This is a genomic window from Paenibacillus shunpengii (assembly GCF_042684905.1).
Taxonomy (GTDB): Bacteria; Bacillota; Bacilli; order Paenibacillales; family Paenibacillaceae; genus Paenibacillus; species Paenibacillus shunpengii.
On sequence record NZ_JBHUMJ010000011.1, the window covers coordinates 318,170 to 375,840 of the forward strand.

The window sequence follows — 57,671 nt, forward strand, 5'->3', positions numbered from 1 at the left end:
ATTGCCAAGCCGGACTTTACTACGCTCCCCTCCCGTTTGAGAGGGGAGGGCTGCTTCTACTTGCGGTTCCACTTGCGTAGCAGCATAAGAACCGCCATCTGTTGCACCGCTCTTGCACGGCCCTTGCACCGCCCTTGCACCGCTCTTAACTCTTTTAGCCCTGCCCGGTTTCATTACACAAGTCAATGAAACCGACCCAAATCAAAATCCGGCTCGCGAATTGCCAAGCCGGACTTACTACTCCCCCTCCCGTTTGAGAGGGGAGGGCTGCTTCTACTTGCGGTTCCACTTGCGGAGGGAGTGAAATATTCAGGGAGAAGCGGCAGCGTTCGTATTTGGACAGGGATGGCTTCCTTATAGACAATTCACTGCCATCCCTGGCCAAGAACGATCGACGGAATATTCACTACCGAAGCAGCACAAGAACCGCCATCTCTGCCTCTCTGCCTCTCTGCCACACTACCAATCTTCCAATCATTGCAATACCATATCAATTTGTTGATTGACTTCGTTCCTTTTCTTTACGAATTTTCTCATCTCGTTCCATTGCTTCTTGTACAGCATCGGCGACAACGTCCCTCTTCGGAAGCTTTCCATCAATTTTAATCAAATAACCAATGATGATAATCTGAAGCAATATGATAACAGCTAACACTGAATACTATCTCTAAATCTTAAACACCATCGCCGCCTCCACAGCCTTCTGCCAGCCTGCATACAGCCGCTCTCTCTGCTCTTCAGCCATCCCCGGCTCAAATATCCGCTCTGATGCCCACTGCTCACAGATCTCCTCCCGGCTGCTCCAGAATCCAACGGCAAGACCAGCAAGATAAGCCGCTCCGAGCGCCGTGGTCTCACTAATAACCGGCCGCTCGACCGGAGCACCCAGAATATCACTCTGGAACTGCATCAGCAGATTATTCTTCACCGCGCCGCCATCAACTCGCAGCTTAGCCAGGGGATTCCCGGAGTCCTGCTGCATCGCATTCAGTACATCCCGGGTCTGATAGGCCAGTGACTCCAGCGTGGCACGGATAAAATGCTCCTTGCTCGTACCGCGTGTCAGCCCAAATACGGCGCCTCTAACCTCACTGTCCCAATACGGACTGCCCAGTCCAACGAAGGCAGGCACCAGATATACGCCGTCGGTAGAATCCACACGGGAGGAATACAACTCGCTGTCCTTGGAATCTTTGATCATGCGAAGCCCGTCACGAAGCCACTGAATCGCAGAGCCGGCGACAAAGATACTTCCCTCCAAAGCATATTCAATCTTGCCATCGATCCCCCAGGCGATTGTCGTAATAAGCCCATGCTGTGAATGGATGGCCCGCTCGCCTGTATTCATCAGCATAAAGCAGCCCGTACCGTAAGTGTTCTTAATTGCGCCTTCTTCATAACAGGCTTGACCAAATAGTGCAGCCTGCTGGTCTCCTGCAGCGCCTGCGATCGGAACCTCTGAGCCAAAGAAATGATACGGAACCGTATGTGCATACACTTCGGAAGATCCGCGCACTTCAGGCAGCATCGCTTGGGGTATATCAAGCAGGTCCAATATTTCCTGATCCCACTCCAGGTCGTGAATGTTATACATCATGGTCCGGGAAGCATTCGAATAATCGGTGACATGGGCTGCACCTCCCGACAGCTTCCAGATCAGCCAGCTGTCTATTGTCCCGAACAGCAGCTCGCCCCGCTCTGCTCTGTCTCTTGCCCCATCCACATGATCCAATATCCATTTGACCTTGGTCGCGGAGAAATAGGGGTCAATGAGCAGTCCGGTTTTTTGACGGATCATCTCTTCATGACCTTGCGTTTTCAGGTCCGCGCAAATATCAGCCGTCTGTCGGGATTGCCATACAATCGCGTTGTATACCGGATGACCGGTGTCCTTCTCCCACACAACCGCTGTCTCCCGCTGATTCGTTATACCGATACCGGCGATCTGGGCGGGCTTCACCTCCGCTTCTGCCAGACAAGTTGCAATGACAGCAAGAATTGAGCTCCAAATCTCACTGGGATTATGCTCTACCCAACCGGGCTGCGGAAAATATTGAGGGAACTCCCGCTGTGCGGTGTATACGATCTCCCCCTTTTTATTGAATAGAATGGCTCTCGAGCTCGTTGTTCCTTGATCTAATGACATGATGTACTGTTCCATCTGCTCTACCTCCTGTTAACCAATGCTATTTTTGATAATGAGCGATAAGCTCCTGATTAGATGTGGTTACATATGTTGCTCCCGCTTGAATGGCATTGTCGACATCCTCTACGGTTCGAATGAGACCACCTGCAAATATAGGTATTCCAGTTCTGGATGAAACTTCTTTGATAATATGGGGCATAATACCAGGAAGAACTTCAATATAGTCGGGCTGGGTCTTCTCAATTAGTACATAGCTCTTCTCCAGTGCAATGGTATCAAGTAAAAAGACGCGTTGAATCGCGATCAGCCCCTTCTGCTTGGCTACACGGATGACACCGGCACGGGTCGAAATGAGACCGGCGGGACGAATCTCTTGGCATAGAAACTCGGCAGCGTACTCGTCATTTTTGAGCCCATTGATCATATCGGCATGAAGAAGGATCTTCTTGCCATGCTGCTCAGCGAGCTTGACAATATTCTTCAGCTGAGCGACATGAGAATCGAGCAGAACAATATACATATAAGGACTGTGCAATACGCGTTCCAGCTCTCTCATGCTCTTGACTGCAGGTAATATAGGCAGCGAATGAAAAGACATATGCCCTCCCCCTAATAAAGGTAATTGTTGGCATATACGCATGAAGCGCTTTCAAAGAAAACGGGCGCAAAGCCTTGATTTTAGTGATCTTTTTCATAGTTAATCTATCCGGTTGAAGTGAAGAAGTCAATACAAGGCACCTGCAAGATGCAAAAGTCCTATTCCATCTTCCGCAAATATCGTTATAATAGCAAGTGTCGCAAAAATATTTTTCTATTTTTTAACCGTTTTCACGAAAACTATTTTCATCTATTAAGGACTTTGCTTAGCTCTCTAATTAGAAAGCTCAATTAATTTATGCAAAATCCTCATCGAAAAGGAGTGCAGTAAGCATGTTACAAGGTCTTCAAAAGCTCGGCAAGTCGCTGATGCTTCCGGTCGCTACTTTGCCTGCAGCGGGTATTCTCCAAGCTTTTGCTTTAATAGACTACCAACAGGATATTCCGCTCGGAGCTGTAGGCGGTTTCATCAATCAGTTCATTACCCCCTTTCTGAATGCGGGTGCTGGAACGATTTTCGGCAATCTTCCGATTATTTTCGCCGTCGGTGTTGCTATTGGTCTCGCAGGGGATGCCGTTGCGGCGCTGTCTGCCGTCATCTCTTATCTCATTCTGGTGAAGGTTCTGGAGCAGGTTCCGCTGGTCTTCGGCTATATCCCGGACGATGTTGTGCTCAACACCGGGGTGCTCGGCGGATTTATGACCGGATTGCTGGCTGCCTATTTATACAAACGGTTCCATACGCTCAAGCTTCCCGAATGGCTCGGCTTCTTCTCAGGTAAACGGTTCGTACCGATTATTACCTCAGTTGCTACCATCGTCTTTGCCACATTGCTCGGGATGATATGGAGTCCGATTCAGGACGCCATCGCTGCATTTGGTAATTGGGTAGTAAGTCTTGAAGGCATCGGGGCATTTATCTTTGGTACGGCCAACCGGCTGCTTGTTCCCATTGGGCTTCACCACGTTCTGAACTCCATTGCCTGGTTCCAGATTGGGGAATTTACGAATGCAGCTGGAGAGGTTGTGAATGGTGACCTGACGCGTTACTTTGCAGGGGACAAAACGGCAGGGATGTTCATGTCCGGATTCTTTCCGATCATGATGTTCGCTATGCCGGCAGCAGCACTCGCGCTGATTCATACCGCAAAACCGTCCAAGCGGAAGATGGTAGGCTCCATCTTTATCGGTTCGGCCATTGCTTCCTTCCTGACAGGAATTACAGAGCCGCTGGAATTCTCATTCATGTTCCTGGCGCCTGTACTCTATGTCATTCATGCGGTTCTTACGGGTTTATCCGGATTAATTATGTATATGCTTGACGTCAAGCTGGGCTTTGCGTTCTCCGCAGGCTTAATTGACTACCTGCTCAACATGAAGCTCGCAACGAATCCATTGCTGCTCATACCGGTGGGGCTTGCATTTGGAGTGGTGTATTACTTCCTGTTCCGCTTCGTTATTGTTAAATTCAACTTAAAAACACCAGGTCGTGAAGATGATGATGAGCTTGTAGAAGGTACAGGAACGGGAGATGCTTCTGATAAGCCAGGAGTAACTTCTGTCTCTGCAGAAGGAGAAACTAAGGCAGATCAAGTGCTTCATCAGCTCGGCGGTGCTGATAACATTGAGAGCATTGATGCCTGCATTACAAGGCTGCGGCTTGTCGTTCGCGATGAGAAGGTCGTGAATGACGCCGGGCTCAAGAAGCTGGGCGCAGCGGGAATTATGCGTCTAGGCAACGGTGCTGTTCAGGTGATCTTCGGTACCCAATCTGAAGCGCTCAAGGACGAAATCAAGAAAAAAATGTAGAGCCTCAATATAAGAAAACCTGCTGAAATTTTCAGCAGGTTTTTTTCATTGTTTCTTATTCGAAACTCTATAGGATGATTAGGATAAACGCACATCTTGAACCCATTCCGCATGCTCTTCTAGATGCCCGGAACGACTGACCTTCGTCTTCAAATACTTATCATTATAGGCAGAGCGGTCTCCCCAGAGCGGAACTCTGCCGCTTACCGACATTCCCGCCTTCTGAAGCGATGCCAGCTTGCGTGGATTATTCGTAATCAGACGTACCGGCTCTTCTCTCAGCGCTCTCAGTACACGAATGGCCTCACTGTAATCCCGCTGATCATCGGCAAAGCCCAGCGCCAGATTGGCATCGACCGTATCATAGCCTTCCTCCTGAAGGAGATAAGCCATCGTCTTACTGAACAAGCCAATACCACGTCCTTCATGATTGGCCAGATAGAAGACTGCGCCTGCCCCGTGAGCAGCGATCATCTTCATTGACTCATGCAGCTGATAGCCGCAGTCACAGCGCTTGCTACCGAAGATATCACCTGTGTGACAAATGCTGTGCATCCGTATCATCGCATCCGGGTGGTGTTCAAAATCCCCATATACCAGTACACTCGATTGCTGCTGATCAGCAAGCTGCGCATTGGCAAGAGAGGCGATGAGCTCCTGCTCATCCATCTGCTTCTCTGAGGTAATCCAGCTGTACCACTTAAATTGTAGTGTATTATCCTCTATGTTCACCGGAAGCTGTACAGGACCGACCAGATAGATGTGCTTCTCGCCTTCATTGCCGCTGATCATCTTTATTTTATTTTTCAATATTTGAATCGTATCGTTCGTGATCATTTATGCTCCCCCTATTCAGGTCTTACTTGTACGCTGCTGGAACCATTTATTTATCGTATTAATCGCCACAGGGTATGTGCCATTTTTCCTTTAGTTACTTTACGTAAGTAAGTATAGAATAGATTAGTCATAACTGTCAACATAAAACAGAGTAAACTGCTATGAATAATAAATATTTTATAAATTGTTAAAATGGTGCATATAAAATTGATTCTGTTACGAACAATTCGGGGATTTTATGGTATTATGTAACAAACATCATAGATTCTGCAGAAAAACTTCATATCTTTCTTCTTGTCTCATATCCATAGTTATGCGAGTAACAAAACGAAGACTACCAAGGGGGAAAACCTATGAAACGGACGTCCTTGATTATTGTCAGTCTCATTGTTGTGCTTGTCATGAGCGGTTGCAGCTTCGGTGCATCTAAGGATTCTTCCGCATCTGACAAAAAGATAACGCTTACATTATGGTATTGGAATCGAAGTATTGATGATGGACTTCTCGCCAAAGCAAAAGAACAATTTCCCCACATTAACCTGGTCACTCAAAAAATCGGCGGTGATTTCAAATCGAAGCTGAAAACGACGCTAGCCGCCAAATCCGGAGAGCCCGACATTGTTGCCCTGAACGACTGGGTCATGGAGCTCTTTCCAAGTGAGGACCGATTCTACGATTTATATGAGCTCGGAGCTGCCGAGGTCGAGGATCTTTATCTTGACTGGAAGTGGCAGCAAGGAGTGACGCCAAACGGTAAAATGATCGCGTTTCCAATGGATACCGGTCCCACCGCACTCTTCTATCGCCAAGATCTATTCGAGCAGGCCGGACTGCCAACCGATCCGGATGAGGTCAGCCAGGCCCTCTCAACCTGGGAAGATTATATGGATGCAGGCCTTAAGGTCAAGGAGACCTTTGATGGCAAGGTATTTATGACCGACAATATTGATAACGTTTACAATCAGATCATTTCACAAAGTGAGCAGAAATATTTTACCGAAGATGGGCAATACATCGGGGATCAGAACGAAGTGATCAAATACGCGTGGGATACAGCGGTTGCGTTCTCCAATAACGGCCTCATTGCGAATGCTGAGCACTGGACACCGGAATGGAATGCGGGAATCAGCAAAGGAAAGATTGCTTCCTATGTCGGTGCCGTATGGATGAAGCAGCCACTGCTTGAAGCGGCTCCAGACAGCGTAGGGAAATGGCGGGTAGCAAGGGCACCAGGCGGAGATGGAAATGTCGGCGGTTCCTTCCTGGCGATCCCTAAATCCAGTGAGCACCCGCAGGAAGCCTTCGAGGTCATCAAATGGCTGCAAAACCCAGAGAACCAAGAGACAGCCCTATCGAACCTCAATCTCTTCCCTGCTACACCGGGTGTATTTGACAGCGATACGGTTCAGAAGGAAGAAGAATTTTTTGGCGGTCAGGTTACCGGAGAAGTATTCGCTGCATCGGCGAACAATGTCAAAGTCTCCTTCTTCGGCGAGCGCTACCCTGCAGTGCATGGCATCATGACCCGCTGGCTGAAGAACATCTCCAATCTGAATCAGGAAACGGCCTTCGATGAAGCACTGCAAAGGGTCGAGCGGGAGTTGAAGCGATAGATCTGCACGTATTCCTCACTCACAAAAGGAGGCTACCGATATGCAATCTTTGGAACCGAAAACAGGCTCATCCTATGTGCCTGCAGCCAAGAAAGAATCGCTATGGTCTGAAATCTGGAAGAATCGAGCTGTATACACGGCCATTTCGCCTTTTTATATTGTGTTTGCTATATTCGGTCTATTCCCGATTGGATTCTCTCTATATCTTGCCTTCCAGAAATGGGACGGCATCGGTGAAATGACGTATAACGGATTGAATAACTTCAGCTACCTGGTGACGGATCCAGAATTTTGGCAAGCGGTTGGGAACACCTTCATTATCTGGATTTATTCCACCATTCCAATGCTGTTCATCGCCCTTGTCATTGCGTTTCTGCTTCATGCTCCATTCGTTAAATTCAAGACCTTCTTCCGGGTCGGCTTCTTCCTGCCCAATGTCACGTCCATTGTTGCAGTCTCTATTATCTTCGCCGCCCTGTTCTCGAACAATTACGGCATATTCAACTACATTCTTAATCTCTTCGGGATTCCCATGGTGCAGTGGCTGGATACCGGCTGGGGAATCAAGACGGCAATCGCCTCGATGGTCATCTGGCGCTGGGCAGGCTACAATGCCGTTATCTATCTGGCGGGCCTTCAGGCCATTCCGCAGACGCTGTACGAAGCGGCTAAGATTGACGGTGCAACAGGCATCCAGTCCTTCTTCCGTATCACGATACCCCTGCTCCGTCCTGTAATCCTGTTCACGGTCATCACCTCTACGATCGGCGGTATGCAGCTGTTCACCGAGCCGCAAATCCTGCTCGGCAATGATGGCGGGGTCGGCGGAGCAGGAATGACGATTGTCCTGTATCTGTACCGTGAATCCTTCATTAACAACTATTTTGGATATGGTGCAGCTGTCGGCTGGGGAATGTTCATCCTCATCGCACTGTTCTCGATCATTAACTGGAAGCTCGTTCAAGGCAAATCATCCAATTAGAAGGAGTGAGGCTTCATGATACAGGCAAGACTCAAATCTATCGGTCTATACGTCGGCTTAGCCATTGGTCTCGTTATCTCGATGTTCCCCTTCTACTGGCTGATTGTCATGTCGACGAGAACGACGGCAGATATCTATTCCTTCCCTCCGAAGCTGTGGTTTGGGGGAGAGTTCTGGAACAATCTCACGAGGGTCATGGAACAGATTGATTTTGTCGGAGCCTTTCTTAACACCTTGTTTGTCTCAGCTGTTGTCACCATTCTCGTATTGTTCTTCGATTCGCTCGCCGGCTTTGCCTTTGCCAAATTTGAATTCCCGGGCAAAAAGTGGCTGTTCGTTCTGCTGCTTGCCACGATGATGGTACCAACCCAGCTCTCGCTCGTACCGTCCTTCGTTATTATGGCTGAGCTCGGCTGGGTCGGCTCCTACAAAGCACTCATTATTCCCGGCATGGTCAATGCCTTCGGGATCTTCTGGATTCGGCAATATGCAGAGGGCTCGATCCCGAAGGAGCTGCTGGATGCAGGACGGATGGATGGCGCCGGCTTCTTCCGACTATACTTTAATGTGGCTCTGCCGATTCTGCGTCCTGCGTTTGCCTTTCTCGGTGCCTTTACTTTCATTGGCGTATGGAACGATTATCTCTGGCCGCTCATCGTGCTGACGGACGAGAGCAAGTATACCCTTCAAATTGCCTTATCCCAGCTAAATGGACTGTACAACACCGATTATGCCATGATCATTGCCGGAACACTGCTGGCCATCGTTCCACTCATCATCCTGTTCCTGTTCATCAGCAAGCAGTTCATATCAGACATTGCGGCAGGAGCAATCAAGGACTAACCTTGATCTCGCAGCTAACTTAATAGAATCGAATTAAGTAAATATTCTACAAACCATGATAAGCGTCCCCACGTCATTACTGCTGAAGTGGGGACGCTTATCATGTTGTCTACCATACAAATTTAGTACATCGTATCATATACCTCATCCGGCCAGTGCAGCTCAACGCCTTGCTCCGTAAGAAGAAGCTGATACTGCTCCAGATGCTCGCTTGATTCATATACATGAACAGGATGGATGCCCTGTCTCAGGCAGTAAGCTGCCAGATAGCCGGCTGCTTCGCCGATGTTCCATTCCGTTGGATGAAGACGGTAGCAGCCATTCGCGATCTGCGTCATCCCAATATTTTTGCAGGCAGGAAGCAGGTTCTTCATACGAATCGGAATGAGCGAGCCAAGCGGGATCTCATAAGGATAATTAGGTATGTAAAAGGATCTCAGCGATTTGGTTGTCGGATGCAGATCCAGATGGTAGCTGCCCACACCAACGCTGTCTCTGTATCGTTTGATACCTTGATCACCGCGCAGCGCCTTGCTGACATCATGCTCGGTAACCGTGTAGCGTGCTTTGATTCTTCGCGACTCTCGGATATATGCTGTTTTGGCCAGACCATCGGATGTGCCCAGAACATCGCCGCGAAGCCTGACTCCGGGATAACCTGCGCCCCCATCAAGTCGAGGTGCTTCTGTCTGCAGCCAGTAAACAAGTGAGCGTGTCAGATTCCGTGCCTGTTCTTCGTGCTCCCGCTGTTTCTGTGCTCCAACACCAATGATCGGTGCCAAGTAGTAATCGTTCTGCGCCCAGTTGAGCAGCGTCACTTCTCCTGTCGGCAACGCTTCCCGCCATAGGGATGGGTCTACAATTCGGCGGTACGTCCATAACGGAGTAATTCCTTGATCATTGGGAAACATCGTAAATTGTTTCTGCTTCGTGGTGTCATTCGCATCTCCTGCGTACCAGCTGAATAGAGGCATCCGATCCGGCAGCGGCGTATAAGCCTTCCAGAACTCATAGGATACAGGACGTTCTATCGTAAAATCACCGCCCTCCACATATTCCAGCGCTGCGACATGCGTAATGGACTGGATGTCACAGGGGTCAGCCTTGAATAATGCATGCGGCTCGCCTGTGTCCTCACCTGATTCAGCACCTACCACAAACTCTGCGCCCACGATCGGCAGCAAATCCCCGTTATCGGTACCATCCAGAAAGTATTCACCTGTTAACACGAGTTCCTCGCCAGTGTACACCTGTCTTACATTGACGCTCTGCACGTGGTCACCCTTACAATCCGCTCCAGTCGGCACCGTATGATGGAGGATACGAATTTGTCCGGAGTTGACGTATGCCGCCATCATGTCTTCCAGTACTCTTAGTGCAATCTTCGGCTCATGAGCAATCCGGCTCACCCAACCATTGCCCGGGTTAAGAACAGGATCGTTCATCGCCTCATCGTTGAGTGGATAATTCCGTCTGTAATACTCCCTCACCCGGTCCCGAAACTCGCGGTAGCTCGCTGTACAGCCGAAGGATTCAATCCAACGGTGCTCATCCGGCGGAACGGCCTGTGAGGTGAGCTGTCCCCCAATCCAATCTGTTTCCTCCGTCAAAATAACATTCATGCCTGCTCTTGCTGCTGCTCTTGCCGCTATCGTTCCTCCGAGACTTGCCCCAACTACAATGACATCTGCATGTAAAACTAACGTCATTTCCTGGTCTCCTCTCCTTTAAGGCCCTGCCTGTATCAATAGCTTCGATCTATAACGGACCTTGCTGTCTTTTCCTTCATCTTCTTTGTTTCTGCTATGTTTGTTCTTGCCAGACCTTCACAGATGAGATCTATAATGAACAGCTGTGATATTTTAGCCCCAATAGATCCCCCTTCGAGCGGCATCTCCTTGCCCGCTGTCAGCAGCACGAGGTCAGCTATGGATGTAATCGGTGACTTGGCATAGTTCGTAATGGCAATGACCTTCGCCCCGCTCTGCTTCGCCTTAAGCAGCATATCGTTGGTGTCAAGCGTACTGCCGGACACACTAATTCCGAAGGCAACATCCCCTTCACGCATACTGACTGCCATCATGGCCTGAATGTGACTGTCTGCCACCGCCTCGGATCGTCTGCCGATCCGCAGCAGTCTGTTCTTGGCATCCAGCGCTGTAATACCGGAGGCTCCTACGCCGAAGAACTGTACATTGCCAGCCTGATCGATCCATTCAATTGCCTGCTCCAGCTTACTTCTGTCTAAGAGACTCATGCTTGAATGCAGAATGTCGATATTGTTCTCGTAGACCATACGGACGAAGTCCTTGCTGTCCTCGTCCTGCTCCCCCGGCTTTTTCGCCCCGGCGTTCTGAGCCAGCGACAGCTTGAAATCCTGATAGCCCTTGAATCCAATCTTCCTGCAAAAACGCATGACCGTTGTCTCCCCCACCCCGGCAAAATCGGCCAGCTCCGTGACAGAGTAATACATGAGATCATCGGCATTCTGCAGTACGCATTCTGCTACTTTTTGTTCTGACTTGGTCAGCGAAGGATAGTAGGTATTAATGCGATCTTTCATTTCCATGGATTGAAATCACTGCCTTCCGTGCGGCTTCCGCGAACCGCTTCGTTATTAATTGAGGACGGGAAATAGCGGAACCGACCACGACGGCATATGCACCGAGCCGAAGCACCTCCTCCACTTGAGCCGGCTCACTGATTCTCCCTTCCGCGATTACCGGAATGGCAAGCCGCTCCGCGGACTCCTTGACCAATTCAAGATGAGGACCTGCGAGGTTCGGAGAGTACGATGTATAACCCGACAAGGTGGTTGACACACAGCTGACACCGAGGGACGCGGCGTACAGCCCTTCAGCTAACGTAGAGATATCGGCCATCACCGGCATATTCTGAGACTTCATATACTCCACCATCGTCTCCAGCGTAACCTGGCCCGGCCGCTTTCTTCGCGTAGCATCCAGAGCGATCATATCCGCTCCCGCCTCAATCAGTTCATCGACTTCTTTCGTCGTGGGCGTAATATATACCTCCGAATCCGGATAATCTCTTTTGACGATTCCAATGACAGGAAGGCCCACTGCCTGCTTGATCGCTCTCACGTCTTCAGCACTGTTCGCTCGAATCGCGATTGCCCCGCCTTCTTCCGCTGCCTTGGCCATCTTTGCCATCGTCTCCGAACCATGAAGCGGTTCACCCGGTAAAGCTTGGCATGATGCAATCAGTCCATATCGTATTTGCTTCAATACGGGAATCACTAGCATACACCCTCTTCCTGGTTACTCCTGCCTGAATCATACAGCATGATATTTCACTTTCAGTCCAACTTCAAAGGTACGATTCCACGGCATGTAACAATCAACAATCTCAACTCGGCCCGCCGGACCATTGATCTTCTCCTCCAGCACTTCAGTAAGCCGATGCTCGACGCGTTCCGCCACTTTCCTACGCGGCCCATCCAGCAAAAATTTATTGTAACCCATTTCCTCGACAACTCCTGCATTCATTTCCTTGCGGACCGTCGCACAGTAACATGCATCTTCCGCATAACGTAGCGCGAGAAAATCGAGGTGCTCCTGCGTTCGTCCGTACAGCGTATAAATGAGTGCCTGCGAGATAACAGTTCCAAGTGAATTCGAGCTGGTGTTCCAAGCGGCATAGCCTGCCAGATCAAACAGTATGCCCTTTTGGCGCAGCATTTTGACCAGCTTGAGATCCGCACCATTCGCATAGCCTACATCGGCAACGGCTACCGCCTTGCCTTGTTCCTTCATCATGTAGCTTCCGTATTCGATCAGCTCCATTAAATTGCGGTACACATCATAGCTGAAGAATGGATGCTCCTGCGACACTGCCTCCATCATCGTCTCCCCCGGGGTGCTGGCAAGCAGGATGAGATCTGCTTCACTCGCACTGGAAGCGATTAAGGCTCCTGCTGCCGTGATCTGATACTTTAGTGTCTCGTAGAAAAAACGATCTTCATATACCGGTGTAACAAATGCACCTTGTATAGAGGATAGTCTAGGATACACAAGCGGCTTTACTCCCTTCGTCTCGTTCAACATCCGAGTTATCAGTGTACAGCCGACTTCATCAGCTCCTGGATACATGTACGCCTTTAGCTCCAAGTCGAGCTCACTGATCCGCTGTCTCGCCACCTGCTGATCTTTTGCCGTATAACCATACGGTGCGGAATCATCCTGCGGGAAGATCAGGAAGTCAATGACCCCATCCTTCACCAAGTCCAGTACGGCCCGATTAGCCTGGATGTTGATCCTCCTTCTTCCCAGATAATCATCCAGCACCTCCTTCGGCAGACGTTTGTTAATGTCCTGAAGCTCTTCCAGCTCCTCTTCGGTAGCTAATTTCAGCTCCTTCCGATGACTAGTATAGCCTTTGCGGAAAATCTCACGACCCCAATCCGCATAATAGTCCGGCTCTTCATCTGATATGGAGTACTGCGGACAGCGCATGATGAGCTGAAATGCAAAAATTTTGAGATTCAAATGCTTCTCTTTGAGCTTGCGCAGTCTTGTTAGCCTTCCAATAAGCTCATCTTCCGTGAATTCGTGAAGTCTCGAAGGAATAATTCCTCCATATAAAAGGGTATCCAGTGCGATGACAGCGCCTCCTGCACCTTCGGCCTTCTCTTCAAGCCAAGTCCACAGCTGTTCAATATCGCCCGGTCTTTTTTTAAGTCCCAATATCGACAATGGTGGCCGCTCTACTGTAAGCTCCGTGCCCTCTGCCAGCATGTACGGGAATTCGTAGTTGCAGGGTCTTTCGTCGAGTGGGATGAAGATCGTATGCATGGTTATCACGCTCCTGTTCTGACTTCTTCGCTCCGACTTGTTTTGAATGCGAAGTGATTGCTTCGGAGTTGTTCATGCATTCAAAGCCAAAAGTCGCTCAGAATCCAGAACACTCGCTTGGCGCTTAGGGGTGGCGGGTTGCTTCGCGTCACCCTTGCCTTGATATTTAGTTAGTTTGTTAAGGGATGAAAGATCAGAATTACATGAAAACCTTTTAGCCTGCGGCGTAATCTGTCCCTTTGTTGAGGGACAGAAGGGCTTACTTTAAAACTCTTTAGCCTGCGGCGTTCCTCTATCTCCCCTACGGGATAGAGTAAACCTTAGCCCTTCACTGCTCCGGCGATACCCTCCATGTAGTATCGCTGTGTGAACAGGAACACGACGATGATCGGAATCACCGAGATCATCGTACCGGCGGCGATCCAGCCAAAGTTATACGAGAACTGTCCGTTCAGCGTCGTCAATGCGGACGCAAGCGGGTACTTTAATGGGTCATCCAGAATAACCATTGGCCATAGGAAGCTGTTCCAGAACGACATGAACTCCAGCAGGGCAATAACGGCAATCCCTGGCTTCACCAGCGGCAGGATCAGCTGCCACCAAATCCGAAATTCGGAGGCGCCGTCGATCTTTCCGGAATCACGCACATCAATCGGGATATTCAGGAACGTCTGACGCATCAGGAAGATATTAAAAACAGACACCGCCGCAGGCAGCACAACACCCAGGTACGAGCCGCCGAGTCCCAAATCCTGAATGGTCAGGTAATGCACGATCATCGCGGTGGAGGATGGAATAATCATCGTTGCAATCAAGGTCACGAACACGAAATTACGGCCCTTAAATCGGAATACGGCGAGCGGATACCCCGTCATACATGACAATACAATATTGAACACTACACCCAGCACCGTAATTACAACCGTGTTCCAGATATACCTTGGGAAGTTCATAAACTGCCATACCTGCACATAGTTATCAAAATCAATAAAGGTCGGGAAGATTGCAGGCGGCGAAGAGAAAATATTACGCCCCGGCATCAGTGACACACTCAGCAGCCATAAGAACGGTCCCATCATAAAGATAGCCAGGAGGAGCAATAGCAAGTACGTAATCGCCATCCGCAATCCGTTGACTACTTTTTTCTTGCGCTTGCTCGTCTCGATCAACTTGTCAGCTTGGGTTAACTCGACTGTTTCCATCAGTATGAATTGACACCGCCCTTCTGATTCAGCTTAAACACGATGACACTGAGTCCGCCGATCAGTACACTCACAATGAGTCCCAGCGCAGAGGCATAGCCGAAATTGAACTGCTCCAGACCTTTTTCAAATATATACACGCTGGATACCAGCGTCGATGTTCCTGGGCCACCCTTGGTCAGAATATAGACCTCATCAAATACGCGCACCGCCCCCATAACAGAGATCAAGGAGCAAAAAAAGATATGCGGACGCAGGAGCGGCAGGGTAATGGACCAAATCAGCTGCATTCGGTTGGCCCCATCTACTCTCGCTGCCTCGTAGAGGTCATTCGGAATACCCTGAAGACCTGCAAGATACAGCATCATGTAATAGCCGAGTGCTTTCCACATCGTAATAAACATGAGCGTAGCCAGTGCCGTTTCACTGGTCGACAGCCAGGATACCTGCTCACTGATAATTCCTACCTGCATCAGCAGGTAGTTGACCACCCCATTGCTGCTCAGCAGCCAGCTCCAAATCAGGGCTACAGCAACCATGGAGGTAACGACAGGAATGTAGTACGCCGCACGGAAGAGCTTAATTCCAGGTATACGGCTGTTCACGAGAATCGCCATTAAGATAGAAAAGATCTGGATAAACGGAACCACGATAACGTACAGCAGTGAATTCCATAAGGAAATGGTGAAGTTCTTATCCAGAAACGCATTCTTGAAGTTATCCAAACCGACATACTTTGTTTCCCCAATAACGGAATAGTTCGTTAAGGACAGCGGTATTCCATAAATAATCGGCCAAAATACAAATACGGCAATAATGAGCAAACCTGGGGTCATGAATGCCCAGGCTGCAAAAGATTCAGAACGAACCCACCTCATTTGCATTCCCCCCTTGTGAATTAGATGAGGCAAGAAACGTATTTCTTGCCTCATTTAATGCATTCCAATTCTCCTTACACTCAAGTGGCACTACTGCTTCAGGATATTGTTCACTTCGGCCTCTACAGCATCCAGCGTGGCCTGAATTTCTTTACCGTTCAGCAAGATTTCCTGCAGTCCGCGTGCGATTGCAGAGTTAATATCTCCTGCATTTGGTACCCCGACCATGTAGTCTGTCGCTTCGGTAAGACTTTGGCTCGATGCCAGCTTCGCTTCAGCTTCAAGAGATCCATCAGATTCCTTGAAGAACGGATCCTCAACGGACTCCTTCGTGGAAGGCAGTGTATTGGCTACTTTGGAGAAGGCGGTTTGATTGGCTGCATTCGTAATAAATTTGGCAAACTCAGCTGCTGCCTCCGGATGCTCGGTCTTGGAAGGGACGACAATGTTCATAGAGTTAGACAATCTGAGGCCGGCTTTACCTGTCGGCAAAGATACAGCAATCGTGTTCTCATACACATCAGGTGCGGATGTCTTGATAAAATTGATGAAGGTTGGTCCAGCGAGTACGAAGGCCGTCTGCTCTGCCGAGTAGAACTGGATCTGCTTGGAGAATTCAGCATCCTCCTTCACAACCAGTCCTTCTTCCATTAACCCCTTCAGGTTCTCGATCATAGCCACCATTTCAGGTGTATTGAAGGCAGCTGCGGTCTTGTCTTCGTTCAGGATCTGGATACCGTCGATGGGCAGAAGCTTCGAAACGAGCTGCACCGCGTAACCGGCTTTGCCTGTCTTTTCTTTTACCGTACGGGCCCACTCTGCCAGTTCCTCTCTGGTTTGCGGCGGATTTGCCGGATCAAGTCCCGCCTCCTCCAGTATTTTCTTGTTCATAAACAGCACTTCGGTACCGGTGTACCATGGGAGGGCATAAGCTTTGTCATTAATGATGGTGGAATTGAAGATTCCGTCAAAATATACGGCCTTCTCTTCATCTGTGAGGTGTTCGTTCAGGTCGGTCAGCGCACCTTTGGTGCCCATCTGACTCGCAAATTCGGTGTTGAGATTCACGACATCCGGACTTTCATTATTGGCTGTCGTCGTCAACAGCTTCTGGGTGATCGCATCAAACGGAAAATCACTCCATTTAATCGTCACATTCTCATGTGCTGCCTCGTACTCGTCAATCAGTCCGTTAAAATAGTCGTTAAACGTAGGCTGAAGGGCAATCGTCCAGAACTCAAGCTCAATCGGCTCACTGGCTTCCTCTGTTCCTCCTGAACCCGGATCAGCAGGCGTTGGTGCAGGGTCCGCTCCGTTATTACCGCCTCCGCCACTGCATGCACTAAGCAATAGGGATAGCAACAACAGGGTTAAACACGACAGCTTGAAACCTCTTCTGCTTCTTCTCATTCCTTTTTCCCCCTTCATAATCGACAAGAGTCATTTGCGAAGAGAAAGACGTGATGATGTGTTAAAAAGCACGGAAGTTTTACCTTTCGCTTCTCTTTGTGGGAAATTATAGCAAAGAAAACCAAAATAAAAAAGATTTTTTCCTAAATTTATTTAAAAAGTGGAATATTTTTTCTTTTGTACTAACACGCTCTTGTTACTCGGAATATAAAAGGCTGAAGAAAACAATCGTGAAAACAATCGACAATCCCTGAAGAAAAAAGCTATAATTTGAATAAATGGAATCATTTTCTGTCAAAAATATGCTGAAAAGTGGTGATTTCTGTTCCATGCTGTATGCTGGTGCCTTTATCGTATCCCTGCTCATTGTTGTGCTGCTCATCCCTCCATTAGGCAGGCTTGCTCTTAAGATTGATTTCGTGGACAAGCCTAGAGAGAATGAGGAGCGCAAGCTGCACAAGAAGCCCATCCCTTTGACCGCAAGCTATGCGATCTTTGCCGGATTTTTCATCGCCTATCTGCTGTTCTCAGGCGAATATACATGGCAGACGGCAGCCTTGTTTGCCGGAGGACTGCTCCTGCTCGTTATTGGAACCGTCGATGATTGGTACAAGACCAGAGGCAAGGACTTTCCCGCTCTGCCCAAAATGCTCGTTCAAGTATCCGCTGCCGTTATTGTATATTTAGCAGGCATTCGTTTTACCGGGTTCTATAACCCTTTCAGCGAGGAATACATCTCACTTCCGGTCTGGCTGCAGTTTACACTGACCATTCTGTGGATCTTCGGTGTTACGACAGTTATTAACTTCTCCGATGGAATGGACGGGCTCGCGGGAGGACTATCTGCTATTTCAGGCACGACATTGTTCATTGTGGCATTGACGATGGGTCAGAGCCACTCGGCCTTGCTTGCGATCGTACTTGTCGGTGTAACTGCAGGCTATCTTAAATTCAACAAACCCCCGGCCAAAGTATTTATGGGAGATGCGGGAGCGACGTTCCTCGGGTTTATTCTCGCCGTCATCGCCTTGGATGGAGCATTCAAGCAGGCAACGGTTCTATCCATCCTGATTCCAATTCTGGCATTAGGTGTTCCGATCTTCGATAACCTGTTCGTCGTCATCAAGCGTTTCCTTGAAGGAAAAGCGATCTATCAGGCAGATGCGAGCCAGGCGCATTACAGATTGCTCAGAGCAGGTCTGACCCACAAGCAGACTCTGGCCGTCTTATGTCTCGTAAGTGTATGTCTCTGCTTGTCCTCGATCATTCTGATGCTGGTACAGATCTAAGAGCGTAGGTTTATATCTTAAAAGAGCATGATCCATGAGTCTCCTCCACTCAGATCATGCTCTTTTTTGTGTGCTTGGAAGCCGCCAGTCCGATATGCCCAGCATAAGAAATTGTTCATGAACTGCCCTCTGCTCCCATACAGTATATAGATGCAGGCAGAAGCCTGTGTATCAGTACAGCTGTTGAAGGAGCGGATGAAGTTGGACACTCTTCAATTTGTCATATTTCCACCACCCAACATCGCAGATCCGATACTGAAGCGACTCCTGGCCCTTCTCTGTGAGTCAGCCCCTGTATACTATGTTACAAGCCGGCCAAAGGAGGAATTCCACGAACACTCCTAACCTGAGGAATTAAATTATGTACTCAGGAGCGCGCTGGCTCAGCTCTGGAATGAGAATACCATCGCCTTCGTGGCCCATCCATACTGGGTGCATGCAGCGGCATCCATGCATCCGAAGTACATAATTACATACGAGCCTGCCCATCTTGATGAATCAGATGAAGGACTATATAAAGCATGTATGCAGCAATTGACGGCGATATCCAGTCTTGTATGCTCTGATTCCGAGATGAAATGTCTGGACTGGGCCTTCCGAGGCTGTGCCGCCCTCCTCCTGCAGGAGGAATCTGCTGTCTATGATGTGCTTTTTCAGGAGGCCGTCCATGAGCTTGTCCACAGTGAGACAACATCCATTCATCGACGTCAGTGGTTAGAGCGAGCTGCCTATTACGAATCGTTACGGGAACAATCCGGTCCTCATGAGACGATCTCCTTCCTGCTGTCCGTCTATAGGTACTTGCTGGAGGATAAGAATGCGCTTCGCTATGCGGAGGAGGCCTTCCTGCAGGCTGTCATGCAAGGTAGAAATAACGCCCTCATCACGCATTACAGATTCCTCTCGGCCATTCAGGCACAGCAGGGCAATCTGACTCAGGCTGTCAGCACCTACGGAATTACAGCCTATAGTGATACTGACACGAACAGATACCACTCACTTCTTCAGTTAATGGCGGATGGGCAAGAGACGACTGCCCTTTTCCATATCTATCGATTCAACGATGATTATCGCGCAGCCTTATCCATGCTGGACCTGCTGCCAGAGCAGAATGCAAGACATCTATCCTTTCAGCTGTACCGGGAAACCGGCCGCCTCGAAAAAGCACTCGGAGAGGTTGCAGCCTCCGATCTGCAAACGGAGCAGGACCGAAGGGAATTCCGCATACTGTCAGGCAGTGTAGAAGCCATGAGAGGTGACCGGCACACCGCAATCCGCCTATTCATGGAAGCAGCCGAGAGCGATGAGGATGTGCTTGTGCAGATTATTGCACTGGATGCACTCGATGAGAAGCTTCGCATTCTGGAGCAAGGGAGCTGAGCCGAAAGACGATGACGATATCCAATTCACCACCTATATCTCCTGTGAGGAAGAAGGAAAATAATAAGCTGACGGCCATGCTTCAGGTTCGTAACGAAGGGGGCCGATATTTGGAGGAAGTGCTGGAGAATCTGTCTACCTTTGTTGATCATATCGTGATTGTGGATGATGCAAGCACAGACCACACGCTTGAAATCTGCAGATCCTTCGACAAGGTAGAGAAGCTGGTTACTTTGGCTTCGTCTCTGTTTGATGAGGAGTGGAAGCTCCGCTCGATCCTGTGGCAGACGACGGCCTCCACTTCACCAGACTGGATCCTTGCCGTCGATGCCGATGAGTTGTATGAAGAGCGTGCGAAGCGGAGTATTCGGAACCTGATTAACCAGGATCGTTACGATTGGGTCAGCTTCCGACTATATGATATGTGGGGGAGCAGACAGTATTATCGGGAGGATGAGCTATGGCAGGCGCATCGCCGTCAGACGATGACGCTTGTCCGCTATTTTCCAGGCTTCCCTTATCTCTATCCCGAAAAAGCGCATCATGTACCCCGCCTTCCCGCCACCTGTGCCGCGCTGCAGGGATTAACGACCGATCTGCGGATCAAGCATCTGGGCTGGGCCGGCCCTCTTGAGGAGCGCGTTCAGAAGTACGTCCGCTACAAAAAGCTTGATCCTGAAGGCAAATGGGGGAATATCGCGCAGTATGAATCCATTCTGGATCTATCCCCAAGCCTTGTGGAGTGGAAGGAGGAGATCTAAGCATGGGGTATATCAGTGTGCTTACGCACAGCTTCGCAGATGGCTACAATCGTGACTTCGAACGGCTGTTTGGCGGCGGACTGGAACGGTATATTTTTCGGCTGTGCCAGGTCATACGTGATATCGGCCGTATCCCGGAAGTGCACCAGCTCTCCTATTACGAGGCATTCCATAGAACGATAGAAGAGATTGAGGTATTCGGTTACCCTTATGATCCGGACCACATCCCACAAGCTTTTGACGAAATGGCCTCTCGCGCCCGTGGCCCACTCATCTACGCCAGCTGTATATGGCACCCGCTGAACTATGCGCCAGGCAGTCTCGGTATCTGCCACGGTATTAACTGGGATCGACACAACCTTCCGGCGGCTGCCAAACGCGAGATTGCCGGCTCGATTCAAAGGGCGCTGGACCAGCTCGACACCCTTGTATCGGTAGATTCGCATTTTCTCACCTACTGCCGCGCTGCATGCACCTATCAGGATCCCCATCAGGTTGTGCTCATTCCGAATAGTGTCGATACAGAATATTTCAAGCCTGTGCACCTGATGCTCGGAGACACCGATGCCGACAAGACGATTGATGAAGAAGCACTGCGCAAGAAAGTGAAGGGCCGGACGGCCTACCTTCATCATGGAGATGAAGAGCAGGATGGAGAACAACAAGATGGAGAACACGAAGGGGAATTCAATTCTCCAGCCGATCTCAACGCTGCAATAGAAGCACCGGACCTGCAGGACGCTGACGACAGCTCTAACCAGAAGAGTATACGGCTCTTGTTCCCGAGAAGAATCAGCCTGGAACGAGGCATCATTCCTATGATGCTGGCCAGTGACCGTCTGTTGGGCGCCTACCCCACACTCACCATTGAATTTGCAGGTGAACGGGTTGAAGGCAGTACGATCGGGAAGACATTCGAGATATGGAGAAAGCATCATCCGCACAAAGATCGCATATATGCGAAGAGCTATAAATTTGATGAAATGCTGCTGGCCTATCAGCAGGCGGATATCGCTGTCATTCCGACGATCTTCTCGGAAGGAACCTCCTATGCCTGCCTTGAAGCGATGAGCTGCGGGCTCCCCGTTGTCGCGGGCAATGTCGGAGGATTAAATGATATCGTCCAGGACGGGTTCAATGGACTGTCTGTTCCTCCCGTAGAAGAGAACATAGTCGCCGCCATATGCAGGCTGATCGATGATGATGAGCTTAGGGAGCGAATGGGTAATCAGGCTAGACAAACTGCACTTGCCTATGATGATCACAAATGGGAGCTGGCTTGGAAAACGGTGCTCCAACACCACCTCAGCCGCAAGGCCCGGAAGGAGCGTATACTGCTGCGATGACAATCGAATCAAGATATGTACGGCGTGATGATGAACGAATGGACACGGTGCTTGTTCCACTGCATCCAGCCTGGTGGAGCAGACCATATGAATATGCCTGGGCCCGTCAATTCGCTCATGCGGAAGATACTGTGCTGGATGCTGCCTCCGGCATTCCTCATCCTTTTAAATTCTGGCTCGTTGACCGTGTGCATAAAGTATATGCCTGTGATCTGGACCCGCGCATCTTATCCAATGAGGCGATCCGTTCCGCAGTCGCGGACGATTTTGGTATTCATATATCGCGAATTCTGCCAGAGCGCTACATCGAGAATGTGGAGCGGGCTCAGGCCGATTTAGCTGCACTGCCTTATCCGGATGAGCAATTTGATACGGTCTTCTGCATTTCTGTACTGGAGCATTTAGATCACCCCACACGGCTGAAATCGCTGAAGGAATTTGCCCGGGTGCTGAGACCCGACGGCAGACTTGTGCTTACTGTGGATGTGCCCGATATTGAACCAGAACAGCTTGCCGCTCTCCTGTCTGAAGCAGGTCTTATGATCGTGGGTCCGCTGAGCACCGAACGGCCTGACGATGCGATATTCACAACCATGTATGGTCCAGTCATCTACTGCTTCCGGGCACTTATCAAAAAAAGACATAAGGATGATGTGTGACGGTAAGACCGCCACACCTCATCACTTTATAACAGCATGAGCTGGGCTGCTGCTTGGAATCTGTCTTCAGTGCGCTGAGGATTCTGCTTCATGAACAGCTCTAAGGCGTTCCATCCGTATTGAGCCGCTTCTATAGAAGATGCAGGCTTATATTTCAGAATCCGTGCTGTCTCTTGCTCATAGCTCGGGAGATCTAGCCCTGCCTCCTTCTCCTTGAAGCTGGCTCTCAAGGCAAGCCGCATAAACAGCTGCACAGTCGGCACCGCTCGGTCGGAAGAATCTACTTCCAGTCGGGCGGTGTCTGGTTCGTGTTCTGACGTTCGATTCAGGTATGCTTGTTCAGATGCCGCTGTCCTCTCCCGCATTTCTCGGTCAACCTCCTTCTGCTCCTGCAGCCAGGAGTAGAGCTGCCTGCGGACGGACAGCGGAGCAAGCAGCAGCCCTATTCTTGCAGAAGGAGACAGCTGAACCAGCACAGCAGATGGCTCCTTCACCTCTGGCAGCCAGGCACCGAAACCAGCCCATGCCCCCAGCCGGATGAATGCTTCAGCCTGCTTCCCCATCCAGCGTGCATCCTCCATTGCCACAGATCGGTCAGGATCGCCGCTGCGCAGCTGCCCTCTGCCGGCAGCATCCGAGCAGAGCGCCTGCAGATAGATGCCGATCTCTGCCGCCATGTCCTGATGTGTATGCCAAGGTTCAAGCAGCCTTGCAGCAACGCGCCGTTCCCCAAGCTGAGCCAGCAGGATGGCTTCTGCCCAGGGCATTTTACTAAAGGCTTCTTGCAGCCAGCATTTCTGTTTCAATACCCATACAGATTGCTGCATATCAAGCATTTGCTGGAGAACAACCTGCTGCGCCTTCTCTGTAAGTCCCCTTTTTCCAATCCAACGTTCTACCTGAGCGAGCTCACCGCTGCATACAGCGAGCGGAATCCAGCGCTGCCACGCCGGCACATAATCAGGGTTCGCCTCCACAGCTTTTTCATAAGCTTCACAAGCATGCTTTCCCTCACCCTTGCGTTCATAGACGACTCCTGTCAGATATGAGGAACGATACGTACCTGCTCCTGATACGGAGGTATACTCCCTGCTACGACTGATGTTAGTCAGTACACCCAGCGCCTCATCGTCCCTCCCCAGATCCATAAGCAGAACCGCCTTCAGCTCCTGTAAATCGGCAAACCCTGGATACCTGGATACCCCTTCTTCCACCTTCTCTACCGCTTGATGCAGCTCTCCCTTTTCCCGTAAAGCAAATATCGTCTTAAGAAATACATCGGAGGCATATCCGGCCTCTGTCGGCAACTCATCCAGAAGCGGCTCCAGTATGCGTACCGCAGCATCATAATCACCCAGCTGAAAATATTCTGTACCCAGAGCATAGAGCAATATTCTGTTATCCGGCTCCTGCATTAAAGCCTCTTTAATAAGCTGAAAATTCCGTTCGCTTTTATTTTTCCGTTTAACGATGTGATCAAGGTACCCGTAATTCAGGAGCTGCAGCCCCGAGGCTCTAAGCGTACTTGCTCCCAGTGCGAGTATAGAAGTGGCCGCTTCTTCATGAATCCGCCCTTTGAACCTGATTCTCGCATCATTCCGGAAGATTCGGCAGGCACTGTCCGTTACAGAATCCTCTCCAGAACGACCAAGCAGACTCTTGATCTCCACCTCAAATCCATATACCCCATCACTTGCTTCAAGCAATGAAAACAGCCGGCTCTGCTGTCCTTCGACCCATTGTTCATCCGCATCCATAATCAAAACCCAGGGCTGTGCCGCATGTCGAAGTGATTCATTCCGAGCTGCAGCAAAATCGGATTGCCATTCCATATGGACAACCGTTGCTCCATACGCTCTAGCGATATCAACACTCCGGTCGGTGGACCCGGTATCGACGATGATCATTTCGGAGACGACGCTCGACACCGAAGCCAGACACTGCTCCAGAAACAGCGCCTCATCACGAACAATCATACATAAGGAAATCGGTAATCTGTTATTCATGCCCATCACTCCATGGCAATGTAAGCCGAAGTCGCTGGATGATCCGCCAGTCCTTGCCTCGATGCTCCTGCTCACGCTGAAGGGTGCTCATATGGGCCAAATGGTGGTCAGCTGCGCTGATCATCGTATGCAGCAGCATATTGACGCCGGACATAGAAGTGAATTCTCCTTCTTGCAAGCCTTGCTCAACCGTTTCAATCCAGCCTTCTAGAACCGATGAGAACAGCTCCTGCCTCTTGGCATTCATTGCTGCCTGACATAGGCTCGCGAATGAGTTCCAGAGCTGCGGGATTTCCTCCCGAGTGGCGGCGGCAGCTGCACCTTGTTCGGCTCTGCCGCCCAGTGCTTCCGACAAGGACAGTTTATTCTGAAGCAGCCGAATGGCCGGATCTTGATACAGCTCATCCTTACTCCGTCTGTCCATGCTCCAGCTCATAAGCTCAGACAGAGAAGAGGAGGACGGCATATGGGCTTTGCGCCGCAATCGGCCAGCCTGCTTCCATTCGCCTGCCTTCCACATCGCCTCCACCCGATGGACTCGAATCTGCTTACGCGCATGCGGAGGGCTCTCGCGTTCCAGCTGATGCAGCATTTGGATTACAGACGAATAGCAGCCGCATTCCTTCAAAATATGAATCACTTTCCATGTGCTCTCCGGTGTCGAGAAGGAAAACCGCGCCTGAAGCAGTTCCGGAATATGCTCTTCTTGAAGCGCAGCCTGCATAATCCGAAATATTCGATAGAGCGGCGGAGTTAGGCTGGGCTTGCAGCGAATGGCCTTCACATAACAGTCAACTGCCTCATCCAGTGCCTCCCGCTTCTCTGCATTTAATCCCAGCAGGTAATACGTTTGATAGGTGCCGATTCCCTCTTCTGTATGATATAGATCCGGCGCCGGGCCCAGACGCAGCGCTTCCCTGAGCGCAGCTTCCGCCTGCTTCTCCCTGCCAAATGCCTCCTCGGTCAACGCTCGGCAGTGCAATAAGTCAGTATAATTCGGATACAGCTGCAGCCCCTTCGCAATCCGTGCTTCCGCTTCCTCCCACCTGCCGAGCGCCTGCAGACATCGAACTTCATATTTCAGCACCAGATGGGCATAGCTGGCCTTTATCGGATCAAGACCCTCCCAGGCCCTGCGAAAAGAGCTTAATGCTTCCTCCAGCTGGCCGATCCGGAGCCATTCAACCCCCATGTTATAGCGATGAAAAGGATTGTCCGGATCCTCACGAATCACCTGCTGAAGAAGCCTTGTATTTCGGCTGACCTTGTCTTTCTCCAGCACAATCTCTTCACTGTAGCCATAATGATGAATGATCATGTCTGTCATATGAAAATGCGCCTGCGGGTTGTGATTCACAATGGATTCCGCGATCTGCTCATGAATACGTCCAGCAAAGCGATGCTCCGGGTGATTGCGAAACATCCGCAGTACAGGATTAATGGTGACGCCGCCCGATCCGTTGCCGGTATAATTGTGAATTTGCAGGAAAAATCCATCTACTCCCTCCTGTGCAGCCCATAGCGGGAGCTCTTCCCTCGCCCTGTCATCCAGCATTTCATCGGCATCCAGAAACAGAATCCAATCTCCTGTTGCAGCCTCAAGCCCCCTGTTACGGGCAGCTGCAAAGTCATCACACCATTCGAACGGAATTACAGCAGCACCTTGCTGCCTCGCAAGCTGTACCGTTAGATCGGTGGAGCCCGTGTCGACCACGATGACCTCATCAACCGCCCCTCGTACACTGTTCAAACAAGAAGGTAAGCTCCGTTCTTCGTTCTTCACGATCATACATAAAGAGATTCGGCCACTAGACATGCTCATTCCTCCGCTCCCGTCCGGATCGCTGCGTCTGCCATCCCAGATCCATCAATTGAAGAGTAGAATCGCTCAGTTTCTGAGCATGACTCTGAAGCTGGGAAGCCCCTCGCAGCTGCCCTGCTGAATTCAGTGTCTGGATCGCTGTGTTGCGGGCCAGCTGCAAGTAACTCGCTGCTGCACCGGCACGGGATGGTTGATGCTGGGGATTCAGCTGAATCGCTCTATCGAACAATGCCGCTGATTTGGCATACAGCTTCTGATCGTACATTAATTCAGCAAGCTCAAATGCCCCATCGGCATCCAGCTGGTCTTGAGCCAGCAGCTCCAGATACTGGTCTGCCGCACTCCAGCGGTAACCAGAGCGATATAGAATACCTGCGCTTTGTCTTGTCGTGATAAGTCCGGCCGCTTTCATTTGTAGAACAAGCTTCTTCCAGCCGCATTCTGCTGCCCGTTCACACAAGCGGACGGCTAGAGCGGACAGAGCGGCTTCATTGGCTCTAGCTTCCTTTGAAGCCGCTCCTCCTTCATCCGTTGCAGGATTCGCAGCACCTGGATCCGCTCCATCTTCGCTGCTCTGCAGCCCGTAGTGAAACAATCGAGCTTCCATCTGAAGATACACTCTTGATTGTTCGCCAAGTACCGTCACAAGAGCATCCGGCAATCTGGCCCCTATCCGCCATTCGGATAAGCTCCAATCAATTACTGCCATATCCAATATCGTCGCCTCTGCCTCTGTGTCTGCTTCTCTTTCCCCTTCAGTTCTGATCATGGCTGTATCTTTGGCTTCCTCGCGAGCAGCCGATTGTGCTTGCTGCAGCAAGCGGATCTGCTGCTGTGCACGTCCGGCTGCCCACGGGTAACGTTCAGTCTGCATGAGGCATAAACGTACCCAAGCCTCATCACTTGCTTGAATCCGGTCCTCCGGCAGAACGGACAACGCAGCTTCATATGCCCCGCACAAGCTCAAGGCATAGGCTGCTTTGTACAGCAATATTGAATCCGTCGGTGTCATGAGCTGTAGTAAGCGCTGAGCAATGGTTGCGTCTTTCTCCCCTTGAAGCTGCAGAAGATCTGCAAGGCCAATCGCGGCAGGTATGTAGCCAGGACACTCCTCAAGACTGGCAGAATATCGCTCTTCGGCCCGTGCCCAGCGCCCTTTATGCTTATCTATATCTGCCATATGTACCTGTGGCACATAGCTGTTCATTCCCGCATCCGTTACATAGGAACCGGCAGGCTTCACCTCTAGCGCCGCCTGAAAAGACGCATAGGCAAGATCCATCATGCCTTGTGACCTTTCAATCATTCCCAGCACAACATGCAGCTCTGCATAATCGGAATAATGCAGCAGCTCCGTCAATAACAGAGCTCTCCCCTTATCATACAGCTCCAGTGCATGCAGCAGCTTGGCAAGATCACGGACCAGTGTCGCACGGTAAGGTGCAGATACTGGACAATCCTGCAGTGACACCTCAAAGGCTTCCTTCGCCTGCTCCCACATGCCAAGCTGACAGCAGGTAACCCCAAGATTGTAGAAATGGAACGTATCCTTTGGATCGAGTTCTAACGCTTTTTGAATGAGGCCAAGGTTACGCCGAGCGGTTTGTTTCTCCTGTATAACTGCAGGCAGATAGCCATAATGCTGCACACGAATCAGACTTTTGCCGATACGAGCTTTTAATCCTCCTTCTTGCCTCATGTTGTCATTACGAACAAGCTGTTCATGAATGATTCCTTTATAATAAAAACCGCATCGATTACGAAACAGTCGCTCTGCCTCATAGAACGTTCGATCCTCAGGCTGCAATCCCGTCCAATTTTCCAATTGTATCGTACAGACGTCAGCAGATGTCTCCTGCAAAAAAGCCTTGATCTCATTCTGACCATCCGTCAACTCTTCATCTGCATCCAGCACTAGAATCCAGTCCGTCCCTGCCAGTGATATCCCTTCATTCCGTGCCTTTGCGAAGTCATCCTGCCAGGTGCTGCATACGACAGCTGCTCCGAACTGCTTGGCGATCTCCACAGATCTGTCTGTAGACCCGGTATCCACAACAACAATCTCATCCGCGATGGGCTGAATGGATGCAAGACAATTCGCAAGACGTGCTTCCTCGTTACGTATAATCATGTGAACACCCAGTGTAGGCTGTTTCAACTTGTCTTTCCTCCTTTACACGCAAAAAAAGGTACAGGCTCTTTCGTGCATAGAGATTCCCTGTACCTATATGAAATAAGGCTGTCTTATGTTCCTTGTCCGTTGAAAAACACATCAATTGTCGTTGCAGCACCCGGTGTACTCGAACGATATGCAAGCCGTGTGTATTTGAGGAAACGCTGAGGCACAAGCACGTCTACCGACCCTGCAGTAATACCGGTAACCGTGTCTACATCGGCAAACCAGTTCGTTCCGTTGGCGCTGATCTCTACCCTTGCATCCACGCTGTTTGCAGGGCCTGCATTATATACGAAGAAGGAGTACGTTCCGAATACACTGGTGCTTACCGGACCCAGCGGGGTGAACGTATCTGCTGTAGGAATGCCGAGCACCTGCGTTTCTGTGAAGCTTTTTTGTGAAATGGAGGTGACGCTGCTAAGTGTACCGGCGGTGATGGTCGCCCCGAGGAGGCTGTTGATCGTTCCTGCGGTGATCGTTGCTCCGAGTATGCTTGTGATTGTTCCTGCGGTGATCGTTGCTCCCAGTACGCTCGTTAAGGTCCCATCCAGCAGGTTCGTCAGGGTTCCCGCCGTGATCGTCGTGCCTAGCACACTTGTGATCGTTCCCGCTGTAATCGTCGCTCCAAGCACGCTCGTTAACGTCCCATCCAGCAGGTTCGTCAGGGTTCCCGCCGTGATCGTAGCTCCGAGCACACTCGTCAATGTTCCGTCCAGCAAGTTCGTCAGCGTTCCCGCCGTAATTGTCGTGCCTAGCACGCTCGTGATTGTCCCGGCGGTGATTGTCGCTCCGAGCACACTCGTCAATGTTCCATCCAGCAGGTTCGTCAGCGTTCCCGCCGTAATTGTCGTGCCTAGCACACTTGTGATCGTTCCGGCGGTAATCGTTGCTCCAAGTACACTCGTCAACGTTCCATCCAGCAAGTTCGTCAGCGTTCCCGCCGTAATTGTCGTGCCTAGCACACTCGTGATCGTCCCTGCTGTGATTGTCGCTCCGAGTACACTCGTCAACGTTCCATCCAACAGGTTCGTCAGCGTTCCCGCCGTAATTGTCGTGCCTAGCACACTCGTGATCGTTCCGGCGGTGATCGTCGCTCCAAGCACACTCGTCAGCGTTCCATCCAGCAAGTTCGTCAGCGTTCCCGCTGTAATGGTCGCTCCCATCACATTCGAGATGGTTCCATCCAGTAAGTTCGTTAAGGTTCCCGCCGTGATCGTCGCTCCAAGTACACTCGTTAATGTTCCATCCAACAGGTTCGTCAGCGTTCCCGCTGTGATCGTCGTACCCAGTACGCTTGTGATCGTACCCGCTGTAATCGTCGCTCCAAGCACACTCGTCAACGTTCCATCCAGCAGGTTCGTTAGGGTTCCTGCGGTGATCGTTGTTCCCAGTACACTTGTGATCGTTCCGGCGGTAATCGTCGCTCCGAGTACGCTTGTAATGGTCCCATCCAACAGGTTCGTTAGTGTACCCGCAGTAATTGTCGTGCCCAGTACACTTGTGATCGTACCCGCTGTAATCGTCGCTCCGAGTACGCTCGTAATGGTCCCGGCTGTAATGGTAGCTCCCATCACATTCGAGATGGTTCCATCCAGCAGGCTTGTGAGCGTCCCGGCAGTGATCGTCACATTCGATATGCCTGGCATATTACTGATGGTTCCGTCCAATATAACGCCAATCAGGTTGCCGCTTGTATCTGTTCTGACCGGATGGCTGACATTTGCATCATCAGTTCCGTAAATTAAACTCCTTAAATTATCCGGATTCAAGTTAAAGGTTGAAAAGTTAGGCATTTCTCACATCGCACCTCCTTATCGCTTAACCAAGGGTTCACACATATAAAGTGCTACCGTACTGTATGCAAGCAGAGGGACACGCGGTAACGGCACAAGCCGGGAAATGATGCCTAAGCTTTTTATAATTGAGAGTCACGGTCACGGATCAGATGGCTATGTTGAAGCAGGAAAAAGATGGTCCTGGGCGAAATAGACTGCTATTCAGCTTCTTACTAAGGAGGACAACTATAACATGGATCCAAAGAAAATTTTTTTGATTGAACTGCACGAAATCAACTTGTATACCCATCAGAGGATAACATGATGTGGGATGAGTTTAAGTTGAGTACAGAAGAAGTGAATGCTTTGAAAAACTATAATTTTGATGATGCAGCCTTATCCGCTATAGAAAAAACAGTCAGAGACAGTATTATGGGCGCATTCTTCCGTGCTTTTGCCTTGTTGGACGCCGTAGGAGATCCCGAAATTGTTGAAGGGGAGCAGCCTTGGCTGGGATTGACATTTCGAGAACGGAAGTCGGGTGAGGAGGATGTTCACGAGGAATTTTTGCACGATGAGTTTTATGCGGTTTATTGGGATTGGCTGGAACAGAAAAATAAAGATAAATGATTCAGGTAACTTACAATGCTTATTTCTCCTGCGCAATATAGAGAGACAACCCAAACCCGTCCGCCAGGCTTCGCATATATATAATTCAAGGTAGTCGTGAACGGCAGCTGCTAACAAATTAAATCTTCATAATGCAAGGGAGGAGGATCCTATGACGAATTACTCTGTATTCAATACAGCCAACAAGCCCATTTATGTACAGCAGACCAATACTTATGTGTCGCCTGCTATTGAATCAATGCCTGATCTCAGCGCAGCCTCTGCCGGCAGGCTGTTTACCCTGACCACAGGAAATGTCAGCGCAGGTGGCGGCGCAAATCTGCTGCTGCAAGTCGTTAACCCGGCAGCAAGCTCCCGCACACTGTATCTATCCCAGATCATCGGAGGCAGTACAGCCGCCGCTTCACTTATTGTGTACAATGGCGGGATACTTACCGGAGGAACCACGCCTGTTCCGGTTAACAACAACTTCGGAAGCAGTGTGACCAGTGCAGTGACAACACAGCAGGTAACAGGAACCGTAACCGGCTCGCCGGTCACTCTGATGAATATTCCTCTTACTGCTGGAGCATACAATATTCAGCTGCGCGGGTCTGTTATCATTCCTCCCGGACGTTCAGTAACCATTAGCATCGGCCCTGGATCGCTTACCGGCTCCATCAACCTGACTTGGTGGGAGGTCTGAGTATGAATACATTCGTAAAGGAGGGATCTGCGTGCCAAACGACCATATCTTCGGATCTGTGAACAAACCCCTTGCGGATCGTAACGTGAATACCTATCAAGCCCCTGCGATTGGCGCCCCTCCCGAATCCAGTGCAGGCCGAGCAGGAGCCCTATTCACTGCGGGAGCCACAAACTCTACTTCATTGGGACTGCTTGGCGGTAGTGTTATTATCACTGTTCAAATTACGAATCCTGCGGGCAGCGGAAGAAACGTTTATATTTCCCGAATAACCGGAGGTATCAATGTCGCTCTTAACCTCCTCTCCTCCTTCACCGGGACGTTGGCTATTGTACGCAATGGAACCCTTGGAAGCCCGGCTCTGCTGACTCCAGTGAACACGAATTTCGCTAGCAGCAGTACCTCTCTGATGACAGCGAGGTCTTCTAACGCTGCGTCTACAGGCGGAACACCGGTTCTGTCCATGCCGCTCGCTGCAGGTCCCTTCAGCTTCGATGAAATCGGTCGCTTCATTGTGCCGCCTGGCCAGTCCTACACCTTAACAGTCAGCGGTTCTCTATCTGTAGCCGGCCTGCTCGCTTCTACAGCCAATGTGATGTGGTGGGAAGCTTAATCTCTACTGTATTGCTGCTTGCTTCATTTCTGTGCTCTCCTTCTGCATGATGGTCTGGTTCGTGACCATGTACAGACCATTTCCCAGCCCGATAACCAGTGCAAGTCCAGTGATCATCCATGAAGAGCTGCTGCTTGGAACAAGCCCCAGCCCGGCAATGCCGAGACCCATTCCCATCGCGCCTGTACCCAGGCCAAACCAGTATTCATCAAAGAGCCCCCTGCACGAGAGGGCCGTGAGGGGGCTTAAGAGGTCTAATACATATAGCTTTAACCGAGCACAACCCGGTCATCTGACAGCTTCGTTCCGCTGATTCGCTCAAACTCCTGAAGCAGCTCCGGTACAGTTAATGTCTTCTTGCGCTCGGCATTGACGTCAAGAATAATCCGGCCTTTATCCATCATAATAAGCCGGTTGCCAAGCCTTATAGCCTGCTCCATGTTATGGGTAACCATCAGTGTGGTCAGATTCATCTCACGGACGAGCGTTTCGGTAATATTCGTAATCAGCTCTGCTCTTGACGGATCGAGCGCGGCCGTATGCTCATCCAGCAGCAGAATTTCCGGCTCCGTAAACGTTGCCATAAGCAGGCTGAGCGCCTGACGCTCACCCCCGGACAGCAAGCCGACTTTTGCTCTAACTCGATGCTCAAGACCGATTCCAAGCTTCTCCAGCTGTTCTCGGAACAGTGCCCGCGTCTTCTGGTTGATGCCAAAGGATAAGCCGCGAGATTTCCCGCGCCGGTAGGCCATCGCCAAATTTTCCTCAATCGTCATCATTGGCGCGGTTCCTGCCATGGGGTCCTGAAACACCCGGCCGATCCACCGACTTCGCTTATATTCAGGCAGCTGGCTGATCGTTTGATTCCGAATCTGCACTTCACCTGCATCCGGCTTCATTACACCCGATATAATATTCATCAAAGTCGATTTGCCTGCGCCATTACTGCCGATGACTGTTACAAAATCCCCTTCATTCAAGGTTAGATGGGCATCCATAAGCGCAATCTTCTCATCCACGGTACCTGGATTAAACAGCTTGGATACGTGATTGATATGCAGCATTACAGGTCACCTCCCATCGATTTACTACCCGTGCCGGACAGCAGCTCTGTCGTTCTCCGCCGCGCCATGTTCTTCTGACGAATACTGCGTTGTACAGAAGGAATCAGAAGCGCCAGAATAACGATGACAGCCGTAATAATCTTCAAATCCGAGGTCTCAAATCCAGGGACTCGAAGCGCGATCATAACGACGATACGATAAACAACGGCGCCGATGATAACGGACAGTGTCGCGAGGAAGATGCTCCGCTTGCCCACGATCGCTTCTCCGATAATAACCGATGCGAGTCCAACGACAATCATCCCAATCCCCATGCTAATATCCGCAAACCCTTGATACTGTGCCAGGAACGCACCGGATAGAGCCACCAGCCCGTTAGACAGACTGATACCTACCAGCTTGGTTGTATCGGTATTGGCTCCAAAGCTGCGAATCATTCGCTCATTGTCTCCTGTTGCGCGGAGAGCGAGACCCAGATCTGTTTTGAAGAATACATCAAGCAGCACTTTAACAACAAACGCTACAATGAACATGAACAGCAGAACAGACATGCTGGAGAAAATATTGTCCACACCAAGCAGAGACAGATTCGGTGCACCCAGAATCCTCATATTGATCGAATGCAGGGCAATCATCATCAATATACCAGACAACAGACCATTAATTTTGCCTTTCGTATGCAAGAGACCTGTACATGCTCCGGCGATCAGCCCCCCTCCAAAGGCTGCAAGTGTCGCAAGCCAAGGTGAGAAGTCGTTCGTAATCATAATTGCAGCAATTGCCGCACCAGTCGTAAAGCTCTGATCCACCGTAAGATCTGGGAAATCAAGGATTCGGAACGTAATGTATACACCGAGAGCCATTAATGCATACAAGAGTCCCAGTTCAATGGCTCCAGGAGTCGATTTCAGCAGACTAAGCATCGTTTCTAACATGTGTTATCCTCCTATTTACAAAAAAACAGGGTGGTATGTCGTCCACCCTGCTTCCGAGCATTCAGCATACTAACCTCAATTAGGTTACTCGATGATGTTGTTCTCTTGATCCTCTACAGCAGCCTTCATCTCATCTGTAACTTCTATGCCTTGCTCTCCAGCTGCCTTCAGATTCAGGATAAGATCCAACTTGTCCGGTACAGTCACCTCAAGATCTCCTGGATTCGTTCCGTTCTGCAGGATGTCAGCTGCCATCTCGCCTACTTGGTAGCCATGATCATAGTACTTGAAACCGACAGTAGCAAAGGCACCCTTCTCTACCGTATCCCGATCACTAGAGAAGAAAGGAAGGTCATTGTCATTAGCCGTCTTGATAATAGTATCCACGGCACTCACGACAATATTATCCAGTGTGATATATAGTGCATCTACCTTATCAACGAGTGAAGCAGCAGCTTGTTGAACCTCCGACGTATTTGTTGCCGCTGCTTTCACCAGCTCGATGTCATGCGCGGCAAATGCTTTTTCCGCGCTAGCTGCCATGACAACTGCGTTTGGCTCACCTTCATTCAGAACAAGTCCCACCGATTTAATATCCGGCATTTGTGTCGCAATGAATTCTGCCAGCTTCACAATGGCCTCTGGATTCGTATCGGATGCGCCAGAGACATTACCGCCCGGTTTCTTAAGATCGGTGACCAGTTTAGCATCCAGCGGATCCGTCACTGCTGCGAACAATACCGGCTTGTCCTTCACTTGGCTTACGACAGCTTGTGCGGAAGGTGTAGCAATCGCAAGAACGAGGTCACTGCTGTCCGTTGCAATCTTCTGGGCGATGGAGTTGTTATTCGCTGCATCGGCCTGTGCGTTGTTATAATCAATCTTTAGATTCTCATCCTCTACAAGTCCTGCATCCTTGAGCGCTGCAATAAACCCTTCCTGTGTTGCATCCAGTGAAGGATGCTCAACATACTGAGAAATAGAAATAGAATAGGTCTTCTCTGCAGCCCCTTCATCTCCTCCCGCTGTACCTGAAGTTCCGCTCTCTGTGCCGGATGGATCGCTGCCGCACCCTGCAACCAGGGCGATTGAAGCCGTTACCATTAATGACATCCACCATTTTTTGCTCATCTTTGTTTCCCCTCTCTTTTCTACATGTCCCCATTTTCCATTAAATACCTCTTACATACTGCGTCACATAATAGCATTAGTGCTTTTATATTTAACTGCACTAAAGCAATATGGCGTGTTTGGTTCCTGTTTTGGAAATTATTGACGCGTGGTCGATACAACTTTTCCCTAATATTAAGGGCGCCTGCACTATTCGTCAATTAATACTTTTATTGTATGTTAAAAAAAAGAAACGTCCAGCAGAAATTTCTGCTGGACGCCTCCATATATGACACTTATTCTATATTTAATTTTCACAAGACGAAATCTTGTAAGTGCAGCATCGGCCGCCCTTAGCAAGACACTCCGTGCGCGATACTGAAACCTCAAGCAGGGACTGAAACAGCTCCAACTCACAGCGGCAGGCCTGTCCATAGGCATCTGCCACTTCGGAGATGGGGCAATTGTATTCTTTCAGCACGAAGCCCTCTTCCACTTCCATCAGCTCGGTCATATATCCGTTGTCATTCTGGATGCGGGCAAGAGATTGAACCCTGCCAGCGAGGTCCTTGCCCTTCATCTCCGAGGCATACCGCTGGTGCAGCTTGTTCCTTCTCCGCTCGAATAACAAGTCGATCATCTCTTCACCTGACTCCTCGGCAAGCTCACCTAGCAGATCGAGCGTTACCTTCGGATACGTCTTCGGAAACAGTCCCTCTCCACTGTCAGTAAGGCCAAATACTGCAGAAGGGCGACCGGCTGTCTGCCGGATTTCGCTCGTTGCGATATGTCCATCCTTCTCCAGTGTCGCCAGATGCCTGCGGACCGCCATTTCCGTAATGCCCAGTTCAGCTGTAATTTCACGAGCACTTAAGGGACCTTGAACCTTCAGCATGTGAAGGATTCGCTGACGTGTGGACTTCTCTTTGGGCGCGCTCATTACAACCACCTGCTTTCTTGTCAGTGAAGATGCGGATCTAATTAAGATATAGCCTTCGCGTGCGCCTCTTCCCGGCAAGCATCAGAGCAGAAATGCTGATGCTCTTCCTCACATGCCTCACAAGATACGTACTGGAGATTGCATGTCGGGCAGTTCACATATTGGTCATGCGTTGTTCCACAGTGGTAGCAGGAAGCAATGACAATATCCTCTTCCGTCTGATTGATTGGCACGGAAATTCTTTCATCGAATACATAACATTTTCCGTCAAACAACCGGCCTTGTACTTCCGGGTCTTTACCATAAGTCACAATACCGCCCTCAAGCTGGGCTACATCCTCGAAGCCTTCTTTGATCAGGAATCCGGTCAGCTTCTCACAGCGGATGCCGCCTGTGCAGTAAGTGATGACTTTCTTGTCTTTGATATCGCCTAAATTCTCGCGAATCCATTCGGGAAACTCACGGAAGGATTTGACGTCCGGACGAATTGCACCGCGGAAGTGGCCAATCTCATACTCATAATCATTCCGGCCGTCAATGACAACAACGTCATCGCGTTGAAGATGCTCATAGAACTCTTTCGGGCTGAGGCGTTTGCCGCCAATTACATTCGGATCAAGCTCTTCATCATAACGGAAGGTAACGAGCTCTTCCTTATGACGAACGAACATTTTCTTGAATGCATGCCCTTCGACTTCGTCAATCTTAAACCAAATATCGCTGAACAGCGGATTGGCCTTCATGTCGTTCATATATTGCTCGGTCTGCTCGTAGGTACCGGATACGGTGCCGTTAATTCCTTCTTTGGCAATCAGTATCCGTCCTTTGAGACCAAGGTCTTTGCAGTATTTTAAATGTTCCTGTGTAAAAGCCTCAGGATCCTCAATCTGGACAAATTTGTAGTACAACAATACACGATAATTAGAATTACTCATTTTCTTCATTTCCACCTGTCTTTATTTATAGTTCCAAGCTATGAATTAGACAACTTGAATTTGTTTATTACCTCATAAACGACAAGAAGCAGCCGCAAAAAAGGGATTCCCTTCCGCCGCTACCGTCAGTTCTCGGGCAATGTATACATTAAGTCTATAAAAACAACGAAGCTTAGTCAATATTTATGTATAAAAAGGGGGCTGTGGCTTGCTGGAAAAGCATCCGTTATTTTCTGCAGACACATAAGGACGCTTCAAAAAGCATGACCTATAAAAAACACCAGGGAATCATGCGATTCCGCTGGTGTATTATGATGAATTAAGCTTTGACCGACCCTTGAGTTACACCATTGATGATCCATTTTTGTGCGAAAATATAAATGAGGATCATCGGCAGCATGGCCATCAGATACGAAGCAAAGGCCAGGTTGAAGTCCGTATTAAACTGTCCTTGGAAGATATACTGCACAAGCGGCAGTGTATACTGATCCTGATCGCTGATCATAATGAGCGGCAGCAGGAAGTCGTTGTAGGTGGACAGACAGGTCAGAATTCCGACCGTTGCACTCATCGGTGCCAGCAGCGGGAAGATAATCCGCCAGAATGTACCCCATGTTGTTGCTCCATCGACCTTGGCCGCTTCTTCCAGAGCGATTGGAATTGAACGAATATAAGCCACGTAGATAAATACGTTAAAGGCCAGACCATATACTGTGTGCAGCAGGATAAGTCCCAGCAGGTTGGTCATGCCGAGCCCTGAAGTAAGCTTAACGACAGGCAGCATAATAATCTGGAATGGAATGAACATCGCACTGACAAAATAGAAGTACAGCCCTTTAAAAAATTTGTGGTTCATGTTCCGCGCGATCGCATAGGCGACAAGCGAGTTGGTCAGCAATGTCAGGACCACCGTCGATATCGTAACAATCGCACTGTTACCCAGCGCGTTGAAGAAGCCTGTCATCTCGATGGCACGAGAGAAGTTATCCCACTGGATATCTGCGGGAAAGGAGAAGACGGATTGACGCATCTGCTCCGGATTTTTGATCGCAATCGTTAGCGTCATGTAGAGAGGGAACAGGATCACAATCGTACCGAGCGCGACGAGCAGCGTAATCGGCCAATTGGTGCGTGAGCGTGATTTTCTCATTACATGTCACTCTCCCTTCTCTGCAGAAATCTAAGCTGAATAATCGAGATAATGGCGATCAGAATGAAGTAAATGATGGCATTCGCCGATTGATAAGCAAATTCGCCGCCTTCGAAACCGCCGGTATAGATCAAGTGCGCAATGGATTGTGTTGCCCGTCCTGGTCCACCGTTCGTCATGGCTACGATGAGATCGAAGACCATAAGCGAGTTCTTCATGGCAAGCACCATGTTGATCGTGAAGAATGGTGCGATAAGCGGGAAGGTAATACTCCAGAATTCGCGCCATTTGCTCGCTCCGTCCAGATTGGACGCCTCATACAGATCCGTTGGAATGGTCTGCAGCCCGGCAAGATACAGGATGGTGTTGAATGCAATCCCTTGCCAGATCGCGACTGATACAACCCCAACCCATGCGAGATCCTGGCTGCCCAGAATATTGGTTGATAGGGCAGTCAATCCTAGATTCTCTCCCCAGATCGGGAATACGTTCGAGAACAGGTAGTTGAAAATATATCCGACGATCAGAATGCTCAAAATGTTCGGAAGGAAGTAAATCGCCCGGAAGAAATTCCGGTATTTGATCTTCGCATTCAGCCCCAGCGCAATCAGCAAGCTGATGATGTTAATGAAGATGGTCGCCACAATGGCATATTTAATGGTGAATCCGTATGCATTCCAGACGTTCTCATCTGCAAACAGATTAATGTAATTTTTAAATCCAACCATATCATATTGATCACCGAAGCCGTTCCAGTTCGTAAATGAGTAATACAACCCTTGTAGTGCAGGCAGAGTCATAAACACAAAGAACAGTGCTACGGCCGGCAAAGTCATCCAGTAGAACGGAGTAAGCCGATTCTTCATGTTTGTTCCTCCTCGTATCCTATCTTCGATTTGCTACCTTATCCCACTCTTCGTCGAGTTTCTTAAGATAAGCATCAATGTCTCCGACCTGCAAAAATTCCTGTACGATTGAATTCAGCTGAACAGCAGACGGAATGTAGTGGTCAGCAAAGTCGGTGACCTGGCCTCTCTCGATATAAGGAAGGATCTCAGCTACGCTCGAATCATCCTGCGTTACTCCTTCTACTGCCGCAAACAAATTCTGCTCATCAATATACTGCTTCATGTTATCTTCACGCAGCAAAAATTTGATAAATTCAATGGCCTCAGCCTGATGCTCTGTATCTTCAGAGACCGTAAGCAGCGTGTCTATCCCGTTAACCAGCTTGATCTCTTCAGGGTCATTTCCGGTCGGGAAAGGGAAGAATCCGATCTCAATATTCGGGTTGGCCTTGCGTATCTCTGGAATTGCCCACGTGCCTTGGATATACATGAAGGCATCCCCGTTCGCGAAGGCACGGTTACCGTCCGCATAGGTCTTACCGAAGTTATCACTATGCCCGTAATCAAGAATCTTCAGCTGCTTCTCCGCTATTTCGCGGTAACGCTCCTGGAACGTCACTTCGCCATCTCTGCGCTTCAAATAGAAGTCGATCCCTTCCAAGTTCGGGGCGAGTGCATTAAATGCAAGGTTGGTCTGCCAGTCGTCTTTATAGGTTAGGTAAAAAGGTATTTTACCTGCATCTTTAATTGTCTCCGCTGTCGCAATCAGGTCATCCCAAGTCTTAGGAACCTCAAGCCCCATCTCGCGGAACAGCGTCTTGTTATACATGATACCGTTTGCATTTGTTGCAAATGGAATCCCTGTGAGCTCTTCAAGACCGCTTACGTCTTTCACCATCTGAATATAGCTCGGATTGATCAGATCGATCATTTCTTGATCGGTCTGATCCATGAAAATACCGCTCTGAGACAGCAAGGAGAATGTATCCGTTGCTCCCAGCGCCATAATATCCGGAACATCATTCTTTACAAGCCGGGTCTTAAGCACCGTTTCTGCATCCGGTGGATTGACCTGTGTCACTTCAATTTCAGACTGCTCCTGATTGAATTTCTCTACAAGCTTGTCGAAGGATTCTTTCGCCTCGGGCTTGTTCTGAAAGAATTCAATCTGGACCTTGCCGGAGGCCCCTTCACTGCTGCCGCATGCGGTAAGCATTAATGCCGCTCCACCGGCAATGAGGAGCATTTTACAACTCTTAAGCCATTGAAATCTCATGGTGTACCCCCTCTATCTTGTTCTGATAAAAGTGCTTACATTTCCACTCGGTGTAAAGCATAGCACACTCGTTTTTAATGACCAATGGTTATAAATGTCTAACTTTAAGGTATATGTATTTAGTTCCATTGCAGTCTTGCCAACCGAAACCGGTTTCGATTAACCAGAAAAAAACGAGTGATATTTATTAAACACCCGTATCCTGGTTTAAACACCTGCATAATGAATTTTGTATAGTTGAATTTTTAGAACCTTTAATTTTTTGAAACAGACTCGTTTAGGGAATGAGCAGAATTTTTCCTGTGCTTTGCCGACTTTCAATCCATTGATGTGCTTCTGCTGCACGATCAAGCGAAAATTTCATGGGTTCAGCTAGTTTAATGTCTCCGCTTGTAATGGCTGTAAATAGGTCGTTCGCCCGCCGCACACGGTCGGCATGATCTGTCACATGATTCCATAAGTCTCCCCCGGTTAATGTTTTCGACGTATCCATCAGCATCCTTGGATCGACTGGAACAGGATTACCTCCGGCCATGCCGTAGAACACGATATGGCCTTTGATTTGAACTGCTCGGAAAGTGTCCATTAACGTACTTCCAACCGAGTCATAGGCCGCTCTGACACCTTCCTGCTTGTACGACCATTGCCTTGCTTGATCTACCCAATTGCCTTCATTGTACAGCAGAACTTCATCAGCTCCCGCTTGCAGAGCAATGTCACGCTTTGACGAGCTAGAAGTAACCCCTAATACTCTTGCCCCTTTTGCTTTGGCAAGCTGGACAAGCAGCTGACCTACTCCACCTGCAGCTGCGTGCACCAGAATTTCATCCCCAGCCTGTACAGGATAACTGTCATTTAACAAGTAATGGGCCGTCATACCCTGTAGCAGCACGGTTGCTGCCTGGTCATACGTAATCTCGGAAGGCAGCTTAATGGCTTTCTCCTGAGGAACCAATACCAGCTCACTATTTGCATGTGGAACATCAGCAAAGCCCACACGGCTGCCTGGCGGCAAGCCTGTAACATCGTCTGCAGTCTCCACCACAATACCGGCTCCTTCGTAGCCTAATATGTAGGGCGGCTCCCCCTCCAGATGATAATTTCCTTTTCTGCGATACACATCTGCATAATTTAGACCGACGGCCTTCATTCGAACAAGCACACAGCCCGGCTTAAGTTCAGGCGTCTGCACATCTTCAATGTGCAGCACCTCAGGACCACCAAATTCCCTAAATACTGAAGCTTTCATTTATATTCATCCTCCCTTAAGGATTATATATTTTTTGAATATATACTCATGCCCTGTTGACACATGATAATATAATATATTTTATATGATCTCCTACTCATATTGAAGAAAGTGAAGGTGCAGCGACAACATGAACTCCGTAGAAACAAAACCTCTCCGTGTCTATATGGCTGGCTATGAGGTGTTCCGTACCGATGCTTCCGAGCTGGGACAACACATGAAGGCGCTGTGCGCTGAATATGGATTTGAAGGTATTTTTCCACTAGACAAGGATATTAAACCCCAGCCTACACGGCATGAGACGGCGGTCGCTATATTCGAAGGCAATGTGAGACTGATCGAGAAATGCGATATCATCATCGCCAATCTGAATCCCTTCCGCGGGCAGGAGCCGGATTCCGGCACCGTATTTGAATGCGGGCTTGGATACGGACTTGGCAAGAAGCTGTATGCCCATGTTCTTGATGCACGTACGATGGGGGAGAAGCTGGCAACTGCGACAGATCCAGTGACAGGACTGTATGAAGACGGGATGACGATTGAGAACTTCGATCTGCCCACCAATCTCATGCTCGGCATTCCTGTTACTATCGTAGAGGGGACATTAGAGGATGCGCTAAAGAGACTACGTACAGATCTGGGTATGGATGCTGAGTAGTCTCGCTGATGAAGTCAAAAAAAGAACGTTCGCCATGAACGTTCTTTTTTAACATACATAATTATTAATGATTTCTAATGATTTCATGCCATTCCTTGAATCAATAGTCCAATACACATGATCAAGCCGCAGAGCACCGAGGATTGCTGTGAAGCTCCCATAAGCGGAAGATAGGCCTCCGACGGGTTTACTTTGCCGAGAGATTTATATACTTTGTACATAGGTATGACAGAGACAACGGCCAGAAGCCCATACACAGGCAGTGCCCCAAACACGACACTTACAATCAAGAGCACATAGGCGAGAACCGTCATTATTTTGGACAGACGCAGCGCACGCTCTTCTCCCCACATCACGACCAGCGTTTTCTTGCCAATCTCACGGTCCGCACGCCAATGCAGAAAATGATGGTTAAACAGCAGCATCGTGGTCAGCATGCCGACAGGCAACGACAGCAGCAGCGGTGCAACTGCAAATTCACCTGTCTGTACATAATACGCCCCAAGCACAGGCAGTACTCCGAATGAAATGAAGATACCAATCTCACTGTAGCCTTTGCCGCGATAGCCGAATTTAATCGGAGGTGCAACATAGAAGTATGCGATAAGCGCACCAATCAGGGCAAGTACCAGAATCGGCCAGCCGCTGACGATGGTCAGAATCAGCCCGCACACGGCAGCCAGAACAAGAAATCCCCACGTAATTGCAGCAAACTTCTTCTCCGACATGGTTCCCATCGTCAGGAATCCAGAATTCGTTGATATTGCTCCTTCTGTTTCAGCCGCCTCTGTGTCCGTACCGTTACGGTAATCCCACAGATCGTTGACCATGTTCGAAAATATATGAGCGGATACAGCCCCGACCAAGGTCAGCAAGAACAACAGAAAGTTGAACTCCTTATCAAACGCATAGGCTGTAATCGTGCCAAGAACAACAGGAACAATCATGACGGTCACTGAAAATAATCGAGTCATTCGTTTAAAAAAAGTCCAGTTACTCATGATGTATTTTTTAAGCCTCCTAATATGACAATAATCTCAACACTTTGTGACAACGTTCACACAATGTTTGATTATACACCAAATCAGCGGAGTTGTAATCGGAAAATTTTTGGGTTCGGTATTTGGGGTTCGGTGTTTTGGCTGTATCTCTCCGGTTGCCTCCGGCAAAAGTCGTTCTACATCCAAAAACCTCTCTGGAGAGGCAAGGCTTGGCTTGGGCTACTCGGGGAAGTCTTGTGCCGGTTCGGTGTTTTGGCTGTATCTCTCCGGTTGCCTCCGGCAAAAGTCGTTCTACATCCAAAAACCTCTCTGCGGGGAAGTCTTGCCTGGGCACAGGGTCAAAAATGTGAGCGCTGCACCCTCCGGGATCTCATCCAGCTAAGTATTGCGCCTGCGATAAACAGCAATACACCAACATTCAAGGCTACATCTGCGAAATTCAGTATCCCGCCTTCTTCCGAAAATTTAAGGAAATCGGTTACTGTGCCTCGGAAGAATCGATCTACCATATTCCCCGCCGCACCTCCAACCAGAAAGCCTGCCCCCACATTCATCAGCCGGCCTTGAATCTCTCCCTTATGCCTGTAGTACAGAATAAAAGCAATAAAAACAAGCGCAACTACGCCAAATAATCGTGCATACCCCTGGAACAGACTAAATGCCATTCCCGAGTTTTCGTAATGCTCTAATTGATGGACAATATTTCCCATAGGAATGACTTCGCCAATGTCCATATGCTCTCGGACCCATAGCTTGCTAGCCTGGTCTATAATCAATATAACGATCGCCGTAATATAAAATAGCATTATTTCCTCCTTCTCCTCATCTGCTGCTCCATATCTATAACCTGAAATAAAAACTTCAAACTACGTTTATACTGCAATCCGCGCCTCTTACTCCTAATCGTTATGTATTTGCGTGTTAGCTGACTGCTTCTATTCCTATCTACTTCACTGTAACACAGCCGGTCTGTGCAAATCCAAATCCTGTACATCCAATCTTTCTAACCAGCAAAAAAGGGGCTTCATCTATAAGTTAGAGAAGCCCCTTGATCACCTCATGTTTCTATTTAATGGATGAGAGCACATCAAGCAGCATACGCTTGAAGGCTTCACGATCGATCTCTTCACATACACGTACATTCGGTGTCTGCCCCAGCCGTCCATTAATATCGACGACGCTGTACCCTCTAGTGTACTGACCGCCCACTTCAACATCTACAAAATATTGACCCGTTCTTGTCATAATGGATTCATCAGCAGCAGCGGCCATGAGCAGCGTATCCGGATGCGTTGTTCCAGGCAGCCTGTGCACCGACTTGTTGAACTGCATAACGACCTTGTTGATATCGATAAAGAATTGCGCCCCAGAAGTGCCGAGTGCCGCAATCTCCTCATGATCCTGATCATCCATGATGGAATAGCGAGTACACATCTCCCAGCCTACCATGGTCATAGGAATACCCGAATGCAGCACGATCTGAGCTGCCTCAGGGTCTGTATAGAAGTTGTACTCAGCCGCCGGTGTGATGTTACCCAGCGAATTGTTGGCTCCACCCATAATATAAATATGAGGGATTAGGGGTGCAATACTCGGATCCTTTTGGATAGCCATCGCAATATTGGTCAGCGGCGCGATCGCTAGAAGATGAATCTGTCCCGGATTCGCATGCACTGTTTCAATGATATAATCTACCGCATGTCCTGACTCGGGGCGCTGATCTGCTAATGGAAAATGAGCACCTCCCATTCCGTCATCCCCATGAACATCATCGACATAACGGTGCTGCCCTGAACCAAGGGTAAGCATTGGCCGTTCATACCCTTTGTACACAGGTACTTGTCCGCCTTTGCCCGCAACCTGAACCGTGTAAAGTGCATTCTCGACCTCTTGGTTAAATTCCACATTACCGCCCGTAATCGTAATTCCCTGCACGTCAAAATAATGGAGAGCCGTCAGGATCGCAATCGTGTCATCTCCGGCGGTATCCGTATCAATAATTACTTTCTTCATATGTAGTTCCCCCTCACCTGTCTTGTTCATGTTGTCATCATTCCTTATTGAACCATTATAGCGTCACGACCTGCAAGCGAAAAAATGACTTATGTTTCATAGCATCTCCCGTACACAAATAACTTCATTCAGATACGTTTGCAATTTCATGCATAAATCGTTAACATCTTTTACGGAGAAGAACTAATAGGAGGATTTTATATGTTAAATATGGATAGCTACACACAGCATTGGCTGACCCATCGCGAGGTTCTACATAAGCTGGTCACACTAGATCAGGATAATCTTGTTCACTTCACCCCATGGGAAGGCGGAATGAGCTACGGAACGCTTGTCCTTCACATCGCCAGCTCTACACAAATGTTCGCGAACATGGTCAGCAAGGGGGAATTCACCCCTTCGCAAACCAAAGATGAATGGACAACACTCGAAGACGTACAACGTCTTGTGCATGAGTATACAGAAGCGACGAAGGAGATTCTTGCTTCCATAACAAACGAGCAGCTGCAGGCAGAAATTACGTTCTTCGGCCAAACTGCACCTGCTCATGTGTTCTTAAGTAAAACGCTGGATCACGAAATTCATCATAAGGGCCAATTACTCACGTATGCGCGAATTGCTGGTGTGAAAGAGCTTCCTTTCTTTATGTAATTTAAATTGTTTACTATGATTTATTCAATATCCGGGTCCCCTTCGACTCGGATATTGCTATTTTAGGCTGATTAACACGCCTTACATATGGGTAAATATGGAGATAAAATTTTAGGAGGTCTCATATTTTGAAAAAGTGGAAATGTTCAATGATCGGAATGATTCTCGTCCTTATGCTGGCGGCCTGCGGCGCAGAGAATGAGAGCCAGGAGGTCACACCTACGGATGAGGCAAACACAGAAGCGACAACAGGTGCAGATAACATCGAGGAATCGACAGAGGCACCAGCAGAAGAAACGTCAGCAGAGATTCCAACAGCGGAGGAGCTTCTGAAGCAGGTGTCTGAATCCAGCAGCAGCATAGAGAGCTACTCCATGGACACAAATATCACGCAAAATATTACGATGGCAGTTGACGGTCAAGAGCAAACTCAAGATGTAGAAATGAACATGAAGCAGGACATGGTTCTCTCACCCATTGCTGTATATCAAGAAATATCTACCTCTTTACCTGCAGAAAGCGGTGCTCAGGAGATCAAGCAATACATAACCGAAGACGCGATTTACTCCCATGTAGAGGGTTCATGGATGAAGCTCCCTCAGGAGTCCATTGGACCTTTGGTCGAGCAATTTAAGTCCCAAGGCAGTGCTGCCGAACAGTATGATCAGCTGAACAGCATCGCGAACGAGATCGAAGTAACGGAAGAGGGCGATGTATATTGGTTAAAAGCGAATTTGTCCGGTGATGGCGTTAAGGACCTTGCTCAAGAAATGATTGCACAGCAAGGTGCAACCGATCCGCAAATGGCAGCCATGATGGAGCAGATGGATATTAAGAGTATTGATCTGTCCTATAGCGTGAACAAAGAAACTTACTATCCTGCAGATATGACCTACAACATGGAGATGAGCATGGAAATGGAAGGTCAGAATGTAAGTATTCTTATGGCGATGGACGGCTCCTTCTCCAAGTATAATGAACTGGACAAAATTGATATTCCACAAGAAGTTCTCGATGCTTCAGCATCACAATAATATCAGCAAGCAAAATTTCTAAAATATACAGAGAACAAGCACCTTCAAGACAAGAACAATCCGGCAAATTTCTGCTTTTGAAGCTTTTGCCGGAAGTCTGTCTTGAAGGTGTTCTTTATGCTTTAACTTAGATGATTGATGACACACCATCTTCTTTTTCTTTTCTCTTCTCCGCATAGTAGTCATAGTTGCCAAGGTATACATCAAGAGCCCCTTCATGCAGCTCCCATACCTTGCCCGCCAGTCGGTTAATGAAATAACGATCATGAGAGATCGCGAGTACGGTCCCTTGGTAGTCCTCAAGTGCTTCCTCAAGCGCCTCCCTAGAAGCAATGTCCAGATGATTCGTCGGCTCATCGAGCAGCAGAACATTCGGCTTGTTATTTACGAGCACGGCAAGTCTGAGTCTCGACCACTCACCACCTGACAGCTTCCCGATCTCCCGGAACACATCCGGTCCATAAAACATATATTTCGCCAGTATCCCTCTTGCAGCGCCTTCCTCCATACCTACCTCTTCCCGGAAAAATTCAAGCACCGTCTTCTTGGGCTCCTTCATCTCTTCCTGCTGAGCAAGATAGCCGATGGTGACACCGCTTCCCCATTCAATGTATCCCTCATCTGCCTGTTCATCACCAAGCAGCAGCTTGAAAAAGGTCGATTTGCCAGAACCATTAGTGCCGAGAAGGGCGATTTTATCCCGAAACTCAATCATTCCCTCCACATTCTGAAGTATCTGTTTATCCGCGAATTGTTTACACAGCGCTTCGAATAGTAACACGACCTGTCCGGAGCGGTCTCTCGTTCCCAGATCAAAGGAAGCATGCTTCGGATTCAGGACCGGCCGCTTCACCTGTTCCATTCGATCCAGAGCCTTGCGTATGGAAGCAGCACGCTTGAAGAACTTCTCATTCCCGCCGATCCGCCCCCATTCCTCGAGCTGACGAATCGTTTCCTTCATCTTCTTGACCTGCTTCTGCTGCTCCTGATATTCGGCAAACTGCTGAAGTACACGCTCCTCCTTCATACGGACATAGCCGGTATAGCTGCTCAAGAAAGTGCTTGCTTCACCGTCCTCCAGCTCAACGATTTTGGTCACCACCCGATCAAGGAAAAAGCGATCGTGAGATACAATGATGCACGCCCCTGAGTATTGCCGTAAAAATTGCTCGAGCCACTCCATTCCTTCCAAATCCAGGTGATTGGTCGGTTCATCGAGCAGCAGCAGCTCAGGCTTCATAATCAGCTGGGATGCGAGCACGATTCGAGTCTTCTCCCCGCCGGATAGTGTATCGAAGGGCCTCGAATACATTAATTTCTTAATGCCAAGTCCTGTCGCCACTTGATCAATGCTGGCATCGATCTCGTAGCCTCCGCCCCGCTCATACTCCTCTTGGAGCACAGCATATTTATGCAGCAGCCGTTCAAGTGCATCCGGATCAGCTGCTACAGCCGGATCACCCATTTGCTGCTCCATCCGGGACATCCTCTGACGGCAGTCAGCAAGCCTGCTGAAGCCATGCGACAGCACCTCATATACTGTCAGCTTCTCAAAAGCAGCGGGTATCTGCGGCAAATACCCAACTCGAGCTTCCTTTTTCACCGTAAGCAGACCTTTATCGGGCTTCTCCAATCTTGCAATAAGAGAGAGCAGTGTTGATTTGCCGCTTCCGTTCGCACCGATCAGTCCTACCTTCTCGCCTTCATGCACTTCGATGGTTACATCATTCAGCACCAGATTGGCGCCGTGGTATTTTTGTATATTTTGACCGTTCATTATGATCATCTTAAGGATCCTCCTATGGTGTAGAAGACCCTGACCTTAGCCGCAAATAAAAAGAGCCGCGGGAACAAGCCCCGCGACTCCTTAATCGGAAACAAATCTGATCCGTTCTGGAGGTTATGGCAGGCATCTTCTCGAATGGGTAACGATATGGGACAATTGGACAGACTTCTCCCGTATTTCGAAACCTCTGAAAAAGATGCCAGACAGCACCATTGGCAGCTGGCTCAAGCGGTTGTTTACCCATTCAATATTCACCTGCCTCACCTCCTCTCATCAAAGTTATTGTTAACTATACCACAAAAAGAATGATAACCCTACCCGGCTCGTGCGGAAAAAATGTTTATAGCTGTTCTTTACTTTTGTCAGCTACTTAAGCCATGTATCAAAGAACCTGCGATAGCCTTCCTTCATTACCGTTCTGGAGAATGCACTGAAGGCATAGTCCCGGTTATCCTCAGACGTTCTGCGCGGAGAAGCGCAGGCCATGTTCACCAGCTCGAAGAAATTGCGGTCATTCCCGCTGAAGGCATGGGTAGAGTTGATATGACCATAGCAGGGATGCTCGGGCTTCACCACCATTTTGCCCATGGCCAGTGCTTCTGTCAGCGGCATGGCAAATGTATCAAAGCGTGAAGAGCTCCAGTACACCTTGGAGGAATTCATCAGCTCGAACACCTCATCTTGAGTCAGAGCAAAGCGAAGCTGAATATTATCCGGAATATCATACTTCTTCATGCTCTCCTTATACCGGCGTCCACCGAACACCATGAAGACTTCCTTGTCCGGATTCTGTCTTGCATACTCCAGCACGAGATCCGGCCTGCGGTTTGCCTCATCCCGCCCAATCCACATGACCCGGTTATCCACGACCGCAGACGGATCATAATGCTTCTTCGCCAGTTCTTCATCGAACCCGATGGGGATAACGGTAATGTCCTGAACGCCGTAATTTGAGTTCATCTCTCTCTTCAAGAACTCCGTCTGTACAATCGCCTTGTCCACAATGGAATAGAACGGCTTCATCATCTCATAGCCGGTCAGCGCAGGATCGGGGAAGCTGTGCGGAAAGAGTACGCTTTTATCGAGGAACATCTTCAGAAAAGTAAAGCCGGATACCGTGTAAATCACATGCTCTATATTTTGAGAATAGAGCTGATCCAGCACGATATCATAATTAACCAGATCCCCCTTCTCGTGCTCATAGCCTTGCACCCAGTCATATCCGCTGACATGCCGCTCCGGCGATATAAATACGATCTCGACACCCAGCTCCCGTCCGATGCTCTGCAGCCTGTCTGCAAAAACCCGAGGTCCTTGTGCTTCGGCAAACTGAATTTTGCGCATTACGAGTCCAACCTTATCCAATAGCCTTCTCCCCCTATCGTTGTCTTATCGATAAATATAGCATGAAAAAACCGCCATAGGGGAAGGAGTAACCTTACCTTATCGCGGTACACTTACAGAGCTATGCTATTTCTTGTATTCCATTTTGCATCAACATACATACAAAAAAACTAACCTTTTTTCATTGCTTTCAAATCACTGGTTGCGTTGGAGAGTACAGGCAGCATTCTCATCTGCCGCTCCATTGGCGAGGAACATAAACTGCAGCTTGGTTCGCTCTCGAACGTAAAGTCGTCCCGCATCCAGCCTTTGCAGTCATCATTGGTGCATGACCACACTTTTGTGTTTTCCTCGGGGATTTCCTCTGTTACTTGACGTCTGTACATGAATACTTCCCCTCCTATCTACGCAAATAAACGGCTCATTTCCGTCTATCCCGCATTCGCTATTTTGGAGTGAAAACAAGAACTGCCTTCAACTTGTCAGTTAAAGGCAGTTTAGCAGGTCGGCTTAGTATACTTTTACTACGTTCTCTGCTTGTGGTCCGCGGTTTCCTTCTACCACGTTGAATTCAACGCGTTGTCCTTCGTCGAGGGTTTTGAAACCTTCGCCAGTGATTGCGCTGAAATGTACGAAAACGTCGCTTCCGCCTTCAACTTCGATGAAACCGAAGCCTTTCTCTGCGTTAAACCATTTAACTGTACCTGTTTGCATTAGGGTCATTCTCCTTTACTCTTATATTAATATGGTTATTTTCATAAAAAAAATTCACATATTGGAAAAAGTGCCATTTCGAAATGAAGCTCTTTCCAAAATGTGAATTACACCGTTTCGTATACATTACCATATTCAAATCAATAACGCAATAGAAATTAAGAAAAAATTACTTAATTTACCAAACTAGATTGCGTTTGTTGATTTCTTGACGTAGTGCACTCGCTTAAAAAAGTAAGCTGTGGCATGACTCTGCCATTTCGCCGCCTCTTCATTCATTCCCCAGATCAGGCTTTATCATACCACAGCAATTGGCATTTTTTTAAACCGTACCCTCGAGCTGCTGTTTAATGCGCAGCGCAGGAAGCGGGTCATTACAGGTCATGATCGGTGTTCCGCAGCCGACCGCATAGAGGACGCTGTCAGTTGTGTCCGGTCAGTAGCTCCACACCTGCAGACCCCTATTCCGAAATGCTTGTACATCCTCCCGATGAAGAAGCGACATCTCTATCCCGATAGCCCACATTTTGGAGTATGTGCCGTTCTCCCCATGCACAAAATTACGCATGACCTCCGCCTTGAACCCCTGAGTCTTGGCCCCATAGTGATCATAGAGGTAAGCGATAATTTCAGCATCAAAGCAGGTGAAGACACATCTCTCATACAGTTCATATGCATGAAGCAGCTCTATTGCAGCATCGGCGGTATCCTTCGCATCCGGGCTGGATTTGATCTCCACGTTCAGCAAGATGTCCGGATATCCGGCAAGCAGCTGGCACAGCTCTTGAAATGTAGGGATTTTAAGGCCTTCGAACTCCGGAGCGAACCAGCCTCCCGCATCCAGTTTCTTCAGCTCCGCGAGGGTCTGCTCCCTCACTTCACCGCTCCCATTCGTCGTGCGGTCCACTGTTGCATCATGAATAACGACGACTTCACGGTCCTTTGACATACGCAGGTCAAACTCCACCATGTGACAACCTACTTCAATAGCACGCTTGAAGGATAGCAGTGTATTCTCCGGGTAAGCTGATTTATACCCCCGATGTCCTGCGACGACCATGCCTGCTGCGGATTCCAGTTGCTCAATCATTTTCTATACAGCCTCCTTATCAACATCTAACCTCTAAATACATCTTACGAAGATTTATTAAGAGACGATTATCTGAAAATGAAGAGCATGTATAACTTAATAGAAAAAGCCCAGCGAGCTCTGTACTGCGATGCTCACCAGGCTGTGTGATCTCAATAAATAAGGTGGATCAGAAGGCAGGAGAATATATGCGCGAGAATAATATCGCGTATGACTGATTAGCACATCGTAAGAGCTGCCTTGAAACTCTCTGCAAACGAAGCAGCCATTGGGATTGGTACACTTGAGAAAGACTTTAATGTCCCAGCAAATTAAGTAAGTTTCATGTTCTCCAATGCATACAACAAACGCAACATTCTGCTTCTGCGCTGCGAATTTAGCGTGTTTAATTGAAAGAGATCGTTAAACAGCAAACCATCGAGCGTCATAAGGATGAGGTCCGCTTCGGCACTCCCGTTGGCATCTTGCACGAGGCGCTCGTTTAACTCGTTCTGCTTACGTTTCACCAGATCCAGTAGAGTCGGATTAATACCAACAGCTGCCATTAGGCCAAAATAGCCGAATTGCGCATCCAATGGCTCACTCGACAATGAAATATAGGCGCGAAGCAAATCACCGCGTTTCTTCTCTGTATGCTCGTAACGCTGTTGCAATTGTCGCTCGAACTGATTCATTTCCTCCTCAAGGATGCCTTCAATCAAGGCATCCTTGGACGGGAAATGATGAAGCAGCCCACCTTTGCTGACGCCTGCCTGCTTGGCAACCGCTTCTAACGTAAACCCGCCTATCCCCTTCTCCCGTATAACAACATGTGCTGCGCGAATCAGCTTTTGCTGTGTTTCTAAGGAACGCCCCATTCTCTTTAAGCCCCCGACTCTCCATAATTGTGCCCATACTATAGCATGAAACCCTAAAGAGGTCAAAATAGGAAAAGGAGGGCTGAATTTGACAAAAAGACCGTCTGGACGGTATTATTTTTTCATCATCAAAACTTCACTTACGACTTGGAGATGGAACAATGGTGACAATTATCATGTCGATGATTGGATGGGGGCTGCTGGATAGTCTGAATCCGTCTACGATCGCCACTATGATACTTCTCATGCCGCTGGTAACGAGGCGACAGCATGCCTGGTATTATATCGGAGCTACTTTTTTCATTTATTTCTTGTTTGGCCTTCTGTCTCTCTGGGGAGCGGAACGATTTGTTGCGCCTCTTATAATGAGCATTATGGTTAAAGTGGAACCCTTCATTGGCTGGCTGGAATTGGCAGCAGCCGTTCTTATGCTGGGTTTCGGCATTACCTTAGCATGGCGGTCGTGGATGAGGTGGAAACGAAAAGTTCCGCTGCCAAATTGGGTCGGGCGGTCAGCACGCTTTGTAAATCCCGTGTCGTTACTTCTCCTTGCGGCTGGGTCAACCTTAGTCGACCTGCCTACTGCGTTACCGTACGGTGCATTTATTGCCACGCTCGCAACACTGGAGAACCAGACGACAATAGAGCCTTTGTTTCTTCTGATATACAGCTTTCTATATATTTTACCTATGATCCTTGTCTATATTGTGTTTGTTAAACTGGACAATAGCCGATACCAATTATTCGAAGTGAAATTCAAACGTGTGATGAACGCGACAATAGCCATTGCAATGCCGCTTTTACTAATAGGTTTCTCAAGTTGGTTGTTGACCGACTGTTTAAGAAGATTATTGCACTATATCTAGGAGTCTCTTCGCTACGAGTAACGACAAACCATTACTTCTGGATGAAACAAAAGGACGAAGTTGAGCTGGAACAGTTGCGTGCAGCTAAAGCCAAAACGCTTACGGAACATCCAGCTTGGTGCAAGAGTTAATAAGCCGTCTTCAGCCAATTGTCCTTGCTCCAGCTCAGCTTGCCTGCTCCCGCTCCTGCCGCTCCCGTGAGTCTCGATTGGAGCGTCGAAGGATCATCCATCGTGTAGCTGTAAGGCAGCGAGGTTATCCCGCTCCAGCTGAACGGAACAATTGGGGCAGGCACAGGTGCGAGCGGGCTGCCAGCTGTATCACTGCTGCCCCGGAAGGAGGAGCCATCAAGTGAATACATCGTGTCAACGGCGCGAATTTTACCTGTGTACGAAGCATCGGATGGGTCCGTCTGGTTGTTGCGCATTGGATACTGGATGCCGATGATGCTTGATTTCTCAACGAGCACAGCGCCTCCCTCGGTTGAGATAGCTCCATTGCTCGTTACATCAAACTTATATCCTTTGGATGAGATGGCAGCAGCCATCGCCGGTGTAATTCGCTGCTTGGCCAGCCTCGCATCTCCACTGTCCATAACGATGTTATAGGCATGTGCGTTTCCGCCCCGGAGGCGCGGCAAGCGATCTTGAATATCCTTGTAGTAATTATGATGCAATGTTATCGATAGACTTGGATTTCCGGAGTCAAATGAAGTCGAGCCGACGAGATGTCCTTTTTTCTGAGAGGCTGCGATGGCAATAATATCGTCCTTGCTCAGACCTACCGCGATGCTGCGCAGATCATTGTACATTGGATAGGAGGAGCGGTTTGCTTCCAGTTCATTGATCTGCTGTGTAACCCAGCTGTTTGCGCTTCTGTCATCACCCTTGAATACTGACCACGAGATCGTGACACCATTTGTTCCTTTTTTCGAATCAACCAGCCCGTCATAGGCTTTATGAAACGTACAGTGGTCGATCCACACTTTGCTGGTCTCCTCAAGGGTAATGTAATCCCAGTCATTCTTGTCATAATCCCCCTTAGAGGATTCATCCCACTCCCATAGCTCATCGAACTCTAGATTTCGAATGATCACATTCTGGCTGCGCTTCACGCTGATCGCTGCATGCTTGATTGTAGCTCCGTTTGCAGAGAAGATCGTAAGTCCATTAAATCCGTCAATGGTCAGCTTGCTGACACCTGTCTGTTTCAGCACAGGGTGAGTCAAGGCATCATTATGCTCGGCAAAAGGCGACGTTTGAGCCGCAGCAGGAAGCTCGTTCCAGCCTAGATCAAGGTCGTTCATAATCTCCACTACCTTGACACCTGATCCTTTCTTTAATGCGGCCGCCAGTTCTGTGGCATTATAAACTTTTCGATATTTTGCTGTGTCGGTCTCGCTGACAATCCCCCCTCCCGTATTCCCGGCCGAGAAGCCTGTCAGGTTATAATCTGTAATTCCTGCTGCAGCCGTCTGTTGTAGAGGAACAACCGTTATGACCAGCGCGAGACTAACGACCGCTGCAAACAGCGTCCTCCAAGGTTTCTGCTTTCTTTTCATTATTTCTTGCCTCCTCTGTTTCGAATTGCTCTCAATTTAACGTATGGAAGCGATTACAACAATAATCAGCAGAACAGCTGTGGGCTAGATAATGCACTCCTTCAGCAGGACAATAATCATTTCTTCACATGCGCTGTAATAGAAAAAGAGCCTGCTCACACCGCTATGGTGCTCGCCAGGCTCTTAGGCTTTAGATTCATTGGACTTCTTGGACTTTACAAGCTTTTAGTCTCTTTATACTCATGCAATCTTTAGCTCATTGTTTTTGGTATCCTCATTTTGAGATGAGTTCAGTCTGTTATCGCTTAATAGATCTTGTCCAAAATCCTCCATGGAACTGCTTGGGCTCCACCGTAATAATAAACGCCTTGGGATCAAGCTCCAGAATGGACTGGTAGAGCCTCTTCTGATTTTTACGCTTCGCCAGTATTTCCATCACGAGCCGGTCTCCGTCCCGTCCATTGCCGAGCCACGAGGTAACCCCGTAGCCTTTTTCTCTAAGCGTGGTTACAATCGTTCCTCTTGCCTGGTCACAGATCACTTTGACTGTCACATAGCCAAGAGCGATCTTCTCCTCAATCCAGGCCCCGATCAAGATACCCAGACCGTAGCCAACCGCATATACGACCAAGGCGGCAATCTGATCCAAGTAACTAAGCACCAGATTTAATCCGAGTACATAAATAACGATCTCGACCATACTGATGAGCGCCGCGATATACTTCTGGCCCTTCAGCGTCAGAATCATCCTCAGCGTATAAGCCGATACGTATACAATCTGGATTGCAAAAATAAAAAGCAACGTTGTGCCCATGTCATCACACTCCTGTCTGCCAAGCTGTAAGCCCCAATACGCTCTTCTTATTCGGTGCCTTATCCGATGTTCCTAAATACAGCATATCCAATTGTATTACACCTGTATCATTATACTGAATCAAGCCGTTTCCTGCGAAGCACCAATAATCGGTACATCTGTCCATGCGCTTTCAAGAGACGATGCGAATATATTAGACAAATATAAGGTGCAGATAGAACAACGGAGGAGGCGCATCAGCCATGGATCTCTGGAAGGCAATGCAGGACCGCGGGATGGAGCAGCTCGTATTTTGTCAGGATCAGAAGAGTGGTCTCAAAGCCGTTATCGCCTTGCACAGCACCAAGCTGGGACCGGCACTAGGCGGCTGCCGTTTATGGTCGTATGCTTCGGAGCAGGAGGCAGCCCAGGATGCCATGAAGCTCGCCAGAGGCATGACCTATAAGGCGGCTATTTCCGGATTGCCCTACGGCGGAGGCAAGGCCGTAGTCATGGAGCATGCTGGGATGAGGCGGGATGAAGCATTTGCTGCACTCGGCCGATTCATAGAGAGACTACACGGAGAGTACATTACCGGGGTTGATCTTGGCACGACTCCACACGATATGGACCAGATCCATCGTGAAACGAGGCATGTGACCGATCAGAGCGGAACGCTCGGAGCAACCGGAAACTTCACTGCCGAAATGACTGCCTATGGTGTATTTCTTGGCATTCAGACTTCACTGACCCATAAATATGGGCTGAGTGATATGAATGGAGTCCGCGTCGCGCTCCAAGGACTGGGCAAAGTCGGATATGCCTTGGCAAGGCGCCTTCATCAGGCCGGGGCTCAGCTGATCGTATCTGATATTGATTCAGGAAAAATGAGTCAAGCTGTTCGTGACTTCAAAGCATTAGCCGTCTCACCTGACGATATTCATCTGCATAGCTGTGAGGTCTATGCTCCCTGCGCGATGGGCGGAACACTTACTCATCTGAGCATTCCCCAGCTGTCCTGCGGGATTATTGCCGGTGCAGCTAACAACCAGCTGGCTGATGAACAGCTGTGCGATATGCTGGAGCAGCGAAATATTCTGTATGCTCCTGATTATGCCATTAATGCAGGAGGAATCCTTAGTACCGGCGCAGAGCTTGCCGGAACCGGGGCACGGGGGGCGGCTGCAGCCGTAGAGAAGATACCCCATACCCTTAAGTATCTGTACGATTATGCTCGCAAGAACGGCATTACAACGGCTGCTGCAGCCGATTCCATTGCCGAAGCCAAGTTTGCTTAATTCAGTCCGCGAGCAGCTGCAGCACAAATCCTTTCAAATCAATAATCCTTACATGTTCAGGCGGCTTCTGATCCGTTCCGTATATAATCAGAGGGACGAGTGACTCGTCCTTGCGGATGGAACCATGCCCGCCGCCACCTTCATGTGTCGGTGAGCTGCGATCCGCCAATTCATATCCCGGCTTGGCTGTGACGACCATGAAATCTCCTGGATGGGAGTGAAGTG

54 protein-coding genes and 1 pseudogene (1 of these 55 cut by a window edge) are annotated in these 57,671 nt (G+C 49.0%); 17 read left to right on the top strand and 38 right to left on the bottom strand.

All coding sequences use genetic code 11. From position 1 onward, the window contains the following. Window positions 1-154: 154 nt before the first annotated feature. The 3 genes from ACFSVM_RS23425 to ACFSVM_RS23435 form a co-directional block, all read right to left on the bottom strand. The gene (locus ACFSVM_RS23425; RefSeq protein WP_379264885.1) at window positions 155-364 is read right to left on the bottom strand and encodes a hypothetical protein; all 210 of its coding nucleotides are present in this window, start codon (window positions 362-364) and stop codon (window positions 155-157) included. Window positions 365-667: 303 nt separating this feature from the next. Next, window positions 668-2,161, bottom strand: coding sequence for a glycerol kinase GlpK (gene glpK / locus ACFSVM_RS23430; RefSeq protein WP_379264887.1), 1,494 nt, complete (start codon window positions 2,159-2,161; stop codon window positions 668-670). Between the two features lie 25 nt (window positions 2,162-2,186). Continuing rightward, on the bottom strand, window positions 2,187-2,744 hold the full coding sequence (locus ACFSVM_RS23435; protein ID WP_076314359.1) for a glycerol-3-phosphate responsive antiterminator: 558 nt from the start codon (window positions 2,742-2,744) through the stop codon (window positions 2,187-2,189). Between the two features lie 332 nt (window positions 2,745-3,076). On the opposite strand from ACFSVM_RS23435, the gene ACFSVM_RS23440 reads away from it, so the two are divergent. Beyond that, entirely contained in the window at window positions 3,077-4,552 is a 1,476-nt protein-coding gene (locus tag ACFSVM_RS23440; protein WP_379264890.1) for a PTS transporter subunit EIIC, read from the top strand. 78 nt (window positions 4,553-4,630) lie between these two features. Here the strand turns inward: ACFSVM_RS23440 and ACFSVM_RS23445 are convergent, their stop codons facing one another. Continuing rightward, window positions 4,631-5,389: a GTP cyclohydrolase II gene (locus ACFSVM_RS23445; RefSeq protein WP_379264892.1), complete on the bottom strand. Its 759-nt coding sequence runs from the start codon at window positions 5,387-5,389 to the stop codon at window positions 4,631-4,633. A 353-nt stretch (window positions 5,390-5,742) separates the two neighbouring features. Between ACFSVM_RS23445 and ACFSVM_RS23450 the strand changes: the two genes are divergently transcribed. Genes ACFSVM_RS23450 through ACFSVM_RS23460 form a run of 3 tightly spaced genes read left to right on the top strand, consistent with a single transcriptional unit; the run spans window position 5,743 to window position 8,827 of the window. Next, window positions 5,743-7,002 carry an ABC transporter substrate-binding protein gene (locus ACFSVM_RS23450; RefSeq protein ID WP_379264894.1) on the top strand — a complete coding sequence of 420 codons (1,260 nt, stop codon included), beginning with the start codon at window positions 5,743-5,745 and terminating at the stop codon, window positions 7,000-7,002. Between the two features lie 40 nt (window positions 7,003-7,042). Continuing rightward, window positions 7,043-7,984, top strand: coding sequence for a carbohydrate ABC transporter permease (locus ACFSVM_RS23455; RefSeq protein ID WP_076314355.1), 942 nt, complete (start codon window positions 7,043-7,045; stop codon window positions 7,982-7,984). Between the two features lie 15 nt (window positions 7,985-7,999). Then, window positions 8,000-8,827 (top strand): carbohydrate ABC transporter permease, encoded by an 828-nt coding sequence (locus tag ACFSVM_RS23460; RefSeq protein ID WP_076314354.1) that lies wholly within the window; start codon window positions 8,000-8,002, stop codon window positions 8,825-8,827. Between the two features lie 122 nt (window positions 8,828-8,949). On the opposite strand, the gene ACFSVM_RS23465 is transcribed toward ACFSVM_RS23460, so the two are convergent. The 7 genes from ACFSVM_RS23465 to ACFSVM_RS23495 all read right to left on the bottom strand — a co-directional run bounded on the left by ACFSVM_RS23465 (window position 8,950) and on the right by ACFSVM_RS23495 (window position 17,131). Beyond that, window positions 8,950-10,536, bottom strand: a complete 1,587-nt coding sequence (locus tag ACFSVM_RS23465; RefSeq protein ID WP_379264897.1) for an FAD-dependent oxidoreductase — start codon at window positions 10,534-10,536, stop codon at window positions 8,950-8,952. 35 nt (window positions 10,537-10,571) lie between these two features. After that, window positions 10,572-11,396: a MurR/RpiR family transcriptional regulator gene (locus ACFSVM_RS23470; RefSeq protein ID WP_076314352.1), complete on the bottom strand. Its 825-nt coding sequence runs from the start codon at window positions 11,394-11,396 to the stop codon at window positions 10,572-10,574. Then, entirely contained in the window at window positions 11,374-12,093 is a 720-nt protein-coding gene (locus ACFSVM_RS23475) for an N-acetylmannosamine-6-phosphate 2-epimerase (RefSeq protein ID WP_076314351.1), read from the bottom strand. The genes ACFSVM_RS23470 and ACFSVM_RS23475 overlap by 23 nt, the downstream gene beginning before the upstream one ends. A 30-nt stretch (window positions 12,094-12,123) precedes the next feature. After that, entirely contained in the window at window positions 12,124-13,641 is a 1,518-nt protein-coding gene (locus ACFSVM_RS23480; RefSeq protein ID WP_379264900.1) for a DUF4127 family protein, read from the bottom strand. Window positions 13,642-13,961: 320 nt separating this feature from the next. Beyond that, the gene (locus ACFSVM_RS23485; RefSeq protein WP_371264556.1) at window positions 13,962-14,762 is read right to left on the bottom strand and encodes a carbohydrate ABC transporter permease; all 801 of its coding nucleotides are present in this window, start codon (window positions 14,760-14,762) and stop codon (window positions 13,962-13,964) included. An 80-nt stretch (window positions 14,763-14,842) separates the two neighbouring features. Beyond that, the gene (locus tag ACFSVM_RS23490) at window positions 14,843-15,721 is read right to left on the bottom strand and encodes a carbohydrate ABC transporter permease (protein ID WP_076314348.1); all 879 of its coding nucleotides are present in this window, start codon (window positions 15,719-15,721) and stop codon (window positions 14,843-14,845) included. Window positions 15,722-15,811: 90 nt separating this feature from the next. After that, window positions 15,812-17,131: an ABC transporter substrate-binding protein gene (locus ACFSVM_RS23495; protein ID WP_379264902.1), complete on the bottom strand. Its 1,320-nt coding sequence runs from the start codon at window positions 17,129-17,131 to the stop codon at window positions 15,812-15,814. Between the two features lie 329 nt (window positions 17,132-17,460). On the opposite strand from ACFSVM_RS23495, the gene ACFSVM_RS23500 reads away from it, so the two are divergent. The 5 genes from ACFSVM_RS23500 (at window position 17,461) to ACFSVM_RS23520 (ending at window position 22,566) form a co-directional block, all read left to right on the top strand. Beyond that, window positions 17,461-18,420 carry an MraY family glycosyltransferase gene (locus ACFSVM_RS23500; RefSeq protein ID WP_081872347.1) on the top strand — a complete coding sequence of 320 codons (960 nt, stop codon included), beginning with the start codon at window positions 17,461-17,463 and terminating at the stop codon, window positions 18,418-18,420. Between the two features lie 414 nt (window positions 18,421-18,834). After that, window positions 18,835-19,800, top strand: coding sequence for a hypothetical protein (locus tag ACFSVM_RS23505; RefSeq protein WP_379264904.1), 966 nt, complete (start codon window positions 18,835-18,837; stop codon window positions 19,798-19,800). An 11-nt stretch (window positions 19,801-19,811) separates the two neighbouring features. After that, complete coding sequence (locus ACFSVM_RS23510) at window positions 19,812-20,561, top strand: glycosyltransferase (protein WP_379264906.1); 750 nt, start codon at window positions 19,812-19,814, stop codon at window positions 20,559-20,561. Window positions 20,562-20,563: 2 nt separating this feature from the next. Continuing rightward, window positions 20,564-21,907, top strand: coding sequence for a glycosyltransferase family 4 protein (locus ACFSVM_RS23515; RefSeq protein WP_379264908.1), 1,344 nt, complete (start codon window positions 20,564-20,566; stop codon window positions 21,905-21,907). Next, window positions 21,904-22,566 (top strand): class I SAM-dependent methyltransferase, encoded by a 663-nt coding sequence (locus tag ACFSVM_RS23520; RefSeq protein ID WP_076314343.1) that lies wholly within the window; start codon window positions 21,904-21,906, stop codon window positions 22,564-22,566. The genes ACFSVM_RS23515 and ACFSVM_RS23520 overlap by 4 nt, the downstream gene beginning before the upstream one ends. A gap of 26 nt (window positions 22,567-22,592) precedes the next feature. On the opposite strand, the gene ACFSVM_RS23525 is transcribed toward ACFSVM_RS23520, so the two are convergent. From ACFSVM_RS23525 to ACFSVM_RS23540, 4 genes are all read right to left on the bottom strand, one after another. After that, window positions 22,593-24,572 (bottom strand): glycosyltransferase, encoded by a 1,980-nt coding sequence (locus ACFSVM_RS23525; RefSeq protein ID WP_379264910.1) that lies wholly within the window; start codon window positions 24,570-24,572, stop codon window positions 22,593-22,595. Further along, a complete protein-coding gene (locus ACFSVM_RS23530) occupies window positions 24,565-26,388 on the bottom strand; it encodes a glycosyltransferase (RefSeq protein ID WP_379264912.1) in 1,824 nt (607 codons plus the stop codon). Before ACFSVM_RS23530 ends, ACFSVM_RS23525 begins: the two co-directional genes overlap by 8 nt. After that, the gene (locus ACFSVM_RS23535; RefSeq protein ID WP_379264914.1) at window positions 26,381-28,552 is read right to left on the bottom strand and encodes a glycosyltransferase; all 2,172 of its coding nucleotides are present in this window, start codon (window positions 28,550-28,552) and stop codon (window positions 26,381-26,383) included. The genes ACFSVM_RS23530 and ACFSVM_RS23535 overlap by 8 nt, the downstream gene beginning before the upstream one ends. A gap of 86 nt (window positions 28,553-28,638) precedes the next feature. Beyond that, complete coding sequence (locus ACFSVM_RS23540) at window positions 28,639-30,363, bottom strand: DUF6385 domain-containing protein (protein ID WP_379264916.1); 1,725 nt, start codon at window positions 30,361-30,363, stop codon at window positions 28,639-28,641. A 324-nt stretch (window positions 30,364-30,687) separates the two neighbouring features. On the opposite strand from ACFSVM_RS23540, the gene ACFSVM_RS23545 reads away from it, so the two are divergent. The 3 genes from ACFSVM_RS23545 (at window position 30,688) to ACFSVM_RS23555 (ending at window position 32,273) form a co-directional block, all read left to right on the top strand. Continuing rightward, window positions 30,688-30,975, top strand: a complete 288-nt coding sequence (locus ACFSVM_RS23545; RefSeq protein ID WP_379264918.1) for a hypothetical protein — start codon at window positions 30,688-30,690, stop codon at window positions 30,973-30,975. Window positions 30,976-31,126: 151 nt separating this feature from the next. Then, window positions 31,127-31,660: a hypothetical protein gene (locus ACFSVM_RS23550; protein ID WP_379264920.1), complete on the top strand. Its 534-nt coding sequence runs from the start codon at window positions 31,127-31,129 to the stop codon at window positions 31,658-31,660. Window positions 31,661-31,691: 31 nt separating this feature from the next. Beyond that, complete coding sequence (locus ACFSVM_RS23555) at window positions 31,692-32,273, top strand: hypothetical protein (RefSeq protein ID WP_379264922.1); 582 nt, start codon at window positions 31,692-31,694, stop codon at window positions 32,271-32,273. Window positions 32,274-32,276: 3 nt separating this feature from the next. On the opposite strand, the gene ACFSVM_RS23560 is transcribed toward ACFSVM_RS23555, so the two are convergent. The 10 genes from ACFSVM_RS23560 to ACFSVM_RS23605 form a co-directional block, all read right to left on the bottom strand. Beyond that, on the bottom strand, window positions 32,277-32,450 hold the full coding sequence (locus ACFSVM_RS23560; protein WP_379264924.1) for a hypothetical protein: 174 nt from the start codon (window positions 32,448-32,450) through the stop codon (window positions 32,277-32,279). Between the two features lie 92 nt (window positions 32,451-32,542). Then, window positions 32,543-33,337: an ABC transporter ATP-binding protein gene (locus tag ACFSVM_RS23565; RefSeq protein ID WP_379264926.1), complete on the bottom strand. Its 795-nt coding sequence runs from the start codon at window positions 33,335-33,337 to the stop codon at window positions 32,543-32,545. Next, on the bottom strand, window positions 33,337-34,260 hold the full coding sequence (locus ACFSVM_RS23570) for an ABC transporter permease (RefSeq protein ID WP_090725090.1): 924 nt from the start codon (window positions 34,258-34,260) through the stop codon (window positions 33,337-33,339). The genes ACFSVM_RS23565 and ACFSVM_RS23570 overlap by 1 nt, the downstream gene beginning before the upstream one ends. A 96-nt stretch (window positions 34,261-34,356) precedes the next feature. Further along, on the bottom strand, window positions 34,357-35,403 hold the full coding sequence (locus tag ACFSVM_RS23575) for an ABC transporter substrate-binding protein (RefSeq protein ID WP_076314336.1): 1,047 nt from the start codon (window positions 35,401-35,403) through the stop codon (window positions 34,357-34,359). 286 nt (window positions 35,404-35,689) lie between these two features. Next, the gene (locus tag ACFSVM_RS23580) at window positions 35,690-36,322 is read right to left on the bottom strand and encodes a helix-turn-helix transcriptional regulator (protein ID WP_379264928.1); all 633 of its coding nucleotides are present in this window, start codon (window positions 36,320-36,322) and stop codon (window positions 35,690-35,692) included. Window positions 36,323-36,363: 41 nt separating this feature from the next. Continuing rightward, complete coding sequence (gene trhO, locus ACFSVM_RS23585; protein WP_076314334.1) at window positions 36,364-37,257, bottom strand: oxygen-dependent tRNA uridine(34) hydroxylase TrhO; 894 nt, start codon at window positions 37,255-37,257, stop codon at window positions 36,364-36,366. A gap of 319 nt (window positions 37,258-37,576) precedes the next feature. Beyond that, window positions 37,577-38,407, bottom strand: a complete 831-nt coding sequence (locus ACFSVM_RS23590; RefSeq protein ID WP_076314333.1) for a carbohydrate ABC transporter permease — start codon at window positions 38,405-38,407, stop codon at window positions 37,577-37,579. Beyond that, window positions 38,407-39,273, bottom strand: a complete 867-nt coding sequence (locus tag ACFSVM_RS23595) for a carbohydrate ABC transporter permease (protein ID WP_076314332.1) — start codon at window positions 39,271-39,273, stop codon at window positions 38,407-38,409. Before ACFSVM_RS23595 ends, ACFSVM_RS23590 begins: the two co-directional genes overlap by 1 nt. 19 nt (window positions 39,274-39,292) lie before the next feature. Continuing rightward, window positions 39,293-40,501 carry an ABC transporter substrate-binding protein gene (locus ACFSVM_RS23600; RefSeq protein WP_379265235.1) on the bottom strand — a complete coding sequence of 403 codons (1,209 nt, stop codon included), beginning with the start codon at window positions 40,499-40,501 and terminating at the stop codon, window positions 39,293-39,295. 307 nt (window positions 40,502-40,808) lie between these two features. Next, a complete protein-coding gene (locus ACFSVM_RS23605) occupies window positions 40,809-41,780 on the bottom strand; it encodes a quinone oxidoreductase family protein (protein ID WP_076314330.1) in 972 nt (323 codons plus the stop codon). A 130-nt stretch (window positions 41,781-41,910) separates the two neighbouring features. On the opposite strand from ACFSVM_RS23605, the gene ACFSVM_RS23610 reads away from it, so the two are divergent. Further along, window positions 41,911-42,438, top strand: coding sequence for a nucleoside 2-deoxyribosyltransferase (locus tag ACFSVM_RS23610; RefSeq protein WP_076314329.1), 528 nt, complete (start codon window positions 41,911-41,913; stop codon window positions 42,436-42,438). 83 nt (window positions 42,439-42,521) lie between these two features. Here the strand turns inward: ACFSVM_RS23610 and ACFSVM_RS23615 are convergent, their stop codons facing one another. The 3 genes from ACFSVM_RS23615 to ACFSVM_RS23625 form a co-directional block, all read right to left on the bottom strand. Continuing rightward, the gene (locus ACFSVM_RS23615; protein WP_379264931.1) at window positions 42,522-43,439 is read right to left on the bottom strand and encodes a prenyltransferase; all 918 of its coding nucleotides are present in this window, start codon (window positions 43,437-43,439) and stop codon (window positions 42,522-42,524) included. Between the two features lie 338 nt (window positions 43,440-43,777). Then, window positions 43,778-44,245, bottom strand: a complete 468-nt coding sequence (lspA, locus tag ACFSVM_RS23620) for a signal peptidase II (protein ID WP_090724852.1) — start codon at window positions 44,243-44,245, stop codon at window positions 43,778-43,780. Between the two features lie 259 nt (window positions 44,246-44,504). Next, window positions 44,505-45,452 (bottom strand): nucleoside hydrolase, encoded by a 948-nt coding sequence (locus ACFSVM_RS23625; RefSeq protein WP_076314326.1) that lies wholly within the window; start codon window positions 45,450-45,452, stop codon window positions 44,505-44,507. Window positions 45,453-45,653: 201 nt separating this feature from the next. Between ACFSVM_RS23625 and ACFSVM_RS23630 the strand changes: the two genes are divergently transcribed. Together ACFSVM_RS23630 and ACFSVM_RS23635 are read left to right on the top strand one after the other, a co-directional pair. After that, entirely contained in the window at window positions 45,654-46,103 is a 450-nt protein-coding gene (locus tag ACFSVM_RS23630; RefSeq protein ID WP_379264934.1) for a DinB family protein, read from the top strand. 128 nt (window positions 46,104-46,231) lie between these two features. Then, entirely contained in the window at window positions 46,232-47,137 is a 906-nt protein-coding gene (locus tag ACFSVM_RS23635) for a DUF6612 family protein (RefSeq protein ID WP_274338481.1), read from the top strand. Window positions 47,138-47,285: 148 nt separating this feature from the next. Here the strand turns inward: ACFSVM_RS23635 and ACFSVM_RS23640 are convergent. The 7 genes and pseudogenes from ACFSVM_RS23640 to ACFSVM_RS23670 all read right to left on the bottom strand — a co-directional run. Next, a pseudogene (locus ACFSVM_RS23640) lies at window positions 47,286-48,923 on the bottom strand (ABC-F family ATP-binding cassette domain-containing protein); the annotation flags it as partial. Between the two features lie 114 nt (window positions 48,924-49,037). Next, a complete protein-coding gene (locus ACFSVM_RS23645) occupies window positions 49,038-49,178 on the bottom strand; it encodes a hypothetical protein (RefSeq protein ID WP_177178727.1) in 141 nt (46 codons plus the stop codon). Between the two features lie 111 nt (window positions 49,179-49,289). After that, window positions 49,290-50,288: a glycosyltransferase gene (locus tag ACFSVM_RS23650; protein ID WP_274337748.1), complete on the bottom strand. Its 999-nt coding sequence runs from the start codon at window positions 50,286-50,288 to the stop codon at window positions 49,290-49,292. Window positions 50,289-50,437: 149 nt separating this feature from the next. Further along, window positions 50,438-50,653, bottom strand: a complete 216-nt coding sequence (locus ACFSVM_RS23655) for a cold-shock protein (protein WP_076314321.1) — start codon at window positions 50,651-50,653, stop codon at window positions 50,438-50,440. A 124-nt stretch (window positions 50,654-50,777) separates the two neighbouring features. Then, entirely contained in the window at window positions 50,778-50,981 is a 204-nt protein-coding gene (locus ACFSVM_RS23660) for a cold-shock protein (protein WP_047912726.1), read from the bottom strand. 436 nt (window positions 50,982-51,417) lie between these two features. Continuing rightward, window positions 51,418-52,071, bottom strand: coding sequence for a glycerophosphodiester phosphodiesterase family protein (locus ACFSVM_RS23665; protein ID WP_256209735.1), 654 nt, complete (start codon window positions 52,069-52,071; stop codon window positions 51,418-51,420). Window positions 52,072-52,382: 311 nt separating this feature from the next. Beyond that, entirely contained in the window at window positions 52,383-52,928 is a 546-nt protein-coding gene (locus tag ACFSVM_RS23670) for a TetR/AcrR family transcriptional regulator (RefSeq protein WP_090724862.1), read from the bottom strand. Window positions 52,929-53,089: 161 nt separating this feature from the next. On the opposite strand from ACFSVM_RS23670, the gene ACFSVM_RS23675 reads away from it, so the two are divergent. Then, entirely contained in the window at window positions 53,090-53,794 is a 705-nt protein-coding gene (locus ACFSVM_RS23675) for a GAP family protein (protein WP_090724863.1), read from the top strand. Between the two features lie 127 nt (window positions 53,795-53,921). Here ACFSVM_RS23675 and ACFSVM_RS23680 read toward each other — a convergent pair whose 3' ends face one another. Further along, entirely contained in the window at window positions 53,922-55,355 is a 1,434-nt protein-coding gene (locus tag ACFSVM_RS23680) for a pectate lyase family protein (protein WP_090724864.1), read from the bottom strand. A 298-nt stretch (window positions 55,356-55,653) separates the two neighbouring features. Then, window positions 55,654-56,169 (bottom strand): DUF2179 domain-containing protein, encoded by a 516-nt coding sequence (locus ACFSVM_RS23685; protein ID WP_076314316.1) that lies wholly within the window; start codon window positions 56,167-56,169, stop codon window positions 55,654-55,656. 242 nt (window positions 56,170-56,411) lie between these two features. Between ACFSVM_RS23685 and ACFSVM_RS23690 the strand changes: the two genes are divergently transcribed. Then, window positions 56,412-57,446, top strand: coding sequence for a Leu/Phe/Val dehydrogenase (locus ACFSVM_RS23690; protein ID WP_090724865.1), 1,035 nt, complete (start codon window positions 56,412-56,414; stop codon window positions 57,444-57,446). A 1-nt stretch (window position 57,447) separates the two neighbouring features. On the opposite strand, the gene ACFSVM_RS23695 is transcribed toward ACFSVM_RS23690, so the two are convergent. Next, window positions 57,448-57,671: the 3' portion of an alkaline phosphatase family protein gene (locus ACFSVM_RS23695; protein ID WP_090724867.1), read on the bottom strand. 1,390 nt of this gene lie beyond the right edge of the window; the window shows 224 of its 1,614 coding nt (coding positions 1,391-1,614); its start codon lies off the right edge, out of view; it ends in the stop codon at window positions 57,448-57,450.

What these genes read in the sequence shown, in the direction of transcription:
- ACFSVM_RS23560 (WP_379264924.1), bottom strand. Translation starts at nt 32,450, where the DNA reads ATGGGAATGGGTCTCGGCATTGCCGGGCTGGGGCTTGTTCCAAGCAGC.
- ACFSVM_RS23465 (WP_379264897.1), bottom strand. Translation starts at nt 10,536, where the DNA reads ATGACGTTAGTTTTACATGCAGATGTCATTGTAGTTGGGGCAAGTCTC.
- ACFSVM_RS23525 (WP_379264910.1), bottom strand. Translation starts at nt 24,572, where the DNA reads ATGAATAACAGATTACCGATTTCCTTATGTATGATTGTTCGTGATGAG.
- ACFSVM_RS23600 (WP_379265235.1), bottom strand. Translation starts at nt 40,501, where the DNA reads ATGCTCCTCATTGCCGGTGGAGCGGCATTAATGCTTACCGCATGCGGC.
- ACFSVM_RS23605 (WP_076314330.1), bottom strand. Translation starts at nt 41,780, where the DNA reads ATGAAAGCTTCAGTATTTAGGGAATTTGGTGGTCCTGAGGTGCTGCAC.
- ACFSVM_RS23490 (WP_076314348.1), bottom strand. Translation starts at nt 15,721, where the DNA reads ATGAGGTGGGTTCGTTCTGAATCTTTTGCAGCCTGGGCATTCATGACC.
- ACFSVM_RS23540 (WP_379264916.1), bottom strand. Translation starts at nt 30,363, where the DNA reads ATGCCTAACTTTTCAACCTTTAACTTGAATCCGGATAATTTAAGGAGT.
- ACFSVM_RS23670 (WP_090724862.1), bottom strand. Translation starts at nt 52,928, where the DNA reads ATGGGGCGTTCCTTAGAAACACAGCAAAAGCTGATTCGCGCAGCACAT.
- ACFSVM_RS23470 (WP_076314352.1), bottom strand. Translation starts at nt 11,396, where the DNA reads ATGGAAATGAAAGATCGCATTAATACCTACTATCCTTCGCTGACCAAG.
- ACFSVM_RS23680 (WP_090724864.1), bottom strand. Translation starts at nt 55,355, where the DNA reads ATGAAAAGAAAGCAGAAACCTTGGAGGACGCTGTTTGCAGCGGTCGTT.
- ACFSVM_RS23435 (WP_076314359.1), bottom strand. Translation starts at nt 2,744, where the DNA reads ATGTCTTTTCATTCGCTGCCTATATTACCTGCAGTCAAGAGCATGAGA.
- ACFSVM_RS23445 (WP_379264892.1), bottom strand. Translation starts at nt 5,389, where the DNA reads ATGATCACGAACGATACGATTCAAATATTGAAAAATAAAATAAAGATG.
- ACFSVM_RS23685 (WP_076314316.1), bottom strand. Translation starts at nt 56,169, where the DNA reads ATGGGCACAACGTTGCTTTTTATTTTTGCAATCCAGATTGTATACGTA.
- ACFSVM_RS23495 (WP_379264902.1), bottom strand. Translation starts at nt 17,131, where the DNA reads ATGAGAAGAAGCAGAAGAGGTTTCAAGCTGTCGTGTTTAACCCTGTTG.
- ACFSVM_RS23440 (WP_379264890.1), top strand. Translation starts at nt 3,077, where the DNA reads ATGTTACAAGGTCTTCAAAAGCTCGGCAAGTCGCTGATGCTTCCGGTC.
- glpK (WP_379264887.1), bottom strand. Translation starts at nt 2,161, where the DNA reads ATGGAACAGTACATCATGTCATTAGATCAAGGAACAACGAGCTCGAGA.
- ACFSVM_RS23625 (WP_076314326.1), bottom strand. Translation starts at nt 45,452, where the DNA reads ATGAAGAAAGTAATTATTGATACGGATACCGCCGGAGATGACACGATT.
- ACFSVM_RS23575 (WP_076314336.1), bottom strand. Translation starts at nt 35,403, where the DNA reads ATGAGCAAAAAATGGTGGATGTCATTAATGGTAACGGCTTCAATCGCC.
- ACFSVM_RS23675 (WP_090724863.1), top strand. Translation starts at nt 53,090, where the DNA reads ATGGTGACAATTATCATGTCGATGATTGGATGGGGGCTGCTGGATAGT.
- ACFSVM_RS23450 (WP_379264894.1), top strand. Translation starts at nt 5,743, where the DNA reads ATGAAACGGACGTCCTTGATTATTGTCAGTCTCATTGTTGTGCTTGTC.
- ACFSVM_RS23510 (WP_379264906.1), top strand. Translation starts at nt 19,812, where the DNA reads ATGACGATATCCAATTCACCACCTATATCTCCTGTGAGGAAGAAGGAA.
- ACFSVM_RS23455 (WP_076314355.1), top strand. Translation starts at nt 7,043, where the DNA reads ATGCAATCTTTGGAACCGAAAACAGGCTCATCCTATGTGCCTGCAGCC.
- ACFSVM_RS23660 (WP_047912726.1), bottom strand. Translation starts at nt 50,981, where the DNA reads ATGCAAACAGGTACAGTTAAATGGTTTAACGCAGAGAAAGGCTTCGGT.
- ACFSVM_RS23520 (WP_076314343.1), top strand. Translation starts at nt 21,904, where the DNA reads ATGACAATCGAATCAAGATATGTACGGCGTGATGATGAACGAATGGAC.
- ACFSVM_RS23515 (WP_379264908.1), top strand. Translation starts at nt 20,564, where the DNA reads ATGGGGTATATCAGTGTGCTTACGCACAGCTTCGCAGATGGCTACAAT.
- ACFSVM_RS23480 (WP_379264900.1), bottom strand. Translation starts at nt 13,641, where the DNA reads ATGCATACGATCTTCATCCCACTCGACGAAAGACCCTGCAACTACGAA.
- ACFSVM_RS23590 (WP_076314333.1), bottom strand. Translation starts at nt 38,407, where the DNA reads ATGAGAAAATCACGCTCACGCACCAATTGGCCGATTACGCTGCTCGTC.
- ACFSVM_RS23475 (WP_076314351.1), bottom strand. Translation starts at nt 12,093, where the DNA reads ATGCTAGTGATTCCCGTATTGAAGCAAATACGATATGGACTGATTGCA.
- ACFSVM_RS23565 (WP_379264926.1), bottom strand. Translation starts at nt 33,337, where the DNA reads ATGCTGCATATCAATCACGTATCCAAGCTGTTTAATCCAGGTACCGTG.
- ACFSVM_RS23630 (WP_379264934.1), top strand. Translation starts at nt 45,654, where the DNA reads ATGTTAAATATGGATAGCTACACACAGCATTGGCTGACCCATCGCGAG.
- trhO (WP_076314334.1), bottom strand. Translation starts at nt 37,257, where the DNA reads ATGAGTAATTCTAATTATCGTGTATTGTTGTACTACAAATTTGTCCAG.
- ACFSVM_RS23615 (WP_379264931.1), bottom strand. Translation starts at nt 43,439, where the DNA reads ATGAGTAACTGGACTTTTTTTAAACGAATGACTCGATTATTTTCAGTG.
- ACFSVM_RS23655 (WP_076314321.1), bottom strand. Translation starts at nt 50,653, where the DNA reads ATGTACAGACGTCAAGTAACAGAGGAAATCCCCGAGGAAAACACAAAA.
- lspA (WP_090724852.1), bottom strand. Translation starts at nt 44,245, where the DNA reads ATGCTATTTTATATTACGGCGATCGTTATATTGATTATAGACCAGGCT.
- ACFSVM_RS23580 (WP_379264928.1), bottom strand. Translation starts at nt 36,322, where the DNA reads ATGAGCGCGCCCAAAGAGAAGTCCACACGTCAGCGAATCCTTCACATG.
- ACFSVM_RS23595 (WP_076314332.1), bottom strand. Translation starts at nt 39,273, where the DNA reads ATGAAGAATCGGCTTACTCCGTTCTACTGGATGACTTTGCCGGCCGTA.
- ACFSVM_RS23665 (WP_256209735.1), bottom strand. Translation starts at nt 52,071, where the DNA reads ATGATTGAGCAACTGGAATCCGCAGCAGGCATGGTCGTCGCAGGACAT.
- ACFSVM_RS23500 (WP_081872347.1), top strand. Translation starts at nt 17,461, where the DNA reads ATGCTGTATGCTGGTGCCTTTATCGTATCCCTGCTCATTGTTGTGCTG.
- ACFSVM_RS23460 (WP_076314354.1), top strand. Translation starts at nt 8,000, where the DNA reads ATGATACAGGCAAGACTCAAATCTATCGGTCTATACGTCGGCTTAGCC.
- ACFSVM_RS23610 (WP_076314329.1), top strand. Translation starts at nt 41,911, where the DNA reads ATGAACTCCGTAGAAACAAAACCTCTCCGTGTCTATATGGCTGGCTAT.
- ACFSVM_RS23690 (WP_090724865.1), top strand. Translation starts at nt 56,412, where the DNA reads ATGGATCTCTGGAAGGCAATGCAGGACCGCGGGATGGAGCAGCTCGTA.
- ACFSVM_RS23550 (WP_379264920.1), top strand. Translation starts at nt 31,127, where the DNA reads ATGACGAATTACTCTGTATTCAATACAGCCAACAAGCCCATTTATGTA.
- ACFSVM_RS23570 (WP_090725090.1), bottom strand. Translation starts at nt 34,260, where the DNA reads ATGCTTAGTCTGCTGAAATCGACTCCTGGAGCCATTGAACTGGGACTC.
- ACFSVM_RS23485 (WP_371264556.1), bottom strand. Translation starts at nt 14,762, where the DNA reads ATGGCGATTACGTACTTGCTATTGCTCCTCCTGGCTATCTTTATGATG.
- ACFSVM_RS23530 (WP_379264912.1), bottom strand. Translation starts at nt 26,388, where the DNA reads ATGTCTAGTGGCCGAATCTCTTTATGTATGATCGTGAAGAACGAAGAA.